Annotated in this window: 49 protein-coding genes (1 of these 49 running past the window's edge); 40 read left to right on the top strand and 9 right to left on the bottom strand. The window is 58.2% G+C overall.

Annotated features, from left to right (window positions below):
- On the bottom strand, window positions 1-1387 hold the 5' portion of the coding sequence (locus LQE90_RS06910) for an MDR family MFS transporter (RefSeq protein WP_216529084.1). Its footprint begins 542 nt before the window's first position; only the first 1387 of its 1929 coding nucleotides appear in the window; it begins with the start codon at window positions 1385-1387; its stop codon lies off the left edge, out of view.
- 235 nt (window positions 1388-1622) lie between these two features.
- Here LQE90_RS06910 and LQE90_RS06905 point away from each other — a divergent pair, with 235 nt between their 5' ends.
- From LQE90_RS06905 to LQE90_RS06875, 7 genes are all read left to right on the top strand, one after another.
- Complete coding sequence (locus LQE90_RS06905) at window positions 1623-2255, top strand: TetR family transcriptional regulator (protein WP_216529085.1); 633 nt, start codon at window positions 1623-1625, stop codon at window positions 2253-2255.
- Between the two features lie 117 nt (window positions 2256-2372).
- The gene (locus tag LQE90_RS06900) at window positions 2373-6401 is read left to right on the top strand and encodes a S8 family serine peptidase (RefSeq protein WP_216529086.1); all 4029 of its coding nucleotides are present in this window, start codon (window positions 2373-2375) and stop codon (window positions 6399-6401) included.
- A 557-nt stretch (window positions 6402-6958) separates the two neighbouring features.
- A complete protein-coding gene (locus tag LQE90_RS06895) occupies window positions 6959-7558 on the top strand; it encodes a hypothetical protein (protein ID WP_216529087.1) in 600 nt (199 codons plus the stop codon).
- A gap of 37 nt (window positions 7559-7595) precedes the next feature.
- Complete coding sequence (locus tag LQE90_RS06890) at window positions 7596-8477, top strand: energy-coupling factor ABC transporter ATP-binding protein (protein WP_216529088.1); 882 nt, start codon at window positions 7596-7598, stop codon at window positions 8475-8477.
- Window positions 8474-9346 (top strand): energy-coupling factor ABC transporter ATP-binding protein, encoded by an 873-nt coding sequence (locus LQE90_RS06885; RefSeq protein ID WP_114567106.1) that lies wholly within the window; start codon window positions 8474-8476, stop codon window positions 9344-9346. Before LQE90_RS06890 ends, LQE90_RS06885 begins: the two co-directional genes overlap by 4 nt.
- Window positions 9343-10116, top strand: coding sequence for an energy-coupling factor transporter transmembrane component T family protein (locus LQE90_RS06880; protein ID WP_231088239.1), 774 nt, complete (start codon window positions 9343-9345; stop codon window positions 10114-10116). Before LQE90_RS06885 ends, LQE90_RS06880 begins: the two co-directional genes overlap by 4 nt.
- A gap of 155 nt (window positions 10117-10271) precedes the next feature.
- Entirely contained in the window at window positions 10272-11123 is an 852-nt protein-coding gene (locus LQE90_RS06875) for a deoxyribonuclease IV (protein WP_114567104.1), read from the top strand.
- A 53-nt stretch (window positions 11124-11176) separates the two neighbouring features.
- Here the strand turns inward: LQE90_RS06875 and LQE90_RS06870 are convergent, their stop codons facing one another.
- Window positions 11177-11902, bottom strand: coding sequence for a C39 family peptidase (locus tag LQE90_RS06870; protein WP_231088238.1), 726 nt, complete (start codon window positions 11900-11902; stop codon window positions 11177-11179).
- A gap of 401 nt (window positions 11903-12303) precedes the next feature.
- On the opposite strand from LQE90_RS06870, the gene LQE90_RS06865 reads away from it, so the two are divergent.
- The gene (locus LQE90_RS06865) at window positions 12304-13113 is read left to right on the top strand and encodes a MerR family transcriptional regulator (protein WP_216529090.1); all 810 of its coding nucleotides are present in this window, start codon (window positions 12304-12306) and stop codon (window positions 13111-13113) included.
- A 213-nt stretch (window positions 13114-13326) separates the two neighbouring features.
- On the opposite strand, the gene LQE90_RS06860 is transcribed toward LQE90_RS06865, so the two are convergent.
- The 3 genes from LQE90_RS06860 to LQE90_RS06850 are packed head-to-tail and all read right to left on the bottom strand — an operon-like array spanning window position 13327 to window position 16497.
- Window positions 13327-14736 carry an aldehyde dehydrogenase gene (locus tag LQE90_RS06860; protein ID WP_216529091.1) on the bottom strand — a complete coding sequence of 470 codons (1410 nt, stop codon included), beginning with the start codon at window positions 14734-14736 and terminating at the stop codon, window positions 13327-13329.
- A gap of 19 nt (window positions 14737-14755) precedes the next feature.
- A complete protein-coding gene (locus tag LQE90_RS06855; protein WP_216529092.1) occupies window positions 14756-15943 on the bottom strand; it encodes an iron-containing alcohol dehydrogenase in 1188 nt (395 codons plus the stop codon).
- Window positions 15944-15945: 2 nt separating this feature from the next.
- Window positions 15946-16497: a D-alanyl-D-alanine carboxypeptidase gene (locus tag LQE90_RS06850; protein WP_216529093.1), complete on the bottom strand. Its 552-nt coding sequence runs from the start codon at window positions 16495-16497 to the stop codon at window positions 15946-15948.
- A gap of 345 nt (window positions 16498-16842) precedes the next feature.
- Here LQE90_RS06850 and LQE90_RS06845 point away from each other — a divergent pair, with 345 nt between their 5' ends.
- The 6 genes from LQE90_RS06845 (at window position 16843) to dxr (ending at window position 23056) form a co-directional block, all read left to right on the top strand.
- Entirely contained in the window at window positions 16843-18282 is a 1440-nt protein-coding gene (locus tag LQE90_RS06845) for a S1C family serine protease (protein WP_216529094.1), read from the top strand.
- A 252-nt stretch (window positions 18283-18534) separates the two neighbouring features.
- Window positions 18535-19251 (top strand): UMP kinase, encoded by a 717-nt coding sequence (pyrH, locus tag LQE90_RS06840; protein WP_114567097.1) that lies wholly within the window; start codon window positions 18535-18537, stop codon window positions 19249-19251.
- Window positions 19252-19346: 95 nt separating this feature from the next.
- Window positions 19347-19904, top strand: a complete 558-nt coding sequence (gene frr, locus LQE90_RS06835; protein WP_114567096.1) for a ribosome recycling factor — start codon at window positions 19347-19349, stop codon at window positions 19902-19904.
- 79 nt (window positions 19905-19983) lie between these two features.
- Window positions 19984-20763, top strand: coding sequence for an undecaprenyl pyrophosphate synthase (gene uppS / locus LQE90_RS06830; protein WP_114567095.1), 780 nt, complete (start codon window positions 19984-19986; stop codon window positions 20761-20763).
- Entirely contained in the window at window positions 20764-21693 is a 930-nt protein-coding gene (locus LQE90_RS06825; protein ID WP_114567094.1) for a phosphatidate cytidylyltransferase, read from the top strand.
- 73 nt (window positions 21694-21766) lie between these two features.
- A complete protein-coding gene (dxr, locus tag LQE90_RS06820; protein ID WP_216529095.1) occupies window positions 21767-23056 on the top strand; it encodes a 1-deoxy-D-xylulose-5-phosphate reductoisomerase in 1290 nt (429 codons plus the stop codon).
- Here the strand turns inward: dxr and LQE90_RS06815 are convergent.
- Together LQE90_RS06815 and LQE90_RS06810 are read right to left on the bottom strand one after the other, a co-directional pair.
- On the bottom strand, window positions 23053-23601 hold the full coding sequence (locus LQE90_RS06815) for a DUF2442 domain-containing protein (RefSeq protein ID WP_225748710.1): 549 nt from the start codon (window positions 23599-23601) through the stop codon (window positions 23053-23055). The two genes, dxr and LQE90_RS06815, sit on opposite strands and share 4 nt — an antisense overlap.
- Window positions 23602-23611: 10 nt before the next feature.
- Window positions 23612-23878 carry a DUF4160 domain-containing protein gene (locus LQE90_RS06810; protein ID WP_216529096.1) on the bottom strand — a complete coding sequence of 89 codons (267 nt, stop codon included), beginning with the start codon at window positions 23876-23878 and terminating at the stop codon, window positions 23612-23614.
- A gap of 1206 nt (window positions 23879-25084) precedes the next feature.
- On the opposite strand from LQE90_RS06810, the gene LQE90_RS06805 reads away from it, so the two are divergent.
- The 4 genes from LQE90_RS06805 (at window position 25085) to LQE90_RS06790 (ending at window position 29979) form a co-directional block, all read left to right on the top strand.
- Window positions 25085-26203 carry a site-2 protease family protein gene (locus LQE90_RS06805; RefSeq protein WP_216529097.1) on the top strand — a complete coding sequence of 373 codons (1119 nt, stop codon included), beginning with the start codon at window positions 25085-25087 and terminating at the stop codon, window positions 26201-26203.
- A 159-nt stretch (window positions 26204-26362) separates the two neighbouring features.
- Window positions 26363-27430, top strand: coding sequence for a flavodoxin-dependent (E)-4-hydroxy-3-methylbut-2-enyl-diphosphate synthase (ispG, locus tag LQE90_RS06800; protein WP_216529098.1), 1068 nt, complete (start codon window positions 26363-26365; stop codon window positions 27428-27430).
- Window positions 27427-29184, top strand: a complete 1758-nt coding sequence (locus tag LQE90_RS06795) for a proline--tRNA ligase (RefSeq protein ID WP_301282391.1) — start codon at window positions 27427-27429, stop codon at window positions 29182-29184. Before ispG ends, LQE90_RS06795 begins: the two co-directional genes overlap by 4 nt.
- 123 nt (window positions 29185-29307) lie before the next feature.
- Complete coding sequence (locus LQE90_RS06790; RefSeq protein ID WP_114567087.1) at window positions 29308-29979, top strand: HAD family hydrolase; 672 nt, start codon at window positions 29308-29310, stop codon at window positions 29977-29979.
- On the opposite strand, the gene LQE90_RS06785 is transcribed toward LQE90_RS06790, so the two are convergent.
- Window positions 29967-30866, bottom strand: coding sequence for a LysR family transcriptional regulator (locus LQE90_RS06785; protein WP_216529099.1), 900 nt, complete (start codon window positions 30864-30866; stop codon window positions 29967-29969). The two genes, LQE90_RS06790 and LQE90_RS06785, sit on opposite strands and share 13 nt — an antisense overlap.
- A 238-nt stretch (window positions 30867-31104) precedes the next feature.
- Between LQE90_RS06785 and LQE90_RS12520 the strand changes: the two genes are divergently transcribed.
- From LQE90_RS12520 to LQE90_RS06765, 4 genes are all read left to right on the top strand, one after another.
- Window positions 31105-32127: a DMT family transporter gene (locus tag LQE90_RS12520; RefSeq protein ID WP_216529100.1), complete on the top strand. Its 1023-nt coding sequence runs from the start codon at window positions 31105-31107 to the stop codon at window positions 32125-32127.
- A gap of 156 nt (window positions 32128-32283) precedes the next feature.
- Window positions 32284-32667 (top strand): phasin family protein, encoded by a 384-nt coding sequence (locus LQE90_RS06775; protein WP_216529101.1) that lies wholly within the window; start codon window positions 32284-32286, stop codon window positions 32665-32667.
- A gap of 15 nt (window positions 32668-32682) precedes the next feature.
- Entirely contained in the window at window positions 32683-34338 is a 1656-nt protein-coding gene (locus tag LQE90_RS06770) for an ABC1 kinase family protein (protein WP_216529102.1), read from the top strand.
- 723 nt (window positions 34339-35061) lie between these two features.
- The gene (locus LQE90_RS06765; RefSeq protein WP_216529103.1) at window positions 35062-36156 is read left to right on the top strand and encodes a helix-turn-helix transcriptional regulator; all 1095 of its coding nucleotides are present in this window, start codon (window positions 35062-35064) and stop codon (window positions 36154-36156) included.
- A gap of 118 nt (window positions 36157-36274) precedes the next feature.
- Here the strand turns inward: LQE90_RS06765 and LQE90_RS06760 are convergent, their stop codons facing one another.
- A complete protein-coding gene (locus LQE90_RS06760; RefSeq protein WP_216529104.1) occupies window positions 36275-37858 on the bottom strand; it encodes a DEAD/DEAH box helicase in 1584 nt (527 codons plus the stop codon).
- 884 nt (window positions 37859-38742) lie between these two features.
- Between LQE90_RS06760 and LQE90_RS06755 the strand changes: the two genes are divergently transcribed.
- The 18 genes from LQE90_RS06755 (at window position 38743) to LQE90_RS06670 (ending at window position 57113) form a co-directional block, all read left to right on the top strand.
- Entirely contained in the window at window positions 38743-39846 is a 1104-nt protein-coding gene (locus LQE90_RS06755; protein WP_231088237.1) for an LCP family protein, read from the top strand.
- 32 nt (window positions 39847-39878) lie between these two features.
- Entirely contained in the window at window positions 39879-40538 is a 660-nt protein-coding gene (locus LQE90_RS06750; protein ID WP_216529106.1) for a YveK family protein, read from the top strand.
- Between the two features lie 13 nt (window positions 40539-40551).
- A complete protein-coding gene (locus LQE90_RS06745) occupies window positions 40552-41409 on the top strand; it encodes a CpsD/CapB family tyrosine-protein kinase (protein WP_216529107.1) in 858 nt (285 codons plus the stop codon).
- Window positions 41406-42059 (top strand): CpsB/CapC family capsule biosynthesis tyrosine phosphatase, encoded by a 654-nt coding sequence (locus tag LQE90_RS06740; protein WP_123191195.1) that lies wholly within the window; start codon window positions 41406-41408, stop codon window positions 42057-42059. The genes LQE90_RS06745 and LQE90_RS06740 overlap by 4 nt, the downstream gene beginning before the upstream one ends.
- A gap of 248 nt (window positions 42060-42307) precedes the next feature.
- Window positions 42308-42820 (top strand): antiterminator LoaP, encoded by a 513-nt coding sequence (gene loaP, locus LQE90_RS06735; RefSeq protein WP_216529108.1) that lies wholly within the window; start codon window positions 42308-42310, stop codon window positions 42818-42820.
- A complete protein-coding gene (locus tag LQE90_RS06730) occupies window positions 42789-43610 on the top strand; it encodes a sugar transferase (protein WP_231088236.1) in 822 nt (273 codons plus the stop codon). Before loaP ends, LQE90_RS06730 begins: the two co-directional genes overlap by 32 nt.
- Window positions 43611-43646: 36 nt before the next feature.
- Window positions 43647-44474, top strand: coding sequence for a sugar transferase (locus LQE90_RS06725; RefSeq protein ID WP_216529109.1), 828 nt, complete (start codon window positions 43647-43649; stop codon window positions 44472-44474).
- 8 nt (window positions 44475-44482) lie between these two features.
- Window positions 44483-45247, top strand: coding sequence for a WecB/TagA/CpsF family glycosyltransferase (locus LQE90_RS06720; protein ID WP_216529110.1), 765 nt, complete (start codon window positions 44483-44485; stop codon window positions 45245-45247).
- A gap of 27 nt (window positions 45248-45274) precedes the next feature.
- Complete coding sequence (locus LQE90_RS06715) at window positions 45275-46324, top strand: polysaccharide biosynthesis protein (RefSeq protein ID WP_216529111.1); 1050 nt, start codon at window positions 45275-45277, stop codon at window positions 46322-46324.
- A gap of 8 nt (window positions 46325-46332) precedes the next feature.
- Window positions 46333-47529: a polysaccharide biosynthesis C-terminal domain-containing protein gene (locus tag LQE90_RS06710; RefSeq protein WP_301282392.1), complete on the top strand. Its 1197-nt coding sequence runs from the start codon at window positions 46333-46335 to the stop codon at window positions 47527-47529.
- 3 nt (window positions 47530-47532) lie between these two features.
- On the top strand, window positions 47533-48693 hold the full coding sequence (locus LQE90_RS06705) for a UDP-N-acetyl glucosamine 2-epimerase (protein ID WP_216529113.1): 1161 nt from the start codon (window positions 47533-47535) through the stop codon (window positions 48691-48693).
- Between the two features lie 55 nt (window positions 48694-48748).
- The gene (locus LQE90_RS06700) at window positions 48749-49810 is read left to right on the top strand and encodes a glycosyltransferase (protein ID WP_216529114.1); all 1062 of its coding nucleotides are present in this window, start codon (window positions 48749-48751) and stop codon (window positions 49808-49810) included.
- 4 nt (window positions 49811-49814) lie between these two features.
- The gene (locus LQE90_RS06695) at window positions 49815-50930 is read left to right on the top strand and encodes a glycosyltransferase family 4 protein (RefSeq protein WP_216529115.1); all 1116 of its coding nucleotides are present in this window, start codon (window positions 49815-49817) and stop codon (window positions 50928-50930) included.
- Window positions 50927-52099 (top strand): O-antigen ligase family protein, encoded by a 1173-nt coding sequence (locus tag LQE90_RS06690; protein WP_216529116.1) that lies wholly within the window; start codon window positions 50927-50929, stop codon window positions 52097-52099. The genes LQE90_RS06695 and LQE90_RS06690 overlap by 4 nt, the downstream gene beginning before the upstream one ends.
- Window positions 52092-53189: a polysaccharide pyruvyl transferase family protein gene (locus LQE90_RS06685; RefSeq protein WP_216529117.1), complete on the top strand. Its 1098-nt coding sequence runs from the start codon at window positions 52092-52094 to the stop codon at window positions 53187-53189. The genes LQE90_RS06690 and LQE90_RS06685 overlap by 8 nt, the downstream gene beginning before the upstream one ends.
- Window positions 53190-53210: 21 nt before the next feature.
- Entirely contained in the window at window positions 53211-54980 is a 1770-nt protein-coding gene (gene menD / locus LQE90_RS06680; protein ID WP_216529118.1) for a 2-succinyl-5-enolpyruvyl-6-hydroxy-3-cyclohexene-1-carboxylic-acid synthase, read from the top strand.
- A gap of 21 nt (window positions 54981-55001) precedes the next feature.
- Entirely contained in the window at window positions 55002-55847 is an 846-nt protein-coding gene (locus LQE90_RS06675; protein ID WP_216529119.1) for an SDR family NAD(P)-dependent oxidoreductase, read from the top strand.
- 6 nt (window positions 55848-55853) lie between these two features.
- Window positions 55854-57113 carry an oligosaccharide flippase family protein gene (locus LQE90_RS06670; RefSeq protein ID WP_216529120.1) on the top strand — a complete coding sequence of 420 codons (1260 nt, stop codon included), beginning with the start codon at window positions 55854-55856 and terminating at the stop codon, window positions 57111-57113.
- Window positions 57114-57671: the final 558 nt, after the last annotated feature.

Below are 57671 nucleotides of genomic sequence, written 5' to 3'. Positions count from 1 at the left end.
TTTCGCCAGGCTTGTTCTTTACCAGGAACACTACCATGATAAACCCTGCCAAGCACATCAAGCTGGCTACGGCGAACGCCATGTCAATGCCGAAGAAGCTGGCCGCGGGCTGTCCCATGTTGGGCGCGCTCATGTTCGTGGCTATGGTAGACGTCGAAATGATGATGGCGGTGCCAAGCGACCCTGCCACCTGGCGCAGCGTGTTGTTCACGGAGGTGCCGTGGTTCACCAGGTCGTTGTCAAGCGCGTTCATGCCCCATGTGGTGATGGGCATGTTCACCAGCGACAGCGAGAACATGCGCACGGTATATATAAGCGTAAGCGTGATGATGCCCATGTCCGGGCCCAAGAACACGAAGCAGAACGAGGTAGCCGTCAGCATGCCCATGCCCACCAGGCTCAACGCGCGCGGCCCGTGCTTATCGAAAAGTCGTCCGGCAATGGGCCCCATGGCTCCCATGATGATGGCGCCGGGAAGCAGCACCAGGCCGGACACCGTAGCGGAGTAGCCCATGAGCGATTGCAAGTAGATGGGCACCAGGATGCCAGCGGCCAGAAGCGCTCCCTGCACCAGCATCCCGATGACGGTTGCCACCAGGAACTTGCGATTGGCCAGCACGCGAACCTGCAGCATGGGATGCTCCATCTTCAGCTGGCGGCGGAAGAACAGCACGAGCGCCGCAACGCCTGCCAAAGTGCCGATGACCGCGCTTACGCTCACGCCGTACGACCCGATGGCGGACAACCCGTAAAGCAGGGCGCCGAAGCCGATGCTCGACAGGATGACGGAGGGGATGTCGAGGGTCACGTTTTTGTTCGTGTCCCCGCCCTTCTGCAACACGAAGGCGGCGATCACGGTCACCAAAACCGAAAGCGCGGTGATGATGTAGAACATGTCGTGCCAGGTGTAGCGGTCGATGATGACGCCGGCAGCGGTGGGGCCGATGGCCGGGCCGAACGCGATCACGATGCCGAACAGGCCCATGGCCGTTCCGCGCTTCTCGATAGGGAACGTCCACATGAGCACGGTCATGACCAGGGGCATGAGAATGCCTGCGCCCGCCGCTTGCACTAAGCGGCCCAGCAGCAGTACCAGAAAGTTGGGTCCCCATCCTGCAAGCGCGCTGCCTGCGGCGAAGATGACCATGGACACAAGGAACAGGCGACGGGTGGTGAACCGGTCGGTCAGAAACGCCGTAATGGGAATCATAATGGCGTTGACCAGGGTGAATCCGGTAGTAAGCCATTGCGCTGTTGCCGCGTCCACGTTCATTTCCGCCATGACCGATGGTAGGGCCGGGGCTACGACCGTCTGGTTCAAAACCGTGACGAACGTGCCGAACACCAATACGGCCAACATAGCGATTTGCTTGCGCGATAGACCCATAAGCTAGTTCCTTCCGAGGTGCTTTCCTTGCGTACGATGCATGCGCTCCGCTTCGCGCACGAAGGCGCCTGCAAAACGGGTGCGCGACCCGATCTCGCAGACGCCTTTGCGCGTCGTGAAGCTGATTTACACTCAGTATAAATATTCATTCGGTAGATGAAAAGTGCCTAGCGGCAAAGTTGTGGTACCCTGCACGGAAACGGCACATCGTTGGTGATGGGAGGTTGCGTCCGTCGTGGATGGAGCAGCATCGGAAAGTTTGCGGTACCGCAAGAAACTCAAAGCGCGCCTCGCGGTGGAGCGCGCGGCGTTGGAACTGGTTATCGAGCATGGGTTCGACGGCGTGACCGTGGAGGACATCTGCGCGCGTGCCGAGATATCGAAAAAGACGTTCTTCAACTACTTTTCGTCCAAAGCTTCCGCCGTCATGGGATGGATGGACGCATTCCCCGACGAAGTGCGGATCGTGGAGATCCTTGAAGAACGCGCGCAGACCTGCTACCTCGACGTGCTGGTGGACGTGGTGGGGGCGCGGCTGTCGTCGGGCGCGGACGAATCGGTCATGGAGCTGCGCCGAGAGGCATTGTGCCTGATGCCCCAGCTGTTCTTCCAGGGACAGCGCGACATCCTGGCCGTTCAGCATTCCATCGCGCAGGCGCTGCGTCTTTTGCTGGCGGATCATCCCGAGCGGCGCATGCTCGGAAGCCGCCCGATCGAGGAAGAGGCGCTGGTCGCATCGTCGACGGCGATCAGCCTTGCGCGCACGCGTGCGATACTGCATGTGCGCGGCGACGACGAGCCCTCCGTCGCCGACACGCGGCGCATGATTGCGAACTACCTGCTGGCAGGGGACGCCGTATCGGCTTGAGGCGTCGCTTGAGCGGAAACCCGACGTGCCTTGCCGCATTCGCTCGGTATACTGAAACGATGCGATGCGCGACGTGTTGTCGCGCGCGATCGATTACGTTTCGAAAAGAGGCGCCTCATGCATGCTCGCTCCGCCCGCACGCTGTTCGACCGACTCGCCGCCGCATTGTGCGCGCTGGTGCTGGTGTTGGGGCTTGTGCCCCTCGCGCCCGCTTCCGCTGCTGCCGAAGAGCAAAGGGGCGAACCTGCCGCCGCTTCTGTTGAGGAGCTGCTGAATGCCGGCGCGTACCGCGAAGGCGAGGCGCTTGTGGTGTACCGCGCCGACGTGGGGCCTGCGCGCTCCCGCTCGCTCGACGCGGCCGACCCGCTTGCCTCTGCGGGCTTCTCGGTTGCCGAGTCGTGGGATTTTTCCGGAGCCGGCGCGGCTGCGGCCGTGAGCACGTTCTCGCTTGACGAGAGCACGGGAGAAGGCGCCGACCAGGACGATGCCGCCGTGGTGGCGCGCGTGACGAAGCCGGGTGCAACCACGGCTGCGTTGCTCGAAGAGCTGCGGGCGATGGAAGGCGTGCTGGCGGCGGCGCCGAACTACGTGCATGAGAGCATCGGGGCCGTGGAGCCCGACGGATACGAAGCGGGCTTGCCGAGCATTCCCCCGGTTGCGCCGGTTGGCGAAACGCATGCTTCCGAGCAGCCGGTCGTTGCAGGTACCGAGGTGCTTTCGGTGAACGAGGGGACGCAAGCGAGCACGACGAACGATCCGCTGTCCGTTTTGCAGTGGGCGCTCGATAACGACATAGTTTCCGATTCCGGGATCGCGGCAAATTCAGACGTATCGTTTTCCTCGGTGTGCGCGCAGGCAACGCAAGGGGTGGAGAACATCGTTGCCGTACTCGACAGCGGCGTCGATTACGGCAACGAGGACCTGCGTGGTGCGATGTGGGAGAACCCCGGTGATATTCCCGGTGTACCGGGCCGCGCGGGCACGCACGGCTTCGACTTCATCGATGGCGACGACGAGCCGCTTCCGGAAAATAACAGCTTCGAAGAGTCCCACGGCACGCATTGTGCTGGCATCGTGGCGGCGACCAGCGATAATGAGACCGGGATTGCAGGCGTCTCGCCGAAGACGAAGATCATGGCGCTCAGGACGAACGGGGCTTCTACTGGCGGTAACACCTACGACAGCTCTGTGCTGGCCGCGTACGAGTACCTGCTGCATGCGAAGCTGGCAGGCCAGAATGTGGTGGCTGCCAACAACTCATGGAGTGGCGCTATCTCGCCGGTGACGGAGTACGCCATGAACCAGGCCGGTCGCGCGGGAGTGCTTACCGTGTTTGCTGCCGGTAACAACGACGTCGATGCGGGGTCGGTGGACAACAACCGCATAACGTACGGTTTGTCTGGCAGTCCGTATATCCTTTCGGTTGCGGCAACGCTGCCGCAGGGGAAGTACGCGACATACACCAACTACAACAAATCCATCGTGGACGTGGCGGCTCCTGGCTCGGTCATCCTCTCAACGGTTGCTCGGGGCGCGCAATCGTTCCTGCCTGCTGCGGCGAAGCTGCAGGACAAGGCGGACGGCGCTGCGGGCGTGCGGTCTCTTTACTACCACAACATGACCGACTTCGCGCAGGCTGATAGCGGCGCCCACCTTGTCCTTTACGGCCAAGACAGGATGCCCGCAGCTGATCAGAGCAGGCTTTCGGCGTCGACGGGCTCGGGCCTCGATGGAAGACGTGCGCTCAAAATCACCGTCGACGGCATGACCAAGTACGAGGGAGCCGCTGTCACCTGGCGCATTGCCAATCCCTTCCGCGACATGTCTTGGGAAAGGGCCCGGGAGGTGCGCGTGTCCGCCCTGCCGGGGCTTTCGGCTTTTGCGGGGGGTGGAGACGGGGAGCCGATGGTTTTCGCCGCGGCCTCCGTGATCGACGAACGCGGCAACGCCCTGACCAGTGGCGAGGCATCCTATGGCTCGTTCGACAATCAGAGCCTGGGGTACGCGCGTTTCACGGATGAAGAGTCGTTCAACCGCATCAAGGATCAGGACACGGTGCGCGTGGGCGTCGACCTGCTCTTGCTCACGGATACTTCAGGTGAAGGATCGACTTCCCTTACCGTCACCGATTTCGGCATGGGGTTCGTTGTCGACGATCAGGCATACGACTATCGCTCCGGCACGTCCATGGCGTGTCCGCTCGTGGCGGGGGCCATTGGCTTGCTGGCGTCGCTTCATCCTGAGGATTCGGCGCTCGACCTGCGTGGTCGCATCGTCGGCGGCACGAAGGCGAGCAATCTAGCAAGCGACCAGGTCAAGCAGACGGCTTCGAACGGCACGCTCGATCTGTCGGTGGCGAACGGGGATGCCGTGAACCCGAACACGTGGGACGCCCGCGAGGGGGTTGACGCACAAGGTTCGCCAGCGCTGGTGATAGAGGGGTATGCCCTTGACCGGGCCACGCAGCTTGCCATCGACGGTGTTGCCGTGGATGGAGACCGTTGGGAGGCATCCGCCGACGGCTCGCACGTGGTCGTTCGCGACGCATCGCTGCTCGACGGCGCCCGGCACAGCGTGGTGGTGGGGGATGGCGCGGCCAAGCATCAGGCCGTCTATACGTTCCCGAAAGCCGAGCAGCGCCTTTCCTTCGAGCGAGTGGCCGACTTGCCCGACCCGGGGATTCCCGGCGAGGCCGGGTTCGACTCGGGCTTGTTGATTGCTGCGTCCGACCGGCTGTTCTGCCTCGACTCAAAGGGGCGTTACCTGTACTCGTACGATCCCGATAGCGCGGACGGGTGGACGGCGTGCGCGCCGCCGAGCGGAGCGGGGTTTGACGGGTCGTACTTCCGTGCAAACGGCGCTGCCGCCTACGCCGATGGAAAGCTGTACCTCACGGTGCTCCACGATGGGGAAACGGGCGATCCCGAAAAGCCGTATGTGCTGTTCTTGGGCATGGATTCCTACGATATAGCAACCGACGCCTGGAGCGACGAGGTGGTCGATTTCCTATCGTCGGATCCCGGCGGCGCCGGCAGGCATTTTGCGCCGGTTGGCTTGGCCTCGTGCGACGGTCTCATCTACGTCAGCGTTAATTTCCGGATGCAACGACGTGTCGTAGAGTACGACCCCGCAACGGGCGACGGGGGAGTTATCGACATCGTCGCGGCCGATCCTACAGGGACGTTCGGCTCGCTTGCGTCTGGGCGCACGGCGCCGCTTGTTGCGATAGGGGACCAGGTGCGCTTCGTCGGCTTCGTTCCGGAGGGGGACGGCTACGCGATGGCCCTGGGAACGTTCGACGGTGAAACGTTCGGCATTGTGGAGCCGGGCGCAGATGCGCCGAGGTTCGGTTCCGACGAACTCGATGCGCTGGAAGGGTACGCGCGACAGGCTGCAGCTGCAACGGGAGATTCGATCGTGTTCACAGGGGCGTCGGCCGACGGCCTGGGCGATACCTATGCGGTCGATGCGGCCACCGGTGCGTGGCGCTCGCTTGGCGTGAAGGCTCCGGGCGACGGATCGGCGGCGGTTTCCACGGCATGCTTCTACCGGGGCGAGTACTACGTGTTGGCTGCAAGCGAGGGCCCGGATGGCCGGCCGGCCACGTCGTTGTACCGATTGCCCGATGAAGTGGAGTTGATGCCGAACGATCACGTGGCCAGCGCTCAAGCTGCCGAAGGCGGCAAGGTGAAGGTATCGTACGATGCGTTGGCCGCGCCCGCGGCGCGCACGGCGGGCGGAGCTGCGGGATCCGCCGCATCCGCGCGCGTGGAACACGTTGCTTTGGGCGATACCGTCACTTGGACGGCCGTGCCCGACGAGGGCTACGCGTTTGCCGGATGGTACGGCCAAGACGGCGCACTCGTTGACGAAGAGGCCGTTCATCGGCAGCCTGTGACGGCCGATGTGTCTCTGATCGCTCGGTTCGTCGCCGTCGAGCCTGGCCCTGGCCCCGGCCCTGGTCCTGCGCCGGGCGGTGGCTCCGAGCCGACGCTGCCGACGACGCCGCAGGCGCAGCCCGACCCGAATCCGCTTGTGTCAACCGGCGATGGGGCGTTTGCTGCGGCGGCGGTCGTGGCTCTTTCGGCAGCGGGGTTAGTTTGCGCTCTGACGCTCGCCGTGCGACGGCGCCGCGTCGGGCGCTAAAAGCAGAGGCGGTTGGCGCGGCGCGCTCGCCGACGTGCGGCGCCAGGGTTCGGAAGCGGGTTTTTGGAAATCGGGCGCAAATCGGGGTCTGTGACAATTTCTCATGCGAAAACGAAGCGGTGCAACAGCGCCCCGTTTCGCCGTGCCGATGTCGACGTTCGCAATCTCGTTTCTCCCCTGATTTCGAAAACTGCTTGACACCTTTCTCTAACGTTATGCTATAGTTTGCGCCACAACTGAATACCTTGAAACCGATGAGGCGAAGATCAAGCCATCATGAGCACTCACAGAGAGCGGGCGCAGCTGAGATTCCCGCAGTAAGCTGGATGGTAAATGGATCGCCGAGGGAAAGGGGAAAGGAAGGCTTGCCGCAAACGGCTCGGCCGACCGAGTATCCGGACCGTGAGCCTGCGTTAAAGGCAGAGCATGTGATGGCATGTTCATGAGAGGGCCTCGAAACCGAGGTCAATAAAGGTGGCACCGCAGGTTGAAGACCTGTCCTTTATTCGTAAAGGACAGGTCTTTTTTATGCGCGGCGCATCAGGAAAGGAAGCGGGATGAAGCAGTATGTGAAGCAGGGAGCAACGGTTGCAGCGGCGGTGCCGAAGGGCCGGTTGCGCGAAATGCCGGCTCCGAAGAAGAAGGCGGGCCTGACGACGCAGGATCTTATCCTGATCGCCGTGCTGCTTGCGGCGGGCGCGGTGCTGAAGTTGACGGTGGGCAGCGTGTTGACGTTCGCGGGCATGAAGCCCAACTTCATCATTGCCATGTACTGCTTGGCCATCGCGCTTACGCGGCCAAAGCCCTCGCAAGCGCTGGTGGTGGGGTTGCTGGCGGGCCTTATCTGCCAGATTCCCCTGCTGAGCGCAACGCCTTGGCTGAACATTCCCTCCGAGGCGCTGGGCGCTCTGACCATGGGGTTGCTGGTGCTCATTCCCATGAAGGTGGGCCGCCTCAACGTGGGAACCGCGGTCGCGGCGTTCGTGTCCACGGTGGTGTCGGGTTACACGTTCGTGCTGCTGTTGGCCGCCATGAACGGTATCGATCTGGTGGTGGCCGTGGCCAGCTACGCGATCATGGTGTTCGGTACGGCGGCGTTCAACGCGGTGCTCGTGCAGATCCTGGTCCTTCCCCTGCAAAAAGTCCTGAAGAAATAGCCTGGATCCAGGTTGAGAAGATAAAGGAATCCCCATCATGATAGAGCTACGAGATTTCAGTTTCCGCTATCGAGAGGGCACCGCCCCCACGGTCCTCGACGTGAACCTGACCATCCCCGACGGTGCGTTCGTGGGCATTACGGGCGCGGCGGGGTCGGGCAAGTCCACGCTCACGTACGCGCTGAACGGCATCATTCCGCATTGCTACCCCGGCGACTTCTACGGCGAAGTGCTCATCGACGGGCTGGATACGGTGGACACCGACCTGACCGAGCTATCGCGCCTGGTGGGAAGCGTGTGCCAGGATATCGACAGTCAGATGGTGTCGTCGGTGGTGGAAGACGAAATGCTGTACGGGCTTGAGAATTTCGGCGTTCCCCGCGACCAGATCGAGATTCGCATGACCGAGGCGCTTGGGGCGATGGGCATCTCGTCTCTGCGCGATCGCGTGATCTCCACGCTTTCCGGCGGGCAGAAGCAGAAGGTGGCCATCGCTTCCATTCTGGCGCTCAGGCCGCGCGTGCTGGTTTTGGACGAGCCGACGGCCGAGTTGGATCCGGCCAGCTCCCTTGCCGTGTTCGACCTGTTGGCGCGCTATGCGTCCGAGCACGGCACCACCGTGGTGGTGGTCGAGCAGAAGATCGCGCTTCTGTCCGAATACGCCGACCTGCTGGTCATCATGGACGAAGGATCCGTGCGGTTCGCCGCGCCGCCTGCCGACGTGCTCGAGCACAGCGACGAGCTGCTGGCCATAGGCGTGAACTGCCCGCGTTCGACCTCGCTTATGAATCGGCTGCGCAAAGACGGCCTGTACGACGGGGCGCTCTGCCGCAACGTGGAGCAAGCGGCCGCAGCGCTAGCCGAGCTGCTGCCAAGGACGGATTCGGAACCGGTTGCTGAAAAGGAGGCGACGGCATGATCGAGTTTCGCAATGTGCATGCGTCGTACGATGAGACGCTGCCTATTCTCAAGGGCGTGAGTTTTTCTATCCGAGAAGGCGAGTTCGTGGCGTTTGCCGGAACGAACGGCGCGGGCAAGTCGACCACGATGCGCCTGATGAACGGGCTGCTGAAGCCCGATGCAGGAGAAGTGCTCATCGACGGCGCGCCCACGACGGACCTCAAGACCAGCCAGCTTGCGCGTACCGTGGGCTTCCTGTTCCAGAACCCCGACCGTCAGATATGTTCGGGAACGGTGCGCGACGAGCTGCTGTTCGGCTTCAAGGCGCTGGGGGAGGACGGCCCTGCCGCGCAAGAGCGCGTCGGCGAGGCGATGGACGCGTTCGGCTTTCATGCCGACGACGATCCGTTCTTGCTGAATCGCGGCGCTCGCCAGCTGCTGGCGCTTGCGTCGGTGATCGTGCTCAAGCCGCGGGTGCTGGTTTTGGACGAGCCCACGACGGGCTTGGACTATCGCGAGTGCGTGAAGGTGATGGGAGCCGTGCGCGACCTGCACGAACGCGGCGCTACGGTGATCATGGTGTGCCACGACATGGAGGTGGTGGCCGATTACGCCGAGCGCGTGATCGTGATGAGCGATGGGCGCGTGGTCGACGACGGCCCCACGTTCGACGTGCTGCGCAACCGGGCCACGCTTGAGCGGGCGTCGCTCGTGCCGCCCCAGGTGACGGCGGTGTCCTTGGACTTGGCGGATCGTCGCAAGGACTTGGCTGCCGTTGCCGTGGCGCGCGCCAACACGTTGGATGAGATGGAGGCCGCGGTGGTGGCGCTGGCGGGCGCTGCCGGAAACCTCGCGATCGGCGCTGCGACGGCGGAAGGGAGCCGATGATGGGCGGTTTTTTGGAGTTCGTGCCGGGGGACAGCTTTCTGCATCGTATGAACCCCGTGGCGAAGCTGGCATGCGCGCTTTTGGTGTCGGTGGCGTGCTTCTGCACGGGGAACCTGGTGTTCTTGGTTGCAGTTCTTGTATTTGACCTGGTGTTAGCCGCTTCGTGCGGCATGCTTCGCCCGGCGCTCGGCTTGGCCAAGGCGGTGTTTTTCTTCTCGCTTATCCTGGCCGTTATCCAGGTGCTCACCACGTCGACGGGCGCGGTCGTGCTGCCGCTGCCGTGGGGCTACGTTGGAACCGGCGGGCTGATGGCGGCGCTGACCACCATCGTGCGGCTTATCGCCGCAGCGGTTCCCTTGTTCCTGGTCCTGTACGTAACGAAGCTCACTGATCTGTCGAATGCGGTGGTGAAGGTCCTGCGCGTTCCGTATCGCTATGCGTTCACGTTCACCTCGACCATTCATTTCATTCCGGTGTTCATGAACGACATGAAGGGCATCATGGAGGCGCAGACGGCGCGCGGCGTGGAGTTCGACGCCGGGGGCATCGTCAAGAAAGTGCGCCTTATGGTTCCGCTGTGCGTGCCTTTGCTGGTGTCGTCGGTGCGCAAGACGAACAGCTCCGCCATTGCGGCCGAGGTGCGCGGCTTCAACCTGCGCACGGTGGCCAGCGGATACAAGGAGTACCCCTTTGCGGGAAGGGATGCAGCCGCGCTGGCGGTGTGCGCAGCTTTGGTGGCGAGCGCTTTGGCGCTGGGCATTGTTTGGTAGCCGGATCGCACGCGGCGCATCCGGGAGCGCGGCGCTTGGCAAGGCCGCCGTATTCGGCAAGGCTTCCGTTTCGTTGCGATCTTGCGGAGCGTACCGCAAGATCGTCGGCTTCTGGTACCATGGCATTCGAAATTGTTGCTTGGAAGGAATCATATATGTTTACCATCGGGTGTCATCTGTCGAGCGCCAAGGGTTACCTCAACATGGCCGAATCGGCCGTGTCCATCGATGCCAACACGTTCCAGTTCTTCACGCGCAACCCGCGTGGCGGCAAGGCGAAGGCCATCGATCCGAAGGACGTTGCGGCTTATGCCGCCTATGCGGGCGAACACGGCATCGTGCGCATACTGGCGCATGCTCCCTACACCTTGAACCCGGCATCCGACAAGCAGCAGACGCAGGACTTCGCGCGTATGGTATTGGCCGAGGACCTGGTTCGCATGGAGGAAACGCCCGGTCAGCTGTACAACATGCACCCTGGCAGTGCGGTAGGCCAACCCGTAGAGGTTGCTGTCAACAAGATAGCCGACGCGCTCAACCAGTCACTGCTGCCGCACCAGACCACTACGCTTTTGCTTGAAACGATGGCGGGCAAGGGTAGCGAAGTCGGCGGTACGTTCGAGGAGCTGGCTGCCATTATCGCGCAGATCGAGCTGCAAGACCATGTGGGCGTATGCCTGGACACCTGCCACGTGTGGGATGCGGGGTACGACATTGCCGACAACCTGGACGGGGTTCTGGAGGAGTTCGATCGGTTCGTCGGGCTCGATCGCCTGCGCGCCATCCATCTGAACGACAGCTTGAACCCGTGCGGTTCGCACAAGGACCGTCACGCGCGCATTGGCGAGGGACGGATCGGCTTCGAGGCGCTTTCGGCTGTCACGAACCATCCGCTGCTGCGCGACCTGCCGTTTTACCTGGAAACTCCCAACCCCGACCTTGCCGGCTACGCGGAGGAGATCGCGAAGCTGCGCGCGGGGCGCAAGGAGGATGCGGCTCGCTTGTAGCGCCGAACGCCGTTTGCGGCGTGCGAAGGGGAGGGCAAGGCGGCGCGATTCTGCTACTTGATGACTACAGCTTGGGCGCCTAGCTCGTAGTAGCGTGCGGTCAGCTGCTGCAAGCTGCACTTCGTTTTCCCGACGAGCGAGTCGCTGATCAGCGCCGTGCCCTCATGCAGATCGTAGCCGCTCACTACAACGCAGTGGCTGTTCGGGTAGAGCCGATAGACGCGGCCGTTCGCCTGTTCGACCCGATAGGCGTCGCCCGGGCTTTCAAGCCCTATCGTGCACCAGACGATGACGGGATTTCCGGCGGCAACTTCGTCGAGCACCCCTTCGATGGTCGATCCGGTAAGGTCGAATGCCTCCAAAGGGGATCCCTGGGCGGAGAGGTAAGCGTTTGCGGTCTGGACGATGGCCGGGGCCATGCAGCTGTGGCCGTCGGTTGCATGCGGATCGCCCATGAACGCGGTTACGAAGTCGCTGTCGCTACGGGGCAGCCATGCATCGGCGATCTCGGTTTTGTCGAGTTCGAACCCAAGCGACAGCAGCGCGTTCGTCAGCGCAACCGACTCGCAGCCGGTGGGAAGCTCGGGGTTCTGCTGGAGCGCGGGCACGTCGAACGATGCGGCCCTCGGTATCGGGGAGGGGCCTGCTTGCAAGGCGGCCACGTCCTGCGCGGCTCGCTCTTCGGAGTGGACGTTGGCGGCTGCGCGCGAAGAGGTCAGCAGGGAGAACGATACCGCGCCCGCGATCAGCAGCGCCGTCGCAAAAGCGCATAGGCGCACGGCTGTCCGGCGGCTGCGCTGCCGATTGAATATCGGGCGTTCGCGCCGTGCGCGAGGGAGGGCCTGCCGGACGAGCGGTCGACGGCGGCATGCGGCGCGGCGGGCGCGCAATGCGCGTTTGCGAGGCTGTTCGGCGATCATGCGGCACCTTTCTCTTGAGTTGGCAAGCTGCTGGCTTATCGATCCATATTGAAACAGCCTGAAAGACGTTCGCGGAACCTCTTCACCTCGAACACGTTGCGCGATGCCGAATCGTTTCGCTCGTCGCGAAACCCCTTCAATCCTGTGCCGAGCGTTGCGGGCTGTCTTTCGCTTCGGCGTGCGTGATACCATTTCGAATCAGCCCCTTGACCCTCCCCTTGCAGGAGGCTGTTGAATGCGATGAGAAGGAGGTGACATACATGTTCTACATCGGAGAGTTCTCGAAGATGGGCAAAACCACTATCAAGACGCTGCATCATTACGATCGTATTGGACTGCTGCGTCCGGCTGCGGTGGATGGGGTGACAGGCTACCGTTTGTACGCCACGGGCCAGCTTGCCGATCTGCATCGGATCCAGGCGCTCAGGCAAGCGGGTCTGAGCATCGACGAGGTGGCCGCTATCGTGGGCGGCGCCGATCCTCGTCCCATACTCGCGCGGCGCCGCGATCGGATCGAGCGGGAACTCAACGCGCGCAAGGATCGTCTTGCGCGCATCGCATTCATGCTTTCAGACGAAGAAAAGGGGTTCACCATGGACTATCAGGCAACGATCAAAGACATTCCTAGCTGCATCGTGTTCTCGAAAACAATGACCGTTCCGGACTTTTCCGCGTACTTCGAGGTGATTCCGGCCCTCGGTCGTGCCGTGATGGCGGCGAACCCGAACCTCAAGTGCGCCTCGCCCGAGTACTGCTTCATCACGTACCTCGACGGTGAGTACAAGGAGCGCGACATCACCATCAAGTACAGCGAGGCCGTCGAGGAGTTCGACGTGGAAGGCAACGGCATCGTGTTCGAGGAGGCACCGGCCGTCACCGTTGCGTCCGTGATGCATCGCGGGCCCTACGCCGATCTGTCGCGCGCCTATGCGTTCGCGATGGAATGGGTCGAGCGCAATGGCTACCGCGTGACCGGTCTTGCCCGCGAGAGTTACATCGATGGCATCTGGAACTGCGAAAACGAGTCCGATTGGCTCACCGAGATTCAGGTGCCGGTAGAGAATAAGTAGGCATGCTTCGCGAGCTTGCGGGGTTGGACGCTTGAGGTTCTTGCTGGGATTCGGCTGACCGGGCTGCGACCCCCCCCCCCTCGGCTTTTTTGCGGCTTGCGCGGGATGCGTTCGCCCAGGTTATTCGCCGGAAGGCTCGTTGTTTTGTCGAACAGCGCGTCGTGCAGGGTGCGTCGCGCTTTCTCGACGCACCCTCTTGGAGCCTTGGAGGGCTTACCTCATCAGCATTCTCAGCAGCTTTATCTTGTCACCGAAGGGTGGGTTGCGGATGGGAAGCTCGAGCCACGTGCCCTTCTTGAGGGTGGACTTGTAGTGCGTGAAGCAGTCGAAGCCCACTTTGCCGTGATACGCGCCCATGCCGGAGTTGCCCACGCCGCCGAAGCCCATGTGGTTGTTCGCCAGGTGAACAACCACGTCGTTCACCGTGGCACCGCCGAATTGCAGACGGGTAAGCACGCGGTGCTGCACCTGCTTATCGTCGGAGAACACGTAGCAGGCCAGCGGTTTCTCGAACGTGCGCACGATGTCGAAGGCCTGGTCAAGCGAGCGGTACGTAAGAATGGGCAGCACGGGTCCGAAGATTTCCTCGTTCATGACGGGATCGTCGAGCGTCACCCCGCGCAGGCACGTGGGCTCTATGCGCAGCGTGGCGGCATCGCCGTTGCCGCCGAACGCCACGGATGCGTCCGGATTGCGGTTCTCGATCAGCCCCATGACGCGTTCGAAGTGGCGCTGCGATATCATGTGCGGCCATTCGTCGCATGCGAGGATGTCCTGGCCGTAGTATTGATGGAAGCATGCGTCCAGCTGGGCCACGAAGTCGTCCGCCACGTGTTCGTGCACCAGGAAGTAGTCGGGCGCCACGCAAGTTTGCCCGCTGTTGATCCCCTTGCCCCAAGCGATGCGCTGCGCCGCTCGCTTCACGTTGGCCGTTTCGTCCACGATGCAGGGGCTCTTGCCGCCCAGCTCCAGCACGACGGGCGTCAGGTGCTTGGCCGCCGCTTCCATAATAGTGTGCCCCACGTTCGGGCTGCCGGTGAAGAATATCTGGTCCCAGCGCACCTCCAGAAGCCAGTCGTTCATGGCTCCCGAACCGGGGAACCCGCACACGAACTCGGGCGGGAACACGTTGGCCAACAGGTCGATCAAAAGCTCGCTTGTGGCCTTTGACGTGCGGGAAGGCTTGAGCGCCACGCAGTTGCCGGCCGCGATGGCGTCCACCAGCGGCACAAGCGCCAGTTGCACGGGGTAGTTCCACGGCGACAGCACCAGCACCACGCCCAAGGGGCTCGGATACACTTTCGAAGTGGAGTGGAAGTGCACGATAGGGGTGCGCACGCGGCGCGGCCGCGCCCATGAGCTCAGGTGCTTCAGACAGGTGTTGATCTCGTCGTAGACGATGCCCAGCTCGGTTGCGTAGCCTTCGAACGGGGCTTTTCCCAGGTCGGCGTGAAGCGCGTCCAAAATGCGCTCCTCGTTTTCCTTGAGGTAGCTTTTCAGCTTGACGAGCGCTTGGCGGCGGTATTCCACCTGCAGCGTGGCTCCCGTTTGGAAGAAGTCGTGCATCCTGCGCGCTTGAGCTTCGACGTCGGCAACGTTTTGGAAGGCGGGTGTGCTGGTCATGGGGTCCTTCGCTTTCCTCTTAGTAGGCGGCTTCCAGGATGCGCATCGCAACATCCACGGTGATCTCGGTCTTGTTGTAAAGCGCGGCGCCGTCGTAGCGCGCCTGCTTCGCCACCGCTTCCAGCTGGTCGCGTTCCACGCCCATTTCAGACAGCTTGAGCGGTACGCCGTAGGAGTCGTGGTACAGGTCGTTAAGCGCGAACAGGTGCTCGCAGAAGGCCCCGTCGCGAGCGTCGCTCGACGCGTTCGCGCCTAAGGACGCCGCGCGGGCCGGCGCCAGGTACGGCAGCAGCTCCCCGTACAGGCCGGCGTGCGTGCCCGTGTCCAGGTTGTACGCAACGCAGTGGGGAAGCAGCATCATCATGGCCTGCCCATGAGGGATATGGCACAGTCCGCCCAGCGAATGCCCGATGGCATGCACGATGCCCACCATGGCGTTGCTGAACGCGGCGCCGGCCATGAGCGATCCGAGCGCAAGGTTGGTGCGCGCTTCCACGTTGCCGCCGTCGCGGCACGCTGTTGGCAGGTTCTGCGAGATCAGCTCGATCGCCTTCACGGCGAACGCGTCGGACACGGGGTTCTTTTGGATGGACGTGTACGCTTCGACGGCGTGCGTGAGCGCGTCCATGCCCGTGGTCGCGGTCAGCTTCGGTGGCAGCGACGCGGTCAGCGCGGGATCCAGCACGGCTACGTGCGGCACCAGCTTGTAGGACGTGAACGACAGCTTCGCGTGCTTGCGCGTGTCGGCCACCACGGCCACCAGCGTCACTTCGCTGCCGGTGCCGGCCGTGGTGGGAACGGCGATGAAAGGCGGCATGTCGTTTTGCAGGATCTCCGCGCCTTGCAAGGTGGCGAAGTCGACGCCCTCGCAGGCAAGCGAGGCTGCGGCGCCCTTCGTGGTGTCGATGACCGATCCGCCGCCGATGGCCACGAACCCGTCGCATCCGCGTTGCGCGTACAGCTGCGCCACCTGGTTCACCACGTCCATCGACGAGTCGGGCGGCACCTGGTCGAACACGTCGTAGGCTACGCCGGCGGCGTCCAGCACGTCGGTGAGCTTCGCGGAAACGCCCAGCTTCACCAGCCCGGCGTCGGTCATGACCAGCGGGTGCTTGACGCCGCGGTCGGAGAGTTCCCCGGGAAGCTTGTCCAACGCGTGCTGGCCGCAGACGATTTTGGTGGGGCAGCTGAATTCGAAACCTTGCATGGCTATCCTTTCCAAGGCTCCGCCGGGCGGGGGAGCGGTTTGACGGCGGGCTTTGAGATTCGGTAGGCTGCGCGCCAGCCGAAGAACATTTTCAGCAGCGCGGTGAACAGGTAGGTCAGGGCCACGCCCGTGCTGTTGGGGCCGCGAGTCGAGAACGCGCGCTGCGCAAGCGCGTCCTGCAGCGTCATGCCGCCGGAGAAGCAGGCGAACGCGTAGGCCGACGACCGAAACGCGATCACGTAATCCACGGTGACGGCCTGCTCGTTCGCGCTGGCCAGGCCGCTTCCCGGTTCCACGTCCCGCGCAAGGGCGCTCGGCGACACGCGCTTGAACGATCCGCTGTCGGTGCGCCGGCACGCGCATGCCAGCTCGGTTCCGTCGACGGTCAACATGAAGGTGCAGCCGGGCTCCAGGTAGTCTATTTCTGCTTGGATGCGCTTCGATACGCGGCGAAACAGCGAAATCAGCAAGGGGAGCAGGCGCAACAGGATGCGGATGTACAGCTCTTGCACGCGCTGGGCCAGGGTGCGATGCGGTTGGGAGGGTCGATCCATACGCGCTCCTTCGATAGGGGTTTGCCGGCGTTGCTCGTATCATACCGCGCCGTTGCCGAATGCGGAGGGAAGAGTGCTTTTCGGGGCGCGCCGCACCGTGCGATCGGGCGGTTGGCGCTTGCGCTGCGGGCGCGGCGCGGTCGGCTCCCGCTTCGTTGGCGCCTTTGCACCCGCCAGTGTACGGCTTGGTTTCGGTACGTACACCAATCGGTGTAATTCCATGACGCGAAGATGACGATTGAGTGCAAGCGACCCAGATCAGAAGCTTGGCGTGCTAAGGTGACCGCGTTACAAGCAGTACGTAAGACGAGCGATCGCGATACGAAATAAAGGAGCGTGAAGCATATGAGCGAAACCAATGGAACCACCCCGAGCGGCAGCCCCTTGCCGCCGAAGCCGGGCGACGAGCGCGCCCAGCACGTTGCTCCTGCGGGACAGCAACCTTACTACCAGCAGCCGGGTCATGGGTATGCCGCGGCGCAGCACACCGCCGTGCCGTCGACGCCTCAGGCCAAGTCCAGCGCCGGCCGGACGTTCGGCGTTGCATTTGCCGGAGCGGCCCTTGCCTGCGTCATCGGGTTGGGCGGGTTCGGCATCTGGCAAGCCTCGACCGCAGGCTCGTCTTCCGGTGACGGGAGCTCTTCTGCCCAAATCGGATCGTCGAGCGGCAGCGTCATCAACGCCGAAGGGGAAAGCGTGACCCTGGCCGAGGCCGTGGCCAGCAAATCCCTGCCTTCCGTAGCGGCCATCGACGTGTACACCAGCCAGTCCGGCATGGGGCTGTACGGCTACGGCGTGAGCGGGTCTTCCGAGTCCACGCTGACGCAGTCGTCGCTGGGCAGCGGCGTCGTGCTGACCAAGGACGGCTACATCGTGACGAACTACCACGTGGTCCAGGGCGCCGACGCGCTCAAGGTGACCGTAGGCGGCAACACGTACGATGCCCAAGTTGTTGGGAGCGATCCCAGCTCCGACCTGGCCGTTGTCAAGGCTAAGGATGCAACCGACCTGACGCCGATGGCAATTGGCGACTCCGACAACCTGACTATCGGCGAATGGGTTATGACCATCGGCAGCCCCTTCGGTTTGGAGCAGTCCGTTGCCACGGGCATCGTGTCGGCCACCAGCCGCTCTCAGATCATGAACAGCAGCGCCCAGCAGGGTGGGTCGGGCGAAGTGACCATCTACCCGAACATGATCCAAACCGATGCGGCCATCAACCCTGGCAACTCCGGCGGCGCGCTTGTTGACGCCGAGGGCAAGCTGATCGGCATCAACACCCTGATCACGTCGAACTCCGGCAACTACTCCGGCGTCGGGTTCGCCATCCCGGTGAACTACGCGGTCAACATCGCCCAGCAGATCATCGATGGCAAGACCCCGACCCATGCGCAGCTTGGTGTGTCCATGTCCACGGTGAACTCGCAGAACGCCAAGCGTTACGGCCTGTCGGTTGACAGCGGCGCGTACGTTGCCGCCGTGAATCCCGGCTCCGGCGCGGCGGAGGCTGGCTTGCAAGCGGGCGACATCATCACCAAGTTCGACGGCAAGGACGTTGCCTCGGCAAGCGATCTCATGCTGGCCGTTCGCGCCAAGAACCCCGGCGACAAGGTTTCGCTTGACGTGAACCGCAACGGCGAGACGAAGCAGATCGAGGTCACGCTGGGATCCGACGAGTCCTCGCAGGCTGCCACCACGCAGCAGAACAGCTCCACTTCGAAGGAGTCCATGCTTGAGCGCCTGTTCGGCGGCAGTAGCGGCGAGTCGCAGCAAAGCGCGGCCTAAGAGCTGACGGCGGTTTCTAGCGGCCCCTGCATGTGAAGCGGGGGCCGCTTTTCCGTCGAGGCTCGTGCGGTCGCTTCTGCGAAACCGAGTGCCGAAACGCGCGAGGGCAAGGCTTCTCGGCGGTGTTTTTTGGTTTGTCCTTTGCGTGAAATGCCTGAAAACGGCCGCGTTGACTACGCGGCCGTTTCTTTTTCAGGTACTATAGATAGGCTAAATTCAAAGCAATGAACGACCACCGAGAGGATAGAGTCTATGTCTGAAGAGTATCGGTACAAGCGCGTGCTGCTCAAACTGTCCGGCGAAGCGCTGGCGGGGGATGTTGGCTACGGTATCGATCCCAAGGTGGTCGACGACCTGGCCGACCAGATTGCCGACATCGTGCGCGACGGCGTGCAGCTTGCCGTGGTGGTGGGCGGCGGCAACATCTTCCGCGGCCTGGCCGGATCGGCCGAGGGCATGGACCGCGCGCAGGCCGACTACATCGGCATGCTGGCCACGGTCATGAACTCGCTGGCCCTGCAGGACGCGTTCGAGCGCCACGGCATTTTCTCGCGCGTGCAAAGCGCCATCAACATGCAGGAAGTTTCCGAGCCCTACATTCGCCGTCGCGCCATCCGCCACATGGAGAAGGGCCGCGTGGTCATTTTGGCCGCCGGCACGGGCAACCCGTACTTCACCACTGACACCACGGCCGCCCTGCGCGCGTGCGAACTGGACGTGGACGTGCTCATGAAGGCTACGAAGGTCGACGGCGTGTACGACAGCGATCCCAAGAAGAATCCGGATGCCAAGCGCTACGATCGCATCAGCTACATGGACGTGCTGTCGCAGGGCCTCAACGTCATGGATTCCACGGCGACTTCGCTGTGCATGGACAACAGCGTGCCCATGATCGTGTTCGACCTGACGGTAAGCGGAAACATTTCGCGGGCTTTGAAGGGCGAAAACGTCGGAACCACGGTAGAATAAGGTCAACGAACGAACGAACGAACGAACGAACGAACGAACGAACGTAGCGCTCGCGCGACGAGCGTATTGCAAGAAGCAGGTTGAAAGGAATCGGAATGATCGACGATATCATGCTGCAAGCTGAGGAGCGCATGCAAGGCGTGCTCCATTCGCTGGGCAACAACTTCTCCGCTGTGCGCACGGGACGCGCGAACGCCATGGTGCTCGATCGCATCAGGGTGGACTACTACGGCGTGCCGACGCCGGTCAACCAGATGGCGGGCGTCAAGGCTCCCGACGCGCACATGCTGGTCATCGAGCCGTGGGACAAAGGCGTGCTGGGCGCCATCGAGCAGGCCATCCTGGCCAGCGATCTGGGCGTGACGCCCTCGAACGACGGCTCGGTCATTCGCCTGCCGTTCCCCACGCTTACCGAGGAACGTCGCCGCGATCTGGTGAAGCAGTGCAAGGGCTACGCCGAGGAGGCGCGCGTCGGCGTGCGCAAGGCTCGCCAGGATGCCAATGCCGCCATCGAGCGCTCGGTCAAAGAGGACAACCTTCCCGAAGACGACGAGCGTCGTGCCCAGGCTGAAGTCCAGAAGCTCACCGACAAGTACGTCGCCGAGGTGGACGAGGCTTTCAAGAAGAAAGAAGCCGAGGTGATGGAGATTTAACTCGGCGCAAGCTGGGATAAATCTCCGAAGCCGACGATCGCGCGATCGTCGGCTTTCTCGTCTTTTGTGAGGTGGTAGCGTGAACAAGCCCTTGGATTACATATTTCCCCATCCGCCGGCGGACCTGGATCCGACGCAGCTTGACCCTGCGGCGGTTCCCCAGCACGTGGCCGTCATCATGGACGGCAACGGTCGATGGGCGAAAGAGCGCGGCAAGAATCGCCTGTTCGGCCACAAAGCCGGCATCGAGGCGGTGCGCGAGACTATCCGCTGCGCGTCCGACGTGGGCGTTCGCTACCTAACCATCTATTCGTTCTCGTCCGAGAACTGGCGCCGTCCGCAGGAAGAGGTCATCGGTCTGATGAACCTGTTCGCAACCACTATGCTGGCTGAAGTGGACGGCTTGCACGAAGAGCACGTTCGGGTCATGACCATCGGGCAGACCGATGCGCTTCCGAAGAAGACGCGTGACGCATTCGCGAAAGCGTGGGAGAAAACGAAGGACAACGACGGCATGACCCTGGTCGTGGCGGTGAACTACGGCGGCCGTCAGGAGCTGCTCGACGCCGTCCGCTCGTACATGGACGAGGCTCATGACGCGATGCGCGACGGTCGCGCGCCCGAGGAGCTTACCGAGGAGTCGTTCGCGCGCCATCTGTATACCGCCGACATTCCCGATCCCGACCTGCTTATTCGCACGAGCGGCGAAATGCGCGTATCGAACTTCCTGCTATGGCAGATCGCGTATTCGGAATTCGTGTGCACCGACGTTCTGTGGCCCGACTTCAACCGGTACGAGTTGCTGCGTTCGCTGCTTGAGTACCAGGGGCGCGATCGACGGTTCGGGGCGGTGAAGTAAGTGGACGAACGGCCCGGCGATCAGTCGGCCAACGATGATCGCAAGCGCACCGAGCGCATCAAGGACTTCGCGTACGGAAAGACGCCCAAGAAGCTGAAGAACGCCACGGACCTCCAGGTGCGGTTTCGCACGGGCTTCGTGTACGTGGCGCTGTCCGTGGTGTGCATTTTGGCAAGCGAGTGGACCACGGTTGCGTTCTTGGTCGCCACGGCCGGCATCACGGCGGGCGAGTTCTACTATATGCTGCGTTCCGATGCGAAGCTTCCCAACGAGATGCTTGGCATCATCGCGGCCATGCTGTACCCGCTCAGCGTGTTTTTCTTGGGATTGAACGGGGCGCTGTACGTCAGCATGGCGCTGCTTCTGGCGTTGATCGTGTGGTACGTGTTCTGGATGCGGGCGCGCGTCCCCGACGTGGGCGTGAGCTTTTTCGGCGCGGCGTACTGCGGCATGCTGCTGTCCGGTCTGGTGGTCATCCGCACGGCGCTTCCCCAGCCGTGGGGCGGCGTGCTGGCTCTGGGCGTGTTCTTGAGCGTGTGGGCCAACGACTCGTTCGCTTATTTGGTGGGCAGCAAGTTCGGCAAGCACAAGCTGGCTCCGCGGACCAGCCCCAAGAAAAGCTGGGAGGGCTTCATTGCCGGCTTGGTGGGATCGGCTGTGTTCTGGTGTTTGATGACGTTTATTCCGGGCGTGGTCATGTCCATTCCTCAAGCTATCGTGTTTGGCCTGATCAGCGGATTGATGGGCGTGCTTGGCGATTTGGCTGAAAGCCGCATCAAGCGCAATTCGGGCTTCAAGGACTCCGGGAGCATCATGCCGGGCCACGGCGGCTTGCTCGATCGATGCGACTCGCTGTTCTTGGTGGCCGTGACTTCGGCCATCCTTTTGGTCGGGGGAGGCTGCATTCCGTTTCCCGTTCCTCTTTTCTAGGGGCGGGCGACGCGGCCGCCTTTGCTGGCACCGCGAACGACTTGGTGACTGAACGCTCTGATAGGAGGCGTACGTGAAACGCATCGTTGTTCTGGGCTCTACGGGTTCTATCGGCACGCAAACGCTCGACGTGGTGCGCAGGCATGCGGACCAGCTTGAGGTTATTGCGTTGGCGGTGCATTCGCGAGCGGACGAGCTTTTGGCTCAGGCTCGGGAGTTCGGGGTGCGTCACGTGGCGGTAGGCGACGAGCGTTTGAAAGGCGAGGCGGTTGCCGACGACCTGGCGGCCCTGGTGCGCGAGAGCGCGCAGCCCGCACCGAGCGCATCGTCTACGCTTGCCCAGGCCGTTGCGCGCCGCGAAGCCGGCGGCGAAGGAGCGCTGGGGTTCGGTGCCCAGGCCGTTGCGCGCTTGGCGAGTCTTCCCGAGGCGGATATCGTGGTGAACGCCCTGGTGGGAGCAGCCGGTTTGCGCGCAAGCTATGAAGCGTTGGCGGCAGGCAAGGTTCTTGCTCTGGCGAACAAGGAGTCCCTTGTAGTGGGCGGCGACCTCATCATGCCCCTGGCTGCGCAGGTTGACGCCCAACGTCGAGCTGCGGGAACGGCACCTGCGCAGGGTCCTGCGGGGGCGCTCATGCCCATCGATTCCGAGCATGGGGCAATCTACCAGTGCCTGCTCGGCGAGGACGCGCGCGAGGTGTCGAAGCTGTGGGTGACCGCTTCGGGCGGCCCGTTCCGCGGACGCACGCGTGCCGATCTGGCTTGCATCACGCCTGCTCAAGCCCTGGCTCACCCCACCTGGAACATGGGCGCGAAAATATCAATCGACTCGTCCACGCTTATGAACAAGGGGCTCGAGGTCATAGAGGCCCATCATTTGTTCGCGATGCCCTATGACAAGATCGAAGTGGTGGTGCAGCCTCAAAGCGCCATCCATTCCATGGTGGAGTTTTCCGACGGCAGCGTGAAGGCGCACCTCGGCACCACCGACATGCGCATTCCCATCCAGTTCGCGCTGTCGTATCCTGAGCGCTGGGACGCTCCGGTTGCGCCGCTCGACTTCCGCACGCTGGGCACGCTGGAGTTCGCCGCGCCCGACACCGATACGTTCTGTTGCCTTGACCTGGCGTATCATGCGGGGCGTACGGGCGGTACGCTGCCGTGCGTCATGAACGCCGCGAACGAAGTTGCAGTCGCCGCGTTCTTGGCCGAAGAGGGAACCTATTTGGGCATTCCGGAATGCGTCGAAGCCGTCATGGACGTGCACGAGCGCAACGGCGTTCAACGGGTCGAGAGCCTTGATCAGCTGGAGGCCGTGGATGCTTGGGCTCGCCAGGAAGCGCGTCGATGGATCGAAGCTCGCTAGTCCGCCAACGCAGCCTGTTCGTATAGCGTTTTGGCGGGAAAATCCATCCCATCGGGCCAGATCACCGCATCTTGCTTGGGCGACACCTTTGCTTGCGCGAAGTAATCTCGATCGACAAGCTTGCCTATGCTATCGCTGGATGCATGGGCCCATGTGCTGAAAATGCGCGAACTTCCGTCGTTCCAGCTAGTAAGGATCTTGTCGCCTTCAGGGCAAGGCCGTACCTGTTCGATACGTTTATCGGGATTCCACACCATTTGCCGTCCTCGCGGGGGCAGCGGTTCTTCTCGTTCGACGGTCGAAGACTCGTTGTATAGAAAACCGGCCCCGAAGTCTTGGCTTCTTGGCCAGGCTATGCCCCGTCCGTGGCCTAGTGCGTAAGCGGTTTCGAAATACTCCCGGTTGGTCAACTCGCCCATAAAATCATTCTTAAGATAAGGGCTTGGATCGAATACGCTTCGCCTCCCATCGTTCCAGTCGATGACGATCGAGCCGTTTTCGAGTAACCCGAAGTCAATGATGTGCTTGTCGAGATGCCACTTCATCGCGTCCTCCTCAAACCAACGGATCGATGCGGAAGCAGGTGCTGTTTGAGCTGGCTAAATACCAATTGTCATCAAGCTCCTGCATGTGAAGAGCCGCCCAAGCTACGACGAGTTTCGCCTGGCGCGGGGGAAGGCAACCTGCAAGCAGGTCCCCTTCGGTCGAGTATACCGCTTCGTATTCGCCGTAGGAAGCGTGAAAGTGCGGCTTGTGATGCGGGGCGTTCGATTCGTGGTAAATCATAATTTTGATCCCGTAGAAAAAGCTGATCTCAGGCATGTGTTGCCCTTTCGATTTCTCGATGGAGGCTTGTATTTCGTTGTGCGGATCCGCTGGTACTATCTTAGCTGCGGCATCTTGCGCGTAGATGACGTGCGTCCAGCGAAATGCTTGCGCGATCTATCGTGGAGCTTGCTCGTTTCTTGGCTGGTTCCAGCGCGGATCTAGCGCGGTTCCAACGCGCATCTAGCAGAAACCTGTTCGGAATATAGCCAAAACCTAGCAGGAATCCAGCGCGCGTTGCCCGGATATTGGCCGTTGAGCGCAACAAGCCAGGTCAAAGCGCTGAAACGCTCCCTTTATCAACCCGGATCTGCAGCGTGTGCACGTGAGCCCGCCACGGTGGAAACCGCAATGGGTACGCATGCGCGCCGCAGTGGAAAACGATGTAGCGCGCCGAAGTCGATAGTTGCCTTGCCTGCGGTCGGCGAAGGTTGATCGGGCCGAGCTTGCTCTCTGTGCGATTCTTTCCCAAATGTTGCGTTCGAAGGACATGCAGAAAGGCGGCGTTGAATACGGTCGTGAGTTTTGCCTGGTCGCAGATGCCCACTGTTAACGGGCGGGTCTTGACGTACCCTTCGACCGCAACATTTCGAGAAGAATCGAGCGTGCGAGCCCGCAAGCGCACGAGCCCGCGAGCGCACGAGCCCGCAAGTGCACGGGTCCGCAAGCGCGCGAGCCCGCAAGCGTGCGAGCCCGCAAGCGCACGGGTCCGCAAGTGCGCGGGCGCGCAAGTGCGGGCATGGCCGCGCCGGGCGCACCGTCGAGGCAGCTGCGAGCGGGCGTCGAGCCAAACGCTTCCGCCATCCACTCCAGCATGCCGACACTGACTTCGTAGGCTTCTTCGTTCGGGCGACTCGCCTTGCCGAAATCGAAGCGATAGCCGATGTCGCTGCGGTTGTCGAATCGCTCGAGCGTGCATGTGACCGCGCGGATCTGTCGGCGCTATCCTGGAGTTGTCTCGAACCGGCTCTTTTTGCCGGGTTGGAGGTTGCGTCGGGAATGCGCGAACGCTGCCGTGGGAGCAATGCGGCGTACTGGCGTCGGGTTTGCTCGCGAAGATTTCGCGGCAGGTTCGTGGGTTTCTCGTTTGAAAATGGTTCCTTCGCGGTTTCACTTTATACTGGGGCATGACACATTGCCGGCTCTCGGATGCAGCGCTGCATGCTGCAGGAGCGAGGCCGTTAGCGCATAGGAGCTGTGTATATGGACGTAATCCTCATGATCGTGTACGCCACGCTGGTGCTGGGCTTTCTCGTGTTCATTCACGAGGGCGGCCATTACCTGGCGGCGCGCGCGTTCGGCGTGCGCGTGACCGAGTTCATGCTGGGCTTGCCTGGCCCCAGCATCGGTTTCACCAAATGGGGCACGAAGTTCGGCGTCACGCCCATTCTCCTGGGCGGATACGCAAAGGTGTGCGGCATGGAGCCGGGCGAGATGAGCCCGCATCTGGAGCAGGTTCTGGCCGCCCTGTACCGGCGCGGCACCGCCAACATGGAGGACATTGCTGCGGACTGCGGCATTACCGACGACGAGGCCTACGAAGCGCTCGAAGAGCTGACGGAGTGGGGGTCTATCGTGGGCCCCTCGAAGAAGGACCAGTACAACACGTATCGAACGCCGGAGTACGTCCCATCCAAGAAGCAGATCAAGTCCGCCCGCGCCGCCGGCCTTCCCGAACCGGTTGCGGGGGCGCTCGGCGAAGCGCGTCCGGTTTCGGATCCGCATGCGTTCTTCGAATCCGAGTACCGGCAGCAGTATCGCAGCCTGCCGTTTTGGAAGCGCGCGATCATTCTGGTAGCGGGCGTTGCCGTGAACCTGTTGTTCGCCGTGCTGCTGTTCATCGTCTTGTTCTCGGTGATCGGGATCGACATGCAAAACCCCACCACGGGCGTTCTGCAGCATGTCGTCGTGGGGCCGATTCAGGCTATCCAGATGGGATTTTCGTACATCGGCATGGTGATCCAGCTGATCGCGGGCCTGTTCAATCCGGCGACTGCGGCCGAAACCATGTCCAATTCCTCGTCCGTTATCGGCATCGCGGTCATGTCGAAAGACGCGTTCGAGGGGGGTCTGGTCAACATCCTCCAATTCTTTGCGGCTATTTCGGTGTCGCTCGGCATCATGAACCTGCTGCCCATCCCGCCGCTTGACGGAGGCCGTTTGGTCATCGAGCTGTTCCAGAAGCTTGCGCGTCGCACGGTGTCCATGAAGGCCCTCAACTACCTTTCGATGGCGGGCATGGCGCTGTTCGTGTGCTTCTTCTTGGTGATGGCGAATCAAGACATCCAAAGGATCATATCGGGCGTCGGCTTCGGCGCGTAAAGCACGCGCTCCGCGAAATCCCTGTGCATTTGCTTCGCCGAGCGGTCAATCAGCGGTAGAATAACCTGCAATGCACTCGTGCGCCCTGTGCCCTTTGGAGCCGGGCGCGGTTCTGCCGCATCGCGTTCGCGATCGGCGGGGATCAGAAACGGAGAAACGATGGCGATCGACGCCAAACCGAACGAACGCACCCGTCGGGTGATGGTCGGCGACGTGCCGCTGGGCGGCGGCGCGCCCGTTGTCGTGCAGTCGATGCTCAACGCGCCGGCCGACGACGTGGCTGCGAACCTGGCCCAGATCCGAGCGCTGGCCGACGCGGGGTGCGAGGTCGTGCGCATGGCCATTCCCCGGCGCGCTTGCCTTGACGCATTCCAGGCCGTGTGCGAGGAATCTCCGCTGCCCGTGGTGGCCGACATTCACTTCGACGCGGGCATCGCGGTCGAGGCGGCGCGACGCGGCGCGGCGAAGCTGCGCATCAACCCCGGCAATATCGGCGGGCTGGCCAAGACCGATGCCGTGCTCGACGCTGCAGGCGAGGCGGGTATTCCCATTCGCATCGGCGTGAACGCCGGTTCGCTTGACGATGCCATTGCGGCCCGCGAGGATCTTTCGCAGCCGGAGAAGCTGGCGCTTTCGGCCGTCGACTACGCGCGCTACTGTGAAAGCCGCGGCTTTCGGGACCTGGTGGTAAGCGCGAAGGCTCACGACGTGATGACCACGGTGCGCACGTACCGCCTGCTCAGCGAAAAGCTTCCGGGCGTTGCGCTGCACATTGGCGTCACGGAGGCAGGCACCACGTTCCAAGGCGTCATCAAGAGCGCGTGCGGCCTGGGGATTCTTCTTGAAGAGGGGATCGGCGACACGCTGCGCATCTCGCTTACCGACGATCCCGTGCAGGAAATTCGCGCATGTTGGACGCTGCTTGCGGCGCTCGACCTGCGCCGGCGCGCCCCCGAGCTCATCAGCTGCCCGACGTGCGGTCGCTGCCAGGTCGACCTTATCGGCATGGCGCGGCAGGTTGAGGATCGCATCGCGGGGCTGGACAAGCCGCTCAAGGTAGCGGTCATGGGATGCGTGGTGAACGGACCCGGCGAAGCTGCCGACGCCGATATCGGCGTTGCGTGCGGCAAGGGGTCGGGCGTGGTGTTTTTACAGGGAAAGGTCGTCCGCAAGGTGGAGGAAGAAGCCATCGTGGACGCTTTGATGGAGGAGATTGGAAAGCTATGACGAATTCGAATATCATGCGTATGAGCCAGCTCTACGCCCCCACGCTCAAGGAAGATCCCACCGATGCGGAGATCGCCAGCCATAAACTGCTGCTGCGCGCTGGCTTCATTCGCAAAACGGCGTCGGGCGTGTACACGTTCCTGCCGTTGGGCAAGCGCGTCCTGTCCAAGGTGGAGGGCATCGTCCGCGAGGAGATGGACGCTATCGGCGCTCAGGAGATCATGATGCCCGCGCTGCAGCCGGCGGAGCTTTGGCACGAGTCCGGCCGTTGGAACGATTACGGCCCCGAGCTCATGCGCCTGAAGGATCGCCACGACCATGAATTCTGCTTGGGGCCCACCCATGAAGAGCTGCTCACCGCGCTGGTTCGCAACGAGCTGCGCTCGTACAAGCAGCTGCCCCTTTCGCTGTACCAGATCCAGGTGAAGTTCCGCGACGAGATCCGCCCGCGCTTCGGCCTTCTGCGCAGCCGTGAATTCATCATGAAGGACGCGTACAGCTTCCATGCCGACCAGGAGTCGCTGCAGCAAACGTATGACGAGATGAGCGAGGCGTACGGCCGCATCTGCGATCGCATGGGCCTTGACTACCGTCCGGTCGAGGCCGATCCGGGTCAGATCGGCGGCAGCGTGACCTGCGAGTTCATGGCGCTTGCCGAGGCTGGCGAAGCGGAGCTTGTCCATTGCTTGTGCGGGTACGCCGCGAACACCGAAGCCGGCGACTGCCTGGCTCGCCCGACCGTCTACGACGTTCCGGCCATGGAAAAGGTTGCGACGCCCGACGTCCATACCATCGCCGAGCTGGCTGCGTTCCTGGACATTCCCGAGTCCTCGACGGTGAAGGCGCTTTCCGGCAAGAACGACGAGGGCAAGCTGGTGGTCATGTTCGTGCCCGGCGATCACGAGCTCAACGAGATCAAGGCTGCCCGTGCGGCTGGCGGGTTCACGCTGCTGACCGACGAGGACATGGAGTCCTTCGGCCTGCACAAGGGCTCGATGGGCCCGGTGGGTCTGCCCGAGGGTGCGTACGTGATCGCCGCGCGCAGCTTGCAGGCGGTTCCGAAGTGGGTCGTGGGCGCGAACGAGGACGGCTATCACTACGTGGGAGCGCAGCTGGGCGTTGACTTCAAGGTGGACGAATGGGCCGACCTGTGCATCGTGCGTCCCGGCGACAGCTGCCCGACCTGCGGGCTTCCGTTGGAGGGCGCGCGCGGCATCGAGGTTTCCCAGGTGTTCCAGCTAGGCGACAAGTACTCGCGCTCCATGGGCGCCACCTTCATGACGGAGGACGGCTCCGAGCAGCCCTTCCTCATGGGCTGCTACGGCGTGGGCGTTTCGCGCACCATGGCCGCCATTGTCGAGCAGCACAACGACGAGAACGGCATCAGCTGGCCGCTGACCGTCGCCCCTGCTCATGTGTGCGTCATTCCGCTGACGGTGGGCGATGACGAGGTGCAGCCTGCGGCCGAGAAGCTGGCGGCCGACCTGTCGCGGATGGGCCTTGAGGTGGCTATCGACGATCGCAAGGAGCGCGCGGGCGTGAAGTTCGCCGACGCGGACCTGATCGGCTGGCCGCTGCAGATCATCGTGGGCAAGCGCGGCCTGGCGGAGCAGAAGGTGGAGATCAAGCGCCGTAGCACCGGTGCGCGCCGCGACATCCCCTTGACCGCGCTGACCGATGCGCTTGCGTTCGCGCAGCGCAACTCGAAGGTGTGGGGCTCCGAGGTTTCGCTCTTCGGCAGCTTGTTCGAATAAAAGACGCGCGCAGGTCCAAGGATAGGGTAGGTCGAGACGAGGCAAGGGGGCACGCTTCCCTTGCCTCGTCCGTTTCACCCGGGACATTGCTTGCGCGCTCGTGTATTGAGGAAGAGAGACGTTGTGCAACGCGACATCCAGGCAGTTCTGTTCGATCTCGACGGTACGTTGCTCGATACGTACGATCTTTTGCTGGCCACGTTTCGCTATGCCACGCGCACGGTGCTGGGCGAAGTCGTTCCCGATGAGGCGCTTATGGCCAAGGTGGGGCAGCCGCTCAACACGCAGATGCGGGATTTCACGGACGACGATTCCGTGCACGAGGAGCTGTGCCGCGTGTACCGGGAGCACAACGCCGTGATCCACGACGACCTCATCAGGCTCTTTCCCGATACGATCGACATGCTGAACCGCCTGAAAGACGAAGGAGTCCCGCTTGGCGTGGTCACTTCGAAGCGGCACGATCCGGCGATGCGCGGCCTCGATTGCTTCAACCTGGCCGGCTACTTCGATTTCGTGGTGGGATCCGACGACTGGCCGGAGCACAAGCCGAGCCCCGGTCCCGTTGCCCACGGGTGCCGGCTGCTCGACCTTCGTCCCGAAGCGTGCCTGTACGTGGGCGATAGCCCCTTCGACATGCAGGCGGGCAACGCCGCGGGATGCGCGACGGCGGCAGCGCTCTGGGGCATGTTCTCGCGGGGCATGCTGCTTGGCGAAAGCCCTACGTACGTGTGCGGGCGCTGCTCGGACGTTCCCCCGTTGCTCGGGATCGGTTCCTCTTCCTACCGAGCCTGATTCGGCTGGCCGTACGTTTTAGCCACCCATTGCTCGGTAACGTCCAAGAACGCCTTCGTCGCGGCCGAGGTTGTTTTCATCGAGCGGACGGCGATGCCGATTTCGCGACTCGTTTCCACTTCGGGAGGCACCACGGCTATGGGGAAGGGGGCGTTGCGCAGGATGAGGTCGGGCAGCACGCTGAACCCCAACCCTGCGCTCACCATGCTCATCACCGCATAGTCGCTGTCGACGGTGAAGCGCACGTTGGCTTCCACGCCGTTGTTGCGGAAGAGCGCTTCCATCTCCGACGACGTTCCGCTGAGCAGCCGTATGTAGGGCTCGCCCGCAAGGGAGCGTGCGGGGAAGCGCTGCGCGTCGGCCAGCGGATGATCCGGGGGAAGCGCCACGAGCAGGGGGTCGTGGCGCAGGGGCAGGGAATCCATTTCCATTTTGATAGGATAGACGAAAAAGCCGCAGTCGGCGTCGCCGCGATATACGGCTTCTTCCAGCGCATCCTCGTCGTCCATGCAGATGAGCTGGAGGTCGATGCCGGGATGCTGGGTCAGAAACGTTTTCGCTATGCCGGGAAACCACTGAGTTGCCGTGCTGGTGAAAGCCGCTACGCGGACGATGCCGCTTTCCAGATGCTTGAGTTCGGCCAAACGTGCTTCCAGCTGTCGTTCGCTGTTGCAGACGTTTTGCATCCAGGGCAGCAGGTCCTGGCCCTCCGCCGTGAGGCGCGTGCCGCCGTACTCCCTTACCAGCAAGGTGACGCCCAGATCTCGTTCGAGCGAGTTCACAAGGTAGCTTATGCCGGCTTGGGTGTATCCAAGGTCGTGCGCCGCCTGTTTGAAGCTGCCCGTTTCGGCTACTTTGAGAAGCGCCTCGTATTTCTGATTGCCCATACCGTTCGCCTTTCGCGTCGATATCGTGATTCTCGCGTTTATTGCGCAAACGAACAAGGGGTATGACATGGCTTTACAAGAATTACTTTAATTTTTGAAAAGATAGTCTCGTTTTACTTTTTATAGCCGAACCCGTAGTATGTCGGAAATTCAATCGTAGTCGTGCAAGGCTTCTTGATAGAAGTCTTTTATTTCGTACGCTGTCTGTCGCACCGTCGCGCACGTGGAAGGAGGAGCTGTGGCGTATCGTTCGAGCAAGCGTTGGCCTTACGTGGCTCTTGTCGTTTTGCAGACCGTTATCTTCGGGTCGGGCAACGCCATCACGAAGATGGCGTACGACAGCATCACGCCGCTGTGGTGCCTGGCCATTCGCTTCGGCTTGGCGCTGCTCGTGTTCGCGCTGTTCTTCGGTCCGCGTATCGTGCGCCAGGTCAAGGGCGTGCGCTTGCGCGTTTGGGTGCCTTCGGCCGTATGCATGGCGCTTGCGTACCTCACCTGCAACGTGGCGCTCGATTTGACCACGGCCACCAACGTGGGCTTTCTGGTTGCTTTGCCCGTGGTGTTCGCGCCGCTGCTCTTTTCAGTGGTGAATCGGCGCCGGTACCCTCTGGCCTTCATCCCGTTTCAAGTTGCCGTCGTCGTGGGGCTGTATCTGCTGTGCAACAACGGCGGGGCTCTGACTTTCGGATGGGGCGAGGTCCTGGGGCTTCTGTCCTCCGTTGCGTTGGCGGGGGCGCTCGTGTTCGGCGAGCGGGGGTTGGCCGAGCTTGACGCGGTTGCCGTGGCCGGCACGCAAATAGCCATGTCGTTCGTCGTGTCCCTGGTTTGCGCGCTTGCGTTCGAAGTGCCGGTCGATCTGGCTGCCGTGCAGCCGATCGCGTGGGGCACTATCGCGTTTTTGGCCCTGCTTTCTACGTGCCTGACGTTTTTGCTGCAGAACTTGGCGTTGACGGCGCTGCCGTCGTCGTCGGTGTCGCTGCTTTTGACGGGAGAGCCCGTGTTCACCGCCGTGTTCTCGTTCGTCCTGCTTGGCGAGGTGCTTTCCGCTGCCGGTTTTGCCGGGGCCGTCGTTATCGTGTGCGCCGTGATGGCCGCCACGTACGTAGAGGGCCGTCAAGCCTCCGGCGCGCGCGAGCATGCGCTGGCTGCCCGAGGCGCGCTCGAGGGCGTGACTTCCGCACGCGTGGCGGCTCTTGGGGCGGAAGCCTCGCACGCGGCGCTGCCCGACCAACTGGCGCTCGCCCGCGAGAACGCCGCATAGCGGCGGTTCGCATTCAGTTCGGGGCTTCGCTTCCCTGCATTTGCATTCACATGACGGTTTCCTTGCGCGCATTGCCCTTTTCGCCGATTTAGTGCATCATGATTGCAAAGGCTGGGTTTTCGATTGCCCGGCGAATCGCAGGCGAAGGAGGCATCCATGGCTAACCTCAGCGACGGATTCAAAGACATTTTCTTGGCCGGTATCGGCGCTATGGCTATTACCGGGGAGAAGACCAAGGAGCTTGTCGATCAGTTGATCGCAAAGGGCGAACTCACGGTTGATCAAGGCAAAGAGATCAACACCGAGCTCAAGCACAAGGCCGAGGACGCCGTGTCCGCCATGCGCTACGACATGCTCGAGGCGCGCATGGTCGCTATGACGCCCGAAGAGCGAGCCGAGTTCGCCGCCAAAGCCGCGGAGTTCGCTGCGAAGGCGGATTCCAAGCCGGCCGACGTCGAAGTGGGCGATGCGTCTTGCGTCGAGGTGGACGATCCTGCCAAGAGCGAAGAGCGTGCTGACCAGCAGGTTTCCGGCGCATAGCGTGCGAATGAACGCATGATCGACAACACCGTACTCAAGCACTTCTTCAGCACCGGCGCGGACATCGATCCGGAAGGGCGCTTCAATCTCAACCGGAAGACGAGGGCGCGCCGGCTGAAGGAGATATATTCGATCCTTCAGAAGCATCGCGTGCTGCACGGCTTCACGCCCGAAGGCTTCCGAGCCATGCTGGAAGATCTGGGCCCGAGCTTCGTCAAAATCGGGCAGACCCTTTCCACGCGCTCGGAGATTCTTCCGAAGGCTTACTGCGACGAGCTTGCAAAGCTGCAGATGGAGTGCGACCCTCTGCCGTTCGACCAGATACTCGCTGCGCTCAATGACATGTACGGCGATGCGCAGGGGGATTTGTTCGACGCCATCGACCCCACGCCGCTTGGCAGCGCGTCGCTTGCGCAGGTGCACAAAGCTCGCCTTGCGACGGGGGACGTCGTGGCCATCAAGATACAGCGGCCGGGCGTGAAGGCCACGATGGCGCAGGATATCGATATCATGCGCACGATGGCGCGCCAGGCGTCGCGCTTCATGAAAGACGAGCAGATGCTCGATCTGCGCGACGTGGTCGAGGAGCTGTGGGCCACGTTTCTTGAGGAAACCGACTTCCAGCGCGAGGCGGCGAACCTTGAAGAGTTCGCGCGCTTGAACGCGAACGTGGCGTTCGTCGACAGCCCTCGGGTGTACCCGGAGCTTTGCAGCGAATACGTGCTGGTCATGGAATATATCGACGGCATTCCCATCTTGGCGGTCGATCGGTTGCACACCGCTGGGTATCAGCTTGAAGAGATCGGCGAGAAGATCCTCGACAACTATGCCACCCAGATTCTCGATCACGGGTTTTTCCATGCCGACCCGCATCCGGGCAACCTGCTTATCCGCAACGGCAAGGTGGTGTATATCGACCTGGGCAACATGGGTCGCCTGTCGCCGCGCGACCGTGCGGGCTTCGGCAGCATCATAGAAGCGGTGGGCATGCAGGATTCCGCAGAGCTTAAAGATGCTCTCATGTCGTTCGCCGCCTCGAAGGACAACGGGGTGATCGACCATACGCGTTTCCTGGCCGACCTTGATTTGCTGCTGAGAGACTACGGGTCATGCGATGTGGCCGATATCGACATTGGCGAGTTTCTTGCCGATATTCTTATGCTCACGCGTTCTTGCAAGGTCACGCTGCCGTCCTCTATCACCAGCGTGTCGCGCGGCATCGTGACGCTGGAAGGAACCATTGCGCCGTTCATTCCCAATGAAAGCGTCGTCGGCATCATCAACGCGCATATCCAGCGTTCGAAGGACCCGCAAGGCAAGCTGATTTCGGCCGTCGAGGATCTGGTGCTTGCGCTGCGCTCGTCCGCGAACGGCGCGCTCGGCGCGGCCCAGTACTCAGGTGAAGCGCTCAAGATGCTCACGCGCGGGCAGCTGAAGATGAACATGGAGGTGCTTGGATCTGAAGCGCCGCTGTCCAAGCTGGCCAAGATCATCAACCGCTTGACCATGGGAATCATCATCGCCGGGTTGTTCATCGGCTCGTCCATGCTGTCGCTGTCCACAATGGAGCCCCGGCTTCTGGGCGTGCCCGTCCTGGCGTTCTTCGGCTATCTGGGTGCTGCCATTTTGTCTATCTGGGTGATCGTCGACATTCGACGCCGTAGAGTTTGAGGCTTTTCGCCGAGGGATGCGCGACCGGATGGGCCGATGGGTCTCGCGGTGTGGGCGGGCGTTCGCGGGTTCAGCGGTCTCGCAGCGCGGCCGCGCGATGCGGGAGGGAGGCCCCTGGCTTACGCTGCGAAGACGCTATCCAACGGAGGGGTCGGGCTTGCGCACGAAAAACCGCCCTCGCTGGCAGGTTCTTGCGGTTTGAGGTCGTTTGATCGCCCGTGAAGAGCGCTCGCGAAAGTGCAGCGCGCCAAGCCGAAACTGTGAGCAGGCAAAACGAAAATCGGGTTGAGCGCCAACAAGAGCAGCACTCGACTCGACGACCTCAAACTGCAAGAACCTGCCAGCGAGGGCGGTTTTTCGTGCGCAGGATCGCGTTTGGCGCGATCGTTTGCCCGAGCGCCCGGTGGGCCCTGCGACCACGCGGCCGGGCGTTCGCTTCGCGGCGGGTTTCAGATGGATCGCTCGTGGTAAGGAGCCTTGTTCAACGCCCTGTGGAAACGCCTGTGTCGACGGTTTCCGCATGGTGTGCGTTTGCATTCGGTGCGAACGCGCGAATGGGCAGTGCGAGCGTGAAACCGCAGCTTGCGATTGTGCGACCTGCGTTGCTCCCGAGAGCGCAACCAAAAGTTGCGCAAGATTCCAACTGAAATTGGTCGCGCTCGAAGCGTTGCAACCGTACTCTTTTCAATACGCTATGATGAGCGAAACGAGAAAGGGAGCACGATGAACGTAGAGATCGCGCAGCGTCTGGCCGAGCGTCGCAAACAAGCCGGGTTGTCTCAGGAGGCTTTGGCCGAGAGGCTGGGCGTGTCGCGTCAGGCCGTGTCGAAATGGGAGCGGTCCGAGTCTTCCCCCGACACCGATAACCTGATCGCGCTCGCGCAGCTGTACGGGGTGTCGCTGGACGATTTGCTGTACGTGGACGAAGGCATGCAAGATGACGTGATATTCGAGGCGGCCGACCGGGCTTCCGAGCGCGAGGCGACGGCCTGCGAGAATCGCGATGAGTCCAGTGCGAAGGAAGCGCCTACGGACGACGAGGTCCCGAATACGGAGAACCCTTCCAAAGTGCGCATAGGCGTCGGGGGCATCCACGTGGAGGACGGCGCGGAGAAAGTTCATATTTCCTGGCGCGAAGGAATTCACGTAATCGATGGAGAGAAGGGCGAAGAGGTGCATGTCGGGTGGAATGGCGTGCATGTGAAAAGCCCCAAGAACGGCCCGGATGACGACGAGGTCTTCATCGACGGCGATAACGTGGTCATCAACGGCGAGCAGTTCGATAGCTGGCACGACGCTCACGCCAAGTACGGCCATCGGGGCAGTGGCCGGTGGGACGATCCGTGCGGCTACACCGTGCAGGGCGAGCGCTTCGAGACGCTTGACGATGCCCGCGCGAAGTACGGTGACGAGGTGGGGAAGAGCATCCCGGTTCGCAAGCATTATCTGCGCGAGTTCGAGCGGTCATGGCTGAAGTTTCCCTATCCGCTCGTGGTTATTCTGGCGTACCTGCTGATCGGCATCATGAACGGGCAATGGGGGATGGGCTTGTTCCTGTTCTTCACCGTGCCGCTGTACTATATGGTGGGCCATGCCGTGGGGCGTCGGCGCATCGCTCCGCTTATTGCCGGAGCGTATCCGCTGGGAGTGACGGCTTGGTTTTTCTACATGGCGTTCGTCTTGAGCCAGCCGCATCCGGCTTGGGTGGCGTTTCTGACCATCCCGTTGGTGGAGTGGCTTGTGTTCAGCCTTTCCCATTGGTGGCGCGATCGCAAGCGTCGCAAAGCCGCTGCTCAGAGCGCCCCTATCGACGTGTAGGGGGAAGGTGCGGGATGGATTTGCCTCTTTTTCAGCCGTTATTTCTTCCCTGTATGTAAAAGCGCCCCGGTCGTTAACAACCGGGGCGCTTTATCGTAGATTGTACGTTTCGGGCGGCTTAGACGAAGCGGCTGTAGTCGTACGTAGCGGGCTTGTTGTGCTTGCTACGCTGCTTCTTGGCCTTCTCGTTCGCCTGATGCTCGGCGTTGCTCTTCTTCGAGACGCGCTTGGCCGCGTTGGAGTAGTTCTTGGAAACGTTCTCGCGCTTTTGGCCCTCGAACTTGCGGTCGAAGCATCCCTCGCGCTTCGGTCCCTCGCTGCGCTTGCCTTCAGGGCGGTTGCTGCGTCCGGGACGGTTGTCCTGGTCGCGCTTGCCCGCAAAGCTCTTGCCTTCCGAGCGCTTCCCATCGAAGCTCTTGCCGGCGGGGCGCTTGTTGTCGCGGTTGCCGTCACGTCCGCTTGCGGAGGAGCGGTTGCCGTTATAGGAGCGGCCGCTGCTCTTGCCGCCCTTGCCCTTGTAGCCGCCGCTGCGCTGACCCGCGCCCTTTTTCGGCTTCTCGAGCACGGAAAGGCTCAGCTCGTAGGTTTCCAGCTCCATAAGCGGGATATCCTTGCCGATCAGCTTCTCGATGTCGCGCATGGTGCGGCTGGACTCGCGGGTGACGAAGGAGATGGCGTAGCCCTGCTCGCCCGCGCGGCCCGTGCGGCCGATGCGGTGCACGTAGTCCTCGGGCATGTCGGGCAGGTCGAAGTTGATGACGTGGTCCACGTCGGGCACGTCGATGCCGCGCGCCAAAACGTCGGTAGCCACCAGGATGGACGTCTTGCCGCGACGGAAGTTCTCGAGCGCGCGACGACGCTGGCCCTGGCTTTTGTCGGAGTGGATGGACTCGGCGCGGAAGCCGGCGTCGCACAGCGCCTCGGCGCAATCCTCGGTGCGGTTCTTGGTGCGGGCGAACACGATGACGCGCTCGGAGCCCTTTTCGTTCAGCACGGCCTGCAGCAGTTCGGGCTTCTCGTGGTTCTTGATGGGCATCATGAACTGCTCGACCGTTTTGGCGGTCTCGCCGTTGCGGGCGATCTCGACAATCGCGGGGTCGTTCAAAAGCGAGCCCAGGTTCTTCTGGATCGACTGATCGATGGTGGCCGAGAACAGAAGCGTCTGGCGGCATTCGGGCGTAGCGTCCACAATGGTGGTGACGTCGGGCAAAAAGCCCATGTCAAGCATGCGGTCGGCTTCGTCAAGCACCAGCGTTTCGACGCTCTTCAGGTCCACTACGCCACGCGACATGAGGTCCTTCAAGCGGCCCGGGGTGGCGATGAGCACGTCGGTGCCGCCGCGCAGCTCCTTGATCTGCGGGCCGTAGGGCGTGCCGCCGAAGACCGTGGTCACGAAGTGGCCGGTCTTGCGCGAGATCTGCATGCAGGTGCGAGCGATCTGCTGCGCAAGCTCGCGGGTGGGGCTGACTACCAGCACGCGAGGCGCGCGGTTGCGGCCCTTGAGGCGGGGCAGGGTGGACAGCGTGGGCAGCAGGAACGCGGCGGTCTTGCCGGTGCCGGTGCTGGCGGCGGCAATCAGGTCGCGGCCTTCCATGATCAGCGGAATGGACTGCTCTTGTACGGGGGTGGGGTTCTCGTAGCCCAGACGCTCAACTGCGGCAAGCGCAGCTTCGGAAAGGCCGAGGTCGGCAAATTTGGACATATTCTGTTCCGTTCTCTTCATGCGCGCCTTCATGCGCGCTGGTTGTTCGCATGCGCCCTCAGCTCCCCCTGCAAGAAGGGGACGGCTCTAAGCGCTGCCCTGTTCGCACCCGCTCCTGCGGCGTGCATTGCGCTTGACCCGAGCCGCTTATCTCAATCTGTTTGGCGAAACTATGCGAACGCGCGAAAAGAAACGAGAAAGAATTTCGTGTGAAGCGACCATCTAGTATGGCCCTTGCGGCTTCATATAGGAAGAGAGAACGCCCAGAAACACGTTGAATGTGTGCGAATCTCCACGGAAGCCGGGTCTGGCGACTGCACGTTTGGCCTTGCCCGTTTAGTAGCGGCGAGCGTGTGGAAGACGTTCGCGGTTGTTTGCCTGCCGTCTGCGGTACAGGGACGAAGCGGCACGAAAAAAAGAAAAATCTCCTGCCGAAACGATAGGTTTTTCGATGGATGTAGGCGCTGTGTTGATCTCGAAAAAAATTTATGCGAAACGATAAATGATAATTTTACAAATATGCAGTTGATCTGCGAAAACAAAAAATCGGGGGGGGGGGGGTGCTTTTTGCCATATGCCAAATTCTTGTTGCTAAAGCGATATCTTGCCAGTATGATTGGGAGAAAAGTTGAGATGATTAATACATATCAAACCGATTCATGCTATAAACCTATCGAATGTAGCGTGCATCGGGGAGGCAAGAGCGCGAAAGCGCTCTTTTAACGACAAGCGAGAACGGAACAGCTGAGCCTTTTATGGAACCGCGTGATAACTACAATCGCACGACGCCCGGCAGACACGGTGCCCCCGAGCAGCCTGGCCGCCCTTACGACCAAGCTCGTAGGGCGAACGGTGCTGCGCCTGTTTCTGAAGTAGGCCACAGCATGCCTCAAGGAGGTCAGCGCCCTTACGGGGCCCCGGCCCGGCCCGTGCAGGGCGGCCATCAGCCAGCGGGCGTTCATGCCGGCCAGCCCTCCGGATACCCTTCCTCGAACGATGACATCATTCGCGTCCGCAAAAAGCGTCGCAAGCATAAGAAGCTCAAGCGCGCACTGCTCATCGTCGCCGTTGTGCTGGTGGTTCTTGTTGGGGGTACCGCTGCGTATGCAGGCTGGTACACCAGTACGCTCGCCGGCAACATGGCTATGGATGCTCAAGAGAAATCCCAGCTCGATGCCGTTTTGACCCCTGCCGACAACCAGCAGAAGCCCTTCTATGTGCTGCTGGTGGGTTCGGATAACTGGGAAACGTACGGCGAGCGCTCCGACGCGCTCGTGTTGACGCGCGTCGACCCCGTCAACCACGCCATTACCATGGTGTCCGTGCCGCGCGACACGCCCTACATGCTCAATGGCGGTAAAACCAAGATCAACCAGGCGTTCGCCGAAGGCGGTGCCGTGGGCGCGGTTACGGCTGTGCAGCAGTTGACCGGCGTTCCCATCACCTACTATGCCGAGATCGAGTTCGCTGGTCTGGCCGAGTTCGTCGACTCCATGGGCGGCATCTACGTGGATGTTCCGTACACCATTGATTACGAGGTGTACACCAAGGACCAGCCCGCTGTTCATATCGAGGCCGGCAACCAGCTGCTCGACGGCAGCGAATGCGTCGCCCTCGCGCGCATGCGCACCGCGTACGGCGACGATCAGGACGCCATACGCCAGTCCAACGTGCGCGCTATGGTTATGGCTTTGCTGAAGAGCGTGCTCCAGGCGCCGCCGGCAGAGATCCCCGGCCTGGTGCAGCGCCTTTCCGCGTGCGTGACCACCAACATGGAGCTGCAGACCATGATCTCTCTGGCTATGGATTTCGCTCAGTCGGGAAGCCCTTCCATCTATACCTGCACCGGCCCTTACAAGGGCGATATCGATCCGGATACGGGACTTTGGCTGTGCTATGAGAATCCCGAAGGCTGGAAGGCGTTGATGGAGGCCGTCGATGCGGGCAAGAATCCGGAGTCCGTGGGACTGAAGGTTGAAGGTAAGTAGCGGGACGCCGCTGATAATAGAAAGATGATCGCATGACACTGCTCGAACTGTTCAAACTGCTTCGCAAGCACTTGGCCTTGGTCATTGTGCTCCCGATCGTCCTTGCCGTAGCAACGGCGGGCGTGAGCTGGGGCCTTCTTGACAACCAGTACACGGCCAAGGTGTCCGTGTACGTCCTGAACTCCAAGGAAAAAGAAGGTACGGCTAATACCACTGCCTACAACGACCTGACTGCTAGCCAGCTCATGGCCAACGACATTGCCACCCTGGCGAAGTCGGACACTGTGCAGGAGAAGACGGCTCAGTCGTTGGGCATGGAGTCGTTGAAGGGTTACAAGATCTCGGTCGAGTCGAGCACGACCACGCGCGTCATCGACATATCCGTTACGGCGGAGAAGGCCGAGGCGGCGTCCATCGTGGCGAACGAGATCGCCAAGGTGCTGTCTACGGTTGCCCAGCAGGTCATGGGCGTGGAGAGCGTGAACGTGGTTGACCAGGCCAAGGTTCCCGTAGAGCCGTCGGGCCCGTCGCGCGCTATGTACACGGCAGTCGCGTTTTTGGCCGGCATCTTTTTGGCTGTTGCCATCGTAGTAGTGCTGGACATGGTGAACACGCGCGTCCGCAATCCTGAAGAAGCCGAAGAGTTGCTGGGCTTGCCGGTTATCGGCCGCATACCCACCATCAAGAACTAGGGAGGAGAGAGTCGTGGCCAAGAAAAAGAAGTCTGCATCCAACGCGCTCGAAGTGCAGAACGCGGCGAAGACCCTCTTCGCGAACATTCGCTTCATGTCGCCCGACAATCCTATTCGCACCATCGTGATTACCAGTTCGGTGCCGAACGAGGGCAAGTCGACCTGCTCGGTGGAGCTTGCGCGCGCCATCGCTACGTCGGGCAAGACCGTGCTGCTGGTGGAGGCCGACATGCGTCGCCGTACGTTGGCCGATGCCTTGAACGTGCGCCCTCCCGCAGGCGTGTATTCGGTGCTGACCGACGCCGCTCCGCTTTCCCAGGCGGTTGTCGCCACGTCTACGCCCAACATGTACTTCCTGGACGTCGAGCCGAACATCCCGAACCCGGCCGACATCATCTCGTCGAAGCGCTATGCCAAGCTGGTGACGCTTTTGGAAGAGAATTACGATTACGTGGTGTTCGACACTCCGCCGGTTGGAACGTTCATCGACGCGGCTATTCTGTCCACGCTGGTGGACGGCACCGTGATGGTGGTGAAGCCGAACTCAACCAAGCGCACCGAGCTTTTGGATGCGTGCGAGCAGTTGAAGAAGGCCGACGCCAATATCCTGGGCATCTGCGCCACATTCTGCGAGGGAACCGGCTCCGAATACTACTACGCGTACTACACTCAAGACGGCAGTCGATTGAAGGACGGCGCGGATAAGGTTATCCCGCAGGCGCAAGCTGTGCCCGGTCGTTCTTCTCGTGTTCAAAATGCTCCTCAAGTGAACCGCGGGGTCTCTCGTCATGGCGTAGAGGCAAGCCAAGCAGCCAATCGTGCCACATACGTATCGTCCAACCCGGCAGGGAAGGGGCGTAACGGTCGATGAGGGACATGCACTGCCATATCCTTCCCGGCGTTGACGACGGCGCGCGCGACCTGAACGAGTCGCTTGCCATGTTGGACGCCGCTCAAGCTGCGGGCGTTACGTCTATCGTATGCACGCCTCATTGCCGCGATCCGTATTTCGACTACGACGCCATGTGGGATGCTTACGAGCTGCTGGTGGCGCACGCGGGCGGCTTTCCGCTGACCATGGGCTTCGAAGTGAACCATGCCAAGCTCATGGATTTGGGCATGGAGTGGGCCGACCGTCTGTGCTTCGATGGGACCAACGAGTTTCTGCTGGAGCTTTCCACGCGGGCTCGCAAGCCCGACTTCGAGGTGTACGAGCGAACCATCTACGAGCTGCAGGGCAAGGGCTTTCAGGTGATCATCGCGCATCCCGAGCGCTACAAGGCCATTCAGGAGGATGTCGAGGTGGCGCGAAGGCTGGTGAAGAAGGGCTGTAAGCTGCAAGCTTCTGCGGACTTCGTTGCTGGCGGCAGGATGGGCGCCGAACGAAAGCCCGCGAAGCGGCTGTTCGACGAGAACCTGTACTCGTACATTGCCAGTGACGCTCACCGCGTTGAGCATTACGGGTATTTGGCGGAGGCCAGGAAGAACTACCGGACGCGTGGAGCTCACGCCCGTATTTAGAAGCAGCTTCCTTCTGCTAGCTCTCCTGAAAAGGGAGGTCTAACAGCAGGAAACTGCAACCGCCGCGAAAGCGGCAACCGGCTGCGAAGCGCTTGGGTGCTGATGCGGCTGCCATATCTTGAGGAAAGCGGGATCGTCGCTGGGAGCGCGTTCCGGATCAATCAGGAGAACATATCGTTGTTGTAGCCTTCGGTCGAAAGGTCGGGGCGAAGCTATGTCTTTACCGTTTTGACCGGGGAGGTGGTGGCATGTGGTATGTTGTGCAAACCATCGGCGGCCAGGAAAAGCACGTGCTTGACTTGATGCAAAAGCTGGTCGAGCCGGGCCTTATCGAAGAATCGTTCATACCTCGCTATGAGGTGAAGAAACGCATCAAAGGGGAGTGGCGCACATCGCAAGAGGTGCTGCTCCCTGGGTATATATTTGTAGTAAGCGATAAACCTAACAAGTTGAAAGTCGCTTTACGGGATATCCCCAAGTTCACGCGACTTCTTTCCAACAACGATGTGTTCATTCCCCTGAATGATCAGGAAGTTGCCTTCATCAACGCATTCACGAAACCCGATCAGCGCGTGATCGAGTTTTCGAGCGGTGTGATAGAAGGCGACCAAATCGTGATCCTCAACGGCCCGCTTATGCATCAGACGGGTTTGATCAAGAAGATAGACCGCCACAAGCGGCTGGCCTACTTGGACATCGAGATTATGGGCAGAACGAAAACCGTCAAAGTTGGATTGGAAATTGTTCAAAAACGATCCTGACAAATCAATAGAGACGCTAGCCGATGGGGGAGTGGCTGTGCTTGCAAGCGAGGGGATTGTCGCCGGGTGCGTCGAGGTGACGGAAGCGGGGGCTTCCGACGCGAATACGAGCAAACCGCTCGACGAAAAGTCTGATAATCGCGGTTATGTAAGGACGAGCGCGGGGGTTGGGGATGAGGGCCTGCCCGACCCGGAGGTCTACGAAGCCGCGCGCCGCATCGACGAGGAGCGCTGGGCCTACCGGTTCGCCAAGCGCGCGTTCGACATCGTGTTCAGCGCGACGGTCCTCGTCCTGTTCTGCTGGCTTTACGCCTTGATCGCGATGGCGATCAAGATCGACGACCCGTCCGGCCCCGTCTTCTTCAAGCAGGAGCGCGTCGGCAAGAACGGCGAGCGCTTCATGATGTGGAAGTTCCGCAGCATGTACGTGAACGCGGAAGGGCAGCTGGACGACCTGCTGCAGCTCAACGAGAAGACGGGTCCGGTGTTCAAGATCTCCAAGGACCCGCGCATTGCTTCGCGCATAATAGATGCCACAGCCAGAAGGTCAAGTTTCGGCCCTGCTGTAGCATCGGTTTTCCCGCCTAAGATGACCGAGATTTCGGCAGTGTTTTCGCAGGTAAAGATAGCAATCAGCAGCCTGCGAAACCTGCTGAAAAATTCTTTCAAAAATCTTTCATCACATACCCCTGCAACCACGAACTTTTTTGCAGAACGTAAAAGTGCCCCCATTTCATGGGGGGGGGGGGGACTTCCATTGCCCTGCCATTGCGAGTCTATGGCTGCCTAGCCATAGCTTAGTTGCAGAAGCGGTGAATTAGCACATATGACTACGTATTCTGAAAACGCAATAGCACTAGACGCTGCAGAAGAGGCGGTTGTAGATACGCGTGTAATCGACGTGGACTTTAGTACTGCTGATTCTGACGTGCCCGAGAAGACCATGCATGGAAACCTCGTTTACGACATGGCCGAGGAGGAGGCGGAAAGTGAGCTTCCGCCAGATCCTGAGGTCTACGAGGTCGCCCGTCGTATCGACGAGGAACGCTGGTTTTACCGCTTTGTTAAATGTGCTTTTGACATCGTGTTCAGCCTAACAGTGCTGATTCTATTTTGTTGGCTGTTTGCAATCATCGCTATCGCCATCAAGATAGACGATCCGAAGGGGCCAGTCATCTTCAAGCAGGAGCGCGTCGGCAAGAACGGTACGCGTTTCATGATGTGGAAGTTCCGCAGTATGTATTCCGATGCGGAGTCCCGCCTCGATGAACTTATGCAGCTCAACGAGAAGACGGGACCGGTGTTCAAGATAGCCCTCGACCCGCGAATCACTCGCGTTGGCAAGTGGCTTCGCAAGCTTAGTTTGGATGAACTTCCTCAGTTCATCAATGTATTTGTTGGGGATATGGGGGTCGTCGGACCCCGTCCCGCATTGCCAAAAGAAGTGGCAACCTACACTGATTATCAGCGACAGCGCCTCCTGATAAAGCCTGGTATTACTTGCTATTGGCAAACGAGGCGGAATAGAGATTCCATTACTTTCGAAGAATGGATTGATTTGGACTTGTTGTACATCAAGCAATGCAGCGTCTGGGCGGATGTTAAGTTGATTATTCAGACAATAGGATGCGTATTGACTGCCCAGGGAAGTTAGGTAACGGCATGGCTATAGATTCTGGAGATAAGCGTTTGCGCCGCGTTGACGTGATTGGCGTTCCGATTAGCGCTGTGAATATGGTTGAATGCATTGACCTGCTGACTGACGAGCTCGACTCTCTCAGGGGGGAGTATGTATGCGTGTCAAACGTTCATACGACGGTTTTGGCGCATGATAATCCTGAATATATGAAAGTGCAGTCTTCATCGGTCTTGTCGGTTCCCGACGGGAAGCCCCTGTCTCTCGTTGGCAAGAAACAAGTTCCGACAATGGATAGAGTGACGGGTCCAGACTTAATGCGTGAGTTATTCATGTCCAAAAAAGCTCGTGGGAAGAGGCACTACTTCTACGGAAACACCGAAGAGAATCTAAACACTCTGATAGGTGAGCTCAAGTGTGCTTATCCCGACATCGAGATAGCAGGATATGAACCTTCTGTGTTTAGGCCGATGAGCGATGCGGAAGAATCTGATTTGGCCGACAGGATTGATTCGGCGAAAGCAGACTATGCATGGATTGCAATTGGGGCTCCAAGGCAAGAAGAGCTTTGCTACAGGCTGAAGGGAAAAACAAATTGCGTGATGATTGGTGTTGGTGGTGCTTTTAACATTCTCGCCAACATTACTCCGGAAGCTCCAGCTTGGATGCAGAACCTAAGTTTGGAATGGCTGTATCGCTTGATTCAGGAGCCGAAGCGCTTATTTAAAAGATATGCAATAACGAATACAAAATTCATTGCTTATTTGATAATGAAATCTCAACCGAAATAGGTATGTGAGGGAATTATGTCTACAGACATGACTGCATTTGCTGACAAGACTTTGATGATTACGGGCGGTACGGGGTCGTTTGGTTCCACCGTCCTTAAGCATTTTTTGCATAGTGATATTGGCGAGATACGAATTTTTAGCCGGGATGAGAAGAAACAAGATGATATGCGTCATCGTCTTCAAGCGACATCCCCTGAAATGGCTGCGAAGGTGCGATTCTTTATTGGTGACGTGCGTGATGCGCAATCTGTTCGCGATGCGATGCACGGTGTTGACTATATTTTTCATGCTGCGGCTTTGAAGCAAGTGCCTTCTTGCGAGTTTTTTCCGATGGAAGCCGTAAAGACAAACGTGATTGGCACCGACAACGTCCTCCATGCTGCGATTGCAGAAGGCGTAGATCGCGTGGTGTGCCTGTCCACCGACAAGGCTGCCTACCCCATCAACGCTATGGGCAAGTCCAAGGCGATGATGGAATCCATCATCTATGCGAATGCCCGCAATGGCGCAGGACGCACCACGATCTGCTGCACCCGCTACGGCAACGTCATGTGCTCACGCGGCTCCGTCATCCCGCTATTCATCGACCGAATCCGCAAGGGTGAGCCCCTGACCGTCACCGATCCGAACATGACCCGCTTCCTCATGAACCTTGACGAGGCGGTTGATTTGGTCTGCTTTGCCTTTCAACACGCAAATCCTGGTGACCTTTTCATCCAGAAGGCTCCTGCGGCTACTATCGGCGATCTCGCTGAAGCCGTCCAGGAAGTGTTCGGTCGCACCGGCACGCAGGTCATCGGCACGCGCCACGGCGAGAAGCTTTACGAGACCCTCATGACTTGCGAGGAGCGTCTGTGCGCTGAGGACATGGGAGAGTACTTCCGTGTCCATGCGGACACTCGCGACTTGAACTACGACAAGTTCGTAGCCAAGGGCGACGTTAAGACTCAGGCTGATGAGGCGTATACCTCCCATAACACTGAACGCCTTGACATTCCTGGTACTGTCGAGAAGATCAAAACGGCAGAATATGTGCAGTTGGCCATGGAGGGTCGCGAGTCCGAGGCGGTGCAGTAGGAATGGCCATGAATATTCTGGTTACCGGCGCGAAGGGGATGGTGGGCACAGCTCTGTGCAACAATCTGCGCAACCTTCGCGATGGCAAGGATCTTACGCGCCCCGATTTGGCGATAGGCGAGATTTACGAATATGACCTCGACTCTACTCCCGAGCAGCTGCATGAATGGTGCCAGAAGGCGAACTTTGTGTTTAATCTCGCTGGCGTCAACCGCCCAAAGGATCCCGAGGAGTTCATGAAGGGTAATTTCGGGTTCGCCTCTCAGCTGCTTGATGAGCTAAAAGCGGCGGATAACGCTTGCCCTATCATGCTCTCTTCTTCCGTGCAGGCAACTCTTTCTGGTCGTTTTGGCGATAGCGAATACGGGCGCAGCAAGCTTGCGGGTGAGGAACTGTTTTTCAAGTATGGCCAAGAGACCGGCGCTAAGGTCGCGGTCTATCGCTTCACGAATCTTATGGGGCATTCGCGCCCCAACTACAACTCTGCTGTTAGTACCTTTTGTTGGGCCATTGCGAACGATGAGCCCTATACCGTGAATGACCGTTCCGTCGAGCTGGAGCTTCTCTACATCGATGACCTGGTGCAGGGAATGTTCGATTTGATGGAGGGTAAGGAGCAGCACTGCGAGTATATCGACACCCATACAGTGCTCGCTGAGAATGGTCGCTACTGCTATGTTCCGGTTACCCATAAGGTGACTCTGGGCGAGATTGTTGACCTTTTGCTTCAGTTCAAGGAGCAGCCTAGGACGCTCTTGATGCCCAAGATGCCCGAGGGCTCCTTTGCGAAGAAGCTATATTCGCTCTACTTGACTTATCTTCCCAAGGAAGATTTCAAGTACGCGTTGAAGATGAACGCTGACGGTCGCGGCAGCTTCACCGAGCTGGTCCATACCGAGGACTGCGGCCAGGTCTCCATCAATATCTCCAAGCCTGGCATCACCAAGGGGCAGCATTGGCATAACTCCAAGTGGGAGCTGTTCATCGTCGTTGCTGGCCATGGCCTCATCCAGGAAAGAAACATCGTCACTGGCGAAATGGTGGAGTTCGAGGTCTCTGGCGATAAGATAGAGGCGGTTCACATGATTCCTGGCTGGACTCACAATATCATCAACTTGTCTGAGACTGAAAACCTTGTGACAGTGATGACGTGCAACGAGATTTTCGACCCCAATCATCCCGACACTTTCTATGAGGAGGTCTAGCCCATGGCATCCTTTAAGAACAACGGTAAGCTTAAGCTGCTTATTATCGTTGGCACACGCCCCGAGATTATCCGCCTTTCCGAAGTGATTAAGAAGTGCCGCAGGCACTTCGATGTGCTCCTTGCGCATACAGGCCAGAACTACGATTACAACCTGAATGGAGTCTTTTTCCATGATTTAGAACTGGATGATCCCGAGGTGTACATGGAGGCCGTGGGTAATGACCTCGGCGAAACCATGGGCAACATCATTGCAAAGAGTTACCAGCTAATGGTTGAGGTTCAGCCTGATGCTGTACTTGTGTTGGGCGATACCAACAGTTGTTTGAGCGTCATTTGTGCGAAGCGTCTGCATATCCCCATTTTCCATATGGAGGCTGGCAATCGCTGCAAGGATGAGTGCCTGCCGGAAGAGACGAACCGTCGAATTGTAGATATCATCTCTGACGTAAACATGGCCTACTCCGAGCATGCTCGTCGCTATCTTGCAGAAACCGGCCTGCCGCGAGAGCGCACCTATGTGACTGGTTCTCCTATGGCCGAAGTGCTTCATAAGAACTTGGACAAGATCAACGCATCCAATATCCATGCAAAGTTGGGCTTGGAGAAGGGCAAGTACATTCTGCTCTCTGCTCATCGCGAGGAGAACATCGATACGCAAGCGAACTTTGAGAGCCTGTTTAACGCTGTCAACAAGATGGCTCAGAAGTACGATATGCCCATTCTCTACAGCTGTCACCCGCGTAGCCGCAACCGCCTGGACGCCTCGGGCTTCATGTTAGACGAGCGCGTGATCAGGCATGAGCCTTTGGGATTTCATGACTACAACTGTCTGCAGTGCAACGCCTTCTGCGTAGTGAGTGATTCCGGCACTCTGCCTGAGGAGTCTTCTTTCTTTAGCAGTGTAGGCCAGCCGTTCCCTGCGGTGTGTATTCGCACTTCCACTGAGCGTCCTGAGGCGTTGGACAAGGCGTGCTTCATTCTTTCCGGAATTGACGAAAGAGGTCTTTTGCAGGCGGTTGATGTGGCTGTTTCCATGGAAGCTGACGGGAGCCATGGCCTTCCTGTTCCCAATTACGTCGATGAGAACGTTTCGGACAAGGTTGTAAAGATCATTCAGTCTTATGTTGGTGTAGTGAACAAGATGGTATGGAGGAAGAACTAACTTCATGCGATATGTTCAGATAAACAGCTTCTATAACGGTTCTACGGGAACCATTATGAAAAACTTGCACAATCAGCTTATGCAAGAGGGCCATGATTCATATATTTTTTGGGGACGCAGGCATGAGTCGATTAGCGACCATGAGCAATGCTGTGCGACAAAGCTTGGCTATCTCAGCCATGGAGTGAAGGCTAGACTGTTTGATAGAGCTGGTTTCTACTCAAAACTTGATACGAAGAGGTTGATTGAGAAGCTAGATCAGATCGACCCCGACGTGGTGCACTTGCATAATATCCATGGGTATTACATTAATCTCGAAATGCTTTTCGGATGGCTTGCAGGGCATAGGTGCCAGGTAAAATGGACGCTGCATGATTGTTGGGCGTTTACTGGTCACTGTGCGTATTTTACATATGCGCAGTGTGAGCAATGGAAGTCTCATTGTGCACGCGTTGGGGAATGCCCACAGTTAGATACTTATCCAAAAACGTATTGCAAGCGAAACTGCTCAAGGAATTTTACTGAAAAGAAAAACGCGTTTACGAGCATCCCTTCTTCTCGTATGACGATAGTTACGCCTTCCGAATGGTTGGCGGATTTAGTTGGGCAGAGTTTTTTGGGTTGTTATAGGACCGAAGTTAATCACAATGAAATTGATAGAGGCATCTTCAAGCCCACTGCTAGCGATTTTCGATTCAAGCATGGTTTAGAAGAGAAGACTGTGGTTCTCGGAGTTGCATCGCCTTGGACTCTGCGCAAAGGTTTAAGTGATTTTTTGACCCTTTCCCAAAAGCTTGATGGGTCATTTGCTGTTGTGCTTGTTGGTCTTGATAAAAAACAAGCACAATCGGTTGGATGCGATGTGATCGCGCTTCCTAGAACGGATTCTCAACGCGAACTGGCTGAAATATATACAGCAGCGGACTTATTCTTCAATCCTACGATGGAAGACAACTATCCTACGGTTAACCTTGAGGCTGAAGCATGCGGAACTCCCGTTATTACCTATAACACGGGAGGTTGTTCAGAGACGATTTCGAGGCCCGATTCTTGCGTAGTTTCCGGATTTGAGGAAGCTGAATGTCTCATAAAGAAGTTCGTACGCAAAGAGCGGTGATGGCATGCTGGTGATTTACGATACAAGTAATTTTTCCGATTTTCCGATTGGCGGGCAGCTCACCAGTATCAAAAACTACTTGCTGTCTTTAGCTGAAAAACCAGAGATTGAAGTTGATCAAATTAGGCTAGTTGGCGTCTCGCTGGATCCAAGTGCAGTTGGGTGTGAGTCGTATGTGCAAATTGGGGGCCGCTCTATTCCGTTTTTGCCTGTCGCATGCGCTGAGTCTGATCAGAATCACACAAAAAAGTCGTTGCGCCTTGAATATCTGAAAGGGTTGTTTCGTTATTTAAAGCAGTTGAGATGTGATGAGGATGCCATTCACTTCATCCACACTCCTGAGGCATTTTTGGCAGTCAGATTGCTGTGCGCGGGGAAGCGATATGTTTTTTCACACGGAAGTTTTTTCGATATGAAGAATCATGTACGTTTTTTTAAAAATTCTCCGATTGCAAGCATTTTTCAAAGCTATCTGAAATATGTAATCAAATCAGCTGATGGTATTTTTGCGATAGATAAGGAAACCTACGAAGCCTATTCGTCGTTAAATGACAATGTTCATTTGACTACAAACTCAATCACAGCACGCGAGAAAATTGACAGAAACCCCGACGTAAAGAATCTGCGTTTATTGTTTGTCGGAAGGCTTTCTGCCATAAAGAATATCGGGCCAATTATTGCTGCTGCTGAAGAACTCGACTCTGTATCCTCGCTATCAATTGCAGGTGCGGGTGAGGAGTACTCGAATCTATACTCAGATAGTCTTAAGAAAACGGTGTTTCTTGGTTCGCAGCCTCATGAAGAGGTCCTTGAGCAGATGAAGCAATGCGACATTCTGGTTATGAATTCCCTGCATGAAGGGGTTCCCATGACAATTCTTGAAGCTATGTCTGTAGGACTGCCGGTTGTTAGCACAGACGTGGGTGGTATTGGAGAAACGGTTTCTTGGGGAACTTCGGCGGAGATGACCGATGGCACAAAAGAGTCGATAGAACGAGCAGTGGAACGCATCGCGGATTCTTACGATGATTACTCTAATGCGGCCTATGAGCAATCGGCTCAGTATCTATATAGCGTTATTGGGGATAGGATAACTAAAGCGATTGGATATGAACGATGAATGATTTGTTTCTATTTCGCTTTCTGTTCCAGTTCGGAGAACAATATCTCCATGGTTTAACATACGCATTTAGCGCTCTTCTTCTGCTTGCTTTTGTATATTGCTTGCTCAAGTTAGAGCTTCGCTTAAACAGGCTAGACTATCTATTCGCGGCGTATCTGATCATTACTGCGGCTGTAAGCGTCGCAAATAATTGTCCGATATCCGCAATCGTTGAGCAATACAATAAGCTGCTTTTGTTTTACACCGCTTTTCTATGCCTGAGACAGCATTCGATAAAGCTTGTATTTCCAAAGCTGTATGGCTGGTTCAAAGTTGCTGTTTATGCGCTTTGTACAACAGTATTCATTTTGGCGTTAATGCCGACTTCTTATGTTGTTCAATGGGGAACGAGGACACTGATTATGGCTTTTGGGCATCAGCATCTAGCCGCGTCGTTCATCGTTTTGCTGCTTTCCCTTTTGTATTTGGAGATGAAGGTCTCTGGCTTTGCTTTTTGGAAGCTGTTGTTTACGACAGCTATGTTAGTTCCCCTCTTTATGACGGGCGCAAGAACTATCGCAGTTTGTGGAATCGCGTACTACGTGTTAATCGCGTATGACTATTGGGGAAAAATCAAAGGAGGCCAAAAGGCATTTCTTATTGTTGGAGCTGCTGTTGTGGTGATAGCGCTGATAGCGCCAAACATCGACTCCCTCGCCTTTTTCCAGAAGAATGACAACGTTGTCGGTTCCTCTTTTGGCAACGGTAGGGAAGATATTTGGGCTTATTACATTGGGCTTTACTCGCAGTACAGCGTCCCAGAAAAGTTGTTTGGAACGGGTGCCGGCTTCTACCTAAACGGATACGTTGCATCAACTGCTGGCAATTTGGGTGCACATAATGATTTTCTGACATTCTTACTTGCTTACGGATGTTTCGGATTGGTTCTGTATGTATCGTTTGTATTCTCCTGCCTTTTCAAGGGGTTGTTTGGTGCGAAAACGGCCGTAATTGCTCTTGTCTTTGTATTTGCTGCTGGTACAAATGGATACTTCGGTTATACCGAGCTTGTTGTTTCGACTGTCGTGATGGTGATTTGTATCGGTTACTTTTTCGATGGGGCCGAATTCCGCAGGACAAAAATGAAGCTTCCAGGTGGGATAAATCGAGGAGATGCTAATGAGTAGAGATGACTGCTATGTTGTGACGTTTCATTCGGCGTGGAATTATGGAGCGTCTTTGCAGGCTTTCGCAACGATAGAAGTGCTTAAGAGGCTTGGGATAAAGGCATCTCTTTTGGACTACGTTAATCATTACGCTAAGCAGAAAACTACATTTGAACTGTTGCGGGATGGAGAGTTGAAAGAGGCATGCCGAGTCTTTGTCAAGGACGTCGTATTCAAGCGAAAGGCGTTGCATAATCGAGCCTTTGGTCCGTTTCATGATTCTCTGCCAAAGTCAAAGCAATATGGGTCTGTCGAAGAGCTTTCTGAGATTGAAGCGGATTGTTTGATCGCGGGCAGCGATCAAATATGGAGTCCTGGTATTACCGGAAACCTCGAGCCTGTCTTTTTCCTGGATTTTGGAAATGCAAACAAAAAGATTTCGTTTGCATCCAGTTTGGGTAATTACAGATACTCCGAAACAGAAAGAGAGATTGTCAAAGGGTATCTGTCCTCTTTCAGCCACATTAGCGTTCGTGAACGGCGCGCGGCTGAATACTTGTCTGAGTTTGTAGATAAAGACTTGTTTCGATGTCTTGATCCAACGTTGATGCTTGACGCTCAGTTTTGGGATTCGTTTTCAGAGAAACCTGAAGGATTCGATGAAAACGAAAGATATATTGTTGTGTTTAATCTGGCGAGGCGTTCAGACGAAGAGATTGGTCTTTGGAAAAAGATGTCTCAGGAAACAGGTCTTCCTTTGTGGCGAATCTGCAACAACACTTACAATGAGGGAACTTTTGATAGGTTGTTGACAGGAATGACTCCGCAAGAATTTGTTTGGATATTAAATCATGCTGCCTTTGTCTGGACGGATTCGTTCCACGGCACGGCCTTTTCCGTGAATTTATCCACCCCTTTTGCCGCGATGACTCCGATTAATGGAAACGTGTCGAGAATTAAAGACCTTCTTGATTTGACCCATTTGTCTTCTCGATACGTTGATGAAGCCAAGGACGTTCCGTTTGCCTGCGATTTTCTTGCTGCTCAAGATTCGCTGAGCGCAGAGAGGGAGATTTGTACTGACTGGTTGAACAACGCGCTGTTTAATTAAACTTTTCGGATAGGAGTTACGATGTATACGGCAATAAAGAATGTACAAATTCTAATTGCATTATTAAAAAAGAAGGGTGTTCGTATTGTGGTTCACTCGCCTGGTGGTTGCGACTTAGCTATTGGGCACTCCCTTGAAAATGATCCGTTCTTTACCTGCTATTCTGTTGTCGACGAGCGAAGCGCTGTGTTTTTTGCTATGGGATTATCGATGTCAAAAAACGAGCCTGTAGCTTTGGTGTGTACTTCTGGAACCGCCGTTTCAAACTATTCTTCTGGCTTGGCTGAGGCTTATTACAAGGGTGTGCCCTTGGTTGCAATCACTGCAGACAGGCATCCGTACTTGCTCAATCAATTGGAGACCCAAAAAATTAACCAGGAGCGTATTTTCCAGGATGTTACAAAGTGCGAAGTAACTCTTCCCGTAGCATCTAATTCGACAGATGAGTGGTATTGCGAGAGGGTTATCAACGAGGCTTTTCTGGCAATGGATCATGGAACTCCTGGACCCGTGCACATTAATGTTCCTGTTGTTGGGTCAAGCGCTGGATTCGCTGTAGAGAACCTCCCGGAAGTCACTCTTGTCGAAAGGGTTACTTGCGAGTCTGACAGTGAACTCTGGAAAGAAAAAGTCGAAGAACTTTTCTCATGCAAAAAAATCCTAGTTGTTCTTGGTGAGAACGATAGATTTTCAGAACAGAATCTTGCTTCTATTGAGCAGTTTGCATTACGAACCGGATGCGTTGTGTCTGTTGAGCATATGTCTTCATATAAAGGTGAACATTCCCTGTTTACCTATCGCGCTACTGAGGCAATGACTCTGAGCAGCTTTGAAAAGCTAATGCCAGATCTTGTCATTTCTGCATGCGGAAATATCGCTTCTGTAAATATGAAGAGCCACCTTCGTGCTTTGCGGAAACGGTACAAGCATTGGTCGATTAGGCCTGATGGCTTGATATGCGACGTGTTCAAAAACGTTTCAACTGTTTTTGAGTGTTCACCGATGCATTTCTTTGAGTATTTCGCTTCTGCTTTAAGTAGTCGCGAAATGTCTTCAAATGATTACTACGAACAGTGGAAGACTGCAATCGACAATGTGAAGATGCCCGAATTTGGCTTCTCAAATTTTTATATCGCTCAGCAGCTTGCGAAGTCTATCCCAGACAACTCGCTACTCGAGCTGGGAATCTTAAACAGTACAAGGACTATGCAATTCTTCGACTTAGATAGAACAATTGAGGTATCAAGCAACTTGGGTGCTTTGGGAATTGACGGGTCGTTGTCTACGGCAATCGGAAGGGCAGCTGGTTCGAATAAAGAATGCTTTGTCGTGTTGGGGGATTTGAGCTTCTTTTACGACATGAACTCTCTGAACATTCAGCATCTTTCAAACAGATTGCATATTCTCGTTGTAAACAACAACGGTGCATGTGAGTTCCATATTGGAAACCCGCGTTCAACTATGCCAAACATTGATTCGTTGATTGCTGCGGGTCATTCATCTTCTGTTGAGGGCTGGGTCCGTTCGAGAGGTATGCGATATCTATCTGCTCGGACCAAGGAAGAGTTCTGCAAAGCCCTTAAGGTATTCGTTGGGGAATCTGAGAGCCCGATCGTTCTAGAGGCGTTTACAGATAGAGAGGCGGATGCGGCGTATCTTGATGACTTTTATGATTTGAATAGTGGCGCTTCCGCAAAAGAACGTGCGGTGAAGGCTGCGAAAAAGGCCGCAAAAGGCAGTGTATTTGGTAAGAATGTGCTTGGTATAGCGTCTAAAGTTATGAATCAGTAAATTGAAGAAGAAGCGTATTCGATGGGAAGATTAAAAAGAATCGCGCAAGCCGTATTGCGCGAAATGAACTACAAAAAAGTATCAACCGTAAAGTTGCCCGATATTACAGTCGACAATCTCCTTGATAACCAACTTGCGCTTATCACGGGAGGAACAAGCGGGATTGGGCTTGAATGTGCCAGGCGTTTTTCTCGATCTGGTTGCAAAGTGGTAATTGCTGGATCCACTCAAGGCAAGTTGGAAAAGGCTCTTTCTGAGTTTAGCGATGATCAAGTCAAGGGCTTGGTCATTGACGTTCGAAATGTCGAAGGTATGACCGAATTCGTCGAACGCGCGGCTGGATTGTTTCCTGATTTGTCGGGTGTTTCGATATTGGTGAATTCCGCCGGTGTTTCAAAAGCCGATTCTGTCTGGAGAGTCAGCGAGCGCCTTTACGACGATGTGATGGATATCAACCTAAAAGGCATGTTCTTCATGTCTCAGGCAGTGGCAAATCATATGGTAAATAGGGGTATTCGGGGACATATTCTAAATGTAAGCTCTGCTTCTGCCCTGAGGCCCGCCAAAGGCCCATATGAGATATCTAAGTGGGGAGTAAAGGGCATGACGCTCGGACTGGCCCAAGAGTTCATAAAGGAAGGAATCGTGGTTAATGGAATCGGGCCGGGGCCGACCACTACTCCTATGGTTGGAGGGGACAACCATCCTGATAATCTCTCCCACGTAACAAATCCTAGCGGGAGACTTGCTCACCCTGCAGAGATTGCGAATCTGGCTCTCTTGCTTGTCTCGGGCTTATGTGATCTTGTTGTTGGAGATACTCTTTATGCGACGGGTGGCGCAGGTACCATTTGTATCGATAGATAGAGCGATATGTGGGGCTCATTGATGGTAAGAGGAAGCTTAAAACAGAATACCATTATGCTTTACCTGCTCACGGGGTCGAATTACATTATTGGATTCTTGTCTATTCCCTATTTGACGAGGGTATTAGGTGCTGAAACGTATGGAATGATTGGCTTTGCGACGGCGTATTACGCATACGTTCAGCTTGTACTTGACTTTGGATTTTTGCTTTCCGCAACAGCATCGGTTGCAAAATGTATGGGCGATAAAGAGAGAATCGGACGAATCTTATCGTCAGTGACGATTTGTAAAATTGGATTGTTGCTTTTTGTTGCCGCTATCACGTGCATTTTATGTATGACAGTTGGAGCGTTTTCACGAGATCCGCTTTTGTTCTTTTTGTATTTGGGCTATGCGGCAGCCAATACCTTTTTGCCTGATTTTGTATATCGTGGATTAGAGAACATGAAACCGATAACGGTGCGAACCGTATTGATTAAAGCGTTTTTCTTGCTGTGTATCTTTTTGTTTGTGAAGGATTCTTCGCAATACAGGTTGGTTCCCGTTTTCTATATCATTGGATCATCTGTTGCGGTCGTGGCGGCATACGTTCATTTGAAACAATCGATGGGGATTACATTAAGAGCGTGCGGCATTAAAGATGTTGTCGAATCTGGAAAAAGCTCTATTCAGTACTTCCTGTCTCGAATAGCTTCCACGGTTTTCCAGTCGCTTAATGTTATTGTTCTGGGCGTAGTGTTTCCGGGGAGCATTGTGCTTGGGTGGTATACCGCCTGCAATAATTGCGTATCTGCTGGAAGGTCTCTCGCGTCTCCCATCTCAGACAGTATGTTTCCATATATGGTAAGAACGAAGAACTATGCTCTGCTGAATAAGGTTCTGATTGTCGGATTAACAGGCTTTTTGGCCATTTCGGTAATAGCTTTTTTGCTGGCAGAACCGATATGTGTGGTTGTTTTTGGACCTGAATACTCGCAAGCAAGTGGAATATTGAGATGGATGCTGCCTCTGATACCGATATCCCTTGCTTCCTATTTGCTGGGCTTTCCGGCGCTTGTGCCTCTTGGAAAAGAACGTGTGGCGAATTACTCCATATTCGCCGGAGCTGCGGTCCAGTTGTTCGTGCTAGCTGTGTTGTTCTTAACTGATTCGTTTTCTGTGTATTCGCTTTGTGCTGGAACTCTAATTTCCGAAATGGTGGTCATTTTCGTGAGACTCTATGTTTACACGGCGGCTTTAAGGGTGAATATTCGGAGGAGTAATTAGAGCCAGATATTCTAATGTCATACGAAGATGACATTAGCTGGTTGGGGAGCCTCCCCAAGCCCGGCAGATTGGCTATGAAATAGCCGGCGCTATGAGCGCAACCGCAACCTGAAGGTTGCTGACCGATGTGGCGCATCGGATGCATAAACGCGAAAACCCTTTTGCAGCGTAAGTACTGCAAAGGGTTTTCTTTATGAGATCTCGTCCTTTGACGCTCGCTTATCTCGGCGCGCATCCTCCTCAAGAATGGTGTCGATATTGCGTTTTGCTGTTGTGAGCTCGCGATGCCTGAAGCGCTCGTTGGTGTAGCGCTCGTAGTCGCCGTTGCGTCTTTGGGCGAGGGTTTCCTTCTCGGCCTTGAGCTCGTTGATGCTTGGGGCCTTGCCGTCAGGGAACAGCTCTTTCAGCTCTTGTCTGGCCTTGTTGCACGCCTCGAGTTCGGTAGTGCCGCAAATGTTGGTGTAATCCGTCCTAGCAAAGGTAGGCGTAGCCTGCCTGAGCGGGCGGAAACAAGAGCCCGATCAACGGGAGCCGCCGCTTTGGAATCCGGTCGCGGCT

The sequence above is a fragment of the Paraeggerthella hominis genome, assembly GCF_021044775.1.
In the GTDB taxonomy this organism is placed as follows: domain Bacteria; phylum Actinomycetota; class Coriobacteriia; order Coriobacteriales; family Eggerthellaceae; genus Paraeggerthella; species Paraeggerthella hominis.
Note: the sequence above shows the minus strand (reverse complement) of the source record. Positions and strands in the feature narration are given on the sequence as shown.

What these genes read in the sequence shown, in the direction of transcription:
- LQE90_RS06900 (WP_216529086.1), top strand. Translation starts at nt 2,373, where the DNA reads ATGCATGCTCGCTCCGCCCGCACGCTGTTCGACCGACTCGCCGCCGCA.
- LQE90_RS06895 (WP_216529087.1), top strand. Translation starts at nt 6,959, where the DNA reads ATGAAGCAGTATGTGAAGCAGGGAGCAACGGTTGCAGCGGCGGTGCCG.
- LQE90_RS06890 (WP_216529088.1), top strand. Translation starts at nt 7,596, where the DNA reads ATGATAGAGCTACGAGATTTCAGTTTCCGCTATCGAGAGGGCACCGCC.
- LQE90_RS06885 (WP_114567106.1), top strand. Translation starts at nt 8,474, where the DNA reads ATGATCGAGTTTCGCAATGTGCATGCGTCGTACGATGAGACGCTGCCT.
- LQE90_RS06880 (WP_231088239.1), top strand. Translation starts at nt 9,343, where the DNA reads ATGATGGGCGGTTTTTTGGAGTTCGTGCCGGGGGACAGCTTTCTGCAT.
- LQE90_RS06875 (WP_114567104.1), top strand. Translation starts at nt 10,272, where the DNA reads ATGTTTACCATCGGGTGTCATCTGTCGAGCGCCAAGGGTTACCTCAAC.
- LQE90_RS06865 (WP_216529090.1), top strand. Translation starts at nt 12,304, where the DNA reads ATGTTCTACATCGGAGAGTTCTCGAAGATGGGCAAAACCACTATCAAG.
- LQE90_RS06860 (WP_216529091.1), bottom strand. Translation starts at nt 14,736, where the DNA reads ATGACCAGCACACCCGCCTTCCAAAACGTTGCCGACGTCGAAGCTCAA.
- LQE90_RS06855 (WP_216529092.1), bottom strand. Translation starts at nt 15,943, where the DNA reads ATGCAAGGTTTCGAATTCAGCTGCCCCACCAAAATCGTCTGCGGCCAG.
- LQE90_RS06850 (WP_216529093.1), bottom strand. Translation starts at nt 16,497, where the DNA reads ATGGATCGACCCTCCCAACCGCATCGCACCCTGGCCCAGCGCGTGCAA.
- LQE90_RS06845 (WP_216529094.1), top strand. Translation starts at nt 16,843, where the DNA reads ATGAGCGAAACCAATGGAACCACCCCGAGCGGCAGCCCCTTGCCGCCG.
- pyrH (WP_114567097.1), top strand. Translation starts at nt 18,535, where the DNA reads ATGTCTGAAGAGTATCGGTACAAGCGCGTGCTGCTCAAACTGTCCGGC.
- frr (WP_114567096.1), top strand. Translation starts at nt 19,347, where the DNA reads ATGATCGACGATATCATGCTGCAAGCTGAGGAGCGCATGCAAGGCGTG.
- LQE90_RS06815 (WP_225748710.1), bottom strand. Translation starts at nt 23,601, where the DNA reads ATGAAGTGGCATCTCGACAAGCACATCATTGACTTCGGGTTACTCGAA.
- LQE90_RS06810 (WP_216529096.1), bottom strand. Translation starts at nt 23,878, where the DNA reads ATGCCTGAGATCAGCTTTTTCTACGGGATCAAAATTATGATTTACCAC.
- LQE90_RS06805 (WP_216529097.1), top strand. Translation starts at nt 25,085, where the DNA reads ATGGACGTAATCCTCATGATCGTGTACGCCACGCTGGTGCTGGGCTTT.
- ispG (WP_216529098.1), top strand. Translation starts at nt 26,363, where the DNA reads ATGGCGATCGACGCCAAACCGAACGAACGCACCCGTCGGGTGATGGTC.
- LQE90_RS06795 (WP_301282391.1), top strand. Translation starts at nt 27,427, where the DNA reads ATGACGAATTCGAATATCATGCGTATGAGCCAGCTCTACGCCCCCACG.
- LQE90_RS06785 (WP_216529099.1), bottom strand. Translation starts at nt 30,866, where the DNA reads ATGGGCAATCAGAAATACGAGGCGCTTCTCAAAGTAGCCGAAACGGGC.
- LQE90_RS06775 (WP_216529101.1), top strand. Translation starts at nt 32,284, where the DNA reads ATGGCTAACCTCAGCGACGGATTCAAAGACATTTTCTTGGCCGGTATC.
- LQE90_RS06770 (WP_216529102.1), top strand. Translation starts at nt 32,683, where the DNA reads ATGATCGACAACACCGTACTCAAGCACTTCTTCAGCACCGGCGCGGAC.
- LQE90_RS06765 (WP_216529103.1), top strand. Translation starts at nt 35,062, where the DNA reads ATGAACGTAGAGATCGCGCAGCGTCTGGCCGAGCGTCGCAAACAAGCC.
- LQE90_RS06760 (WP_216529104.1), bottom strand. Translation starts at nt 37,858, where the DNA reads ATGTCCAAATTTGCCGACCTCGGCCTTTCCGAAGCTGCGCTTGCCGCA.
- LQE90_RS06755 (WP_231088237.1), top strand. Translation starts at nt 38,743, where the DNA reads ATGCCTCAAGGAGGTCAGCGCCCTTACGGGGCCCCGGCCCGGCCCGTG.
- LQE90_RS06750 (WP_216529106.1), top strand. Translation starts at nt 39,879, where the DNA reads ATGACACTGCTCGAACTGTTCAAACTGCTTCGCAAGCACTTGGCCTTG.
- LQE90_RS06740 (WP_123191195.1), top strand. Translation starts at nt 41,406, where the DNA reads ATGAGGGACATGCACTGCCATATCCTTCCCGGCGTTGACGACGGCGCG.
- loaP (WP_216529108.1), top strand. Translation starts at nt 42,308, where the DNA reads ATGTGGTATGTTGTGCAAACCATCGGCGGCCAGGAAAAGCACGTGCTT.
- LQE90_RS06725 (WP_216529109.1), top strand. Translation starts at nt 43,647, where the DNA reads ATGACTACGTATTCTGAAAACGCAATAGCACTAGACGCTGCAGAAGAG.
- LQE90_RS06720 (WP_216529110.1), top strand. Translation starts at nt 44,483, where the DNA reads ATGGCTATAGATTCTGGAGATAAGCGTTTGCGCCGCGTTGACGTGATT.
- LQE90_RS06715 (WP_216529111.1), top strand. Translation starts at nt 45,275, where the DNA reads ATGACTGCATTTGCTGACAAGACTTTGATGATTACGGGCGGTACGGGG.
- LQE90_RS06710 (WP_301282392.1), top strand. Translation starts at nt 46,333, where the DNA reads ATGAATATTCTGGTTACCGGCGCGAAGGGGATGGTGGGCACAGCTCTG.
- LQE90_RS06705 (WP_216529113.1), top strand. Translation starts at nt 47,533, where the DNA reads ATGGCATCCTTTAAGAACAACGGTAAGCTTAAGCTGCTTATTATCGTT.
- LQE90_RS06700 (WP_216529114.1), top strand. Translation starts at nt 48,749, where the DNA reads ATGAAAAACTTGCACAATCAGCTTATGCAAGAGGGCCATGATTCATAT.
- LQE90_RS06695 (WP_216529115.1), top strand. Translation starts at nt 49,815, where the DNA reads ATGCTGGTGATTTACGATACAAGTAATTTTTCCGATTTTCCGATTGGC.
- LQE90_RS06690 (WP_216529116.1), top strand. Translation starts at nt 50,927, where the DNA reads ATGAATGATTTGTTTCTATTTCGCTTTCTGTTCCAGTTCGGAGAACAA.
- LQE90_RS06685 (WP_216529117.1), top strand. Translation starts at nt 52,092, where the DNA reads ATGAGTAGAGATGACTGCTATGTTGTGACGTTTCATTCGGCGTGGAAT.
- menD (WP_216529118.1), top strand. Translation starts at nt 53,211, where the DNA reads ATGTATACGGCAATAAAGAATGTACAAATTCTAATTGCATTATTAAAA.
- LQE90_RS06675 (WP_216529119.1), top strand. Translation starts at nt 55,002, where the DNA reads ATGGGAAGATTAAAAAGAATCGCGCAAGCCGTATTGCGCGAAATGAAC.
- LQE90_RS06670 (WP_216529120.1), top strand. Translation starts at nt 55,854, where the DNA reads ATGTGGGGCTCATTGATGGTAAGAGGAAGCTTAAAACAGAATACCATT.